The organism is Hippea alviniae EP5-r (assembly GCF_000420385.1).
Classification (GTDB): Bacteria; Campylobacterota_A; Desulfurellia; order Desulfurellales; family Hippeaceae; genus Hippea; species Hippea alviniae.
The window spans coordinates 922,275-979,945 of record NZ_ATUV01000001.1 but is presented as its reverse complement, the minus strand read 5'-3'; the positions used below and the strand labels follow the sequence as shown (position 1 = coordinate 979,945).

Below are 57,671 nucleotides of genomic sequence, written 5' to 3'. Positions count from 1 at the left end.
CGTAATATCCTTTGAGCGTTGGGTTTTTTAAAGAATAAGATTCCGCCATTTGCCTTTACAAACTCACTTAGATAATCCCTTATGCGCATATCGTCTCTCATACACAGTGTTGTGCAGTCCCACTTTTTCTCATATATTGGAATGCCCAACCTTCTGTCTTGCGTAAGCTCTAAAAACCACCTATATGAGTTATCTTCATTAAATTTGTGAACCTTTGGACAACAGAAACAGGCTCGATGGTTGAGAGAGTGGCTGCCAACTTCGAATATGCCGCTGTTTAGCATCTCGTTTAGCTCTTCCCAGCTCACATATTCAGATTTGTCGAGAAGTTCTTTGACCTTATCCGCAGAGTTTATGCTTATAAGTTCTTCGTATGTTGCCCTTTTTAGACCTTCTGTGATTTTATTTGCTATGACAAATATTGTCGCAAAAAAACCGTATTTTTTTAGAATGGGGTAAGCATAGATGTAATTGTCTGCATAGCCATCGTCGAAAGTTAAATGAACTGTTTTTGAAGGTGGATTTTTGCCTTCTTTTATGTATGAGTAAATCTCGCTTAACTTTATTGGTTTAAAGCCACTCTCTTTCAAAAGAATTAGCTGTTTTTCTAAGTCGTCAGGCGTTATGCGTTTTGAATAATCTATATTGTGATAGCAGAGTATCAAGGCTCCCATACTTGATTAATCGTCTCCGTCTATGAGTCTTCCCAATCCACCCAGGATTGAGCCTTCGCCTTTCTGGTTGCCAAATAGCTTTGGCGCATTTTCTATGATTCTGTCTGCAAGTCTTGAGAATGGCAGACTCTGTAAATATACAGTACCCGTTCCTGACAGCGTTGCAAGAAACAGACCTTCGCCACCAAAGAACATGGATTTTAGATTGCCTGCTCTTTCTATTGAGTAGTCTATGCTCTCTTCAAATGCGACTATGCAGCCTGTGTCAACCCTTAAAGTTTCGCCGTTTAGGTTTTTCTTAATCACCATTCCGCCTGCATGTATAAAAACCAGCCCGTCGCCGGAGAGTCTTTCCAATATAAATCCTTCACCACCAAATAGGCCCGTTCCAAAGCGTTTTGTGAATGCTATGTCTATTCTTGTTCCATACGCTGCACATAAGAAAGCATCCTTTTGACACAAAAGGTCGCCGTTGATTTTGGATAGGTCAACAGGTATGATTTTTCCTGGATATGGAGCAGAGAATGCAACCCTGCGTTTCTGAGAGCTTCTATTTGTAAAGTGTGTTAAAAACAGAGACTCTTCTGCCAATATCCGTTTGCCAGCCTGAAACAGTTTTCCAAGCAATCCGCCACTTTCAGAGCCATCACCCAGCTTTGCTTCAAATGTTATACCATCTTCCATATAGTTCATTGCTCCTGCTTCTGCGATTACTGTCTCATCTGGGTCGAGCTCTATCTCAACAATCTGCATATCATTGCCTATTATCTCGTAATCAATCTCATGACATTGCATTTTTTGCCTTTCCCCCTTTCTTTTTGGCTTAAAGTATTATTTTTTGACAAAGAGGTCAACTTTTATTACGCTTCTTTCAGCAAGGAGGCAAGCTTTATGTTTTCCATTGGCACTCCAGAGATGATTGTCATAGCCGTCATAGCCTTATTCATAGTAGGTCCTAAAAGGTTGCCAGAGATTTTAAGAGGGATTGCCTATGTCTATAAAAACTTTATGAAGGCGATAGATGAGTTAAAACGAGAACTTGAAGAAGATTTGGAAGAGATAGACGAGCTGAACCCGAAAAAAAGCATCCAGAAAAAGTGGGAGGAGTTCTTAGAGATAGATGAAGAAGAAAAGAAGGATAAAAAAAGACCCGAATAATATGACTCTTCTTGAACATATAGAAGAGTTAAGGATAAGGCTGTTGTGGATAATAGGCGGTATAGGTGTTGCTTTGGCTGTGATGCTTAACTATTCAGAGAAACTGATAAATTTGGCTATAGCTCCACTTCAGCAGGCTCTTCCAAAGGGCAGTAAAATAATCTTTACGGGAGTAACCGAAGCATTTTGGGTTAGGATAGAAGCTGCCGCTGTTGCTGCTGTTATTGTTAGTATTCCGTTTACTTTTTATCAGATATGGCTGTTTGTAAAGCCCGGCTTGAAAGAGAGTGAGAAAAAATTCGCCATTCCATTTGTCTTGGCTTTCAGTTTCTTTTTTATATCTGGCTCTGTTTTTGCTTATAAGGTTGTTTTACCTTTGGGATTTAAGTTTCTTTTAAGATATGGTGGGCAAGAGCTTTCTGCAATGCCCACGATAAAGCAATATATGTCTCTATTTTTGAAGATGATAATGGCATTTGGACTTGTTTTTGAGCTTCCTGTTGTTAGTTTCATTCTTGCAAGATTGGGCATTATAAATGGTAAGGATTTGCTTAGACGTTTTGATTATGCGCTTTTGATTATCTTTTTTGTTGCTGCGATTCTAACTCCTCCGGATGTGTTTACTCAATTTCTTATGGCAACGCCGCTAACGCTTCTATATGTTATTAGTATAATTATAGCTTGGATATTCTCAACAAAGAAGGAGTCATGATTTATCTTGTTGTGTTTTTGTTTGGCCTTGTTATTGGCAGCTTCTTAAATGTTTGTATATACAGGATACCTTTGGGAAAATCGATAGTTTTTCCGCCTTCAAGTTGTCCTGTTTGTGATAGAAGGATAAAGTGGTATGACAATATACCAGTTATAAGCTATATACTGCTTGGCGGTAGATGTAGATACTGCAAAAGCAGAATATCACTCGTCTATCCTGCTGTTGAGCTTTTGACCGCAGTTATAACGGTTGGTGTTTATAAGAAGTTTGGTTTAGACATTAATACGCTCTTTTATCTTCTGTTTTGCTATATGCTTATAGTCGGAAGTTTTGTTGATTTTAAACATTATATAATACCTGATAGAATAAGCTTGGGTTTGATGGTTTTAGGGCTTGTCTTTGGATATTTTGCCCATAGATTTCTCTTTTCGCTTTACGGACTTGTCTTTGGTTTTGCTCTGTTGTATTTTGTTGCAGTTTTAGGAAAGTTACTTTTTAAAAAGGAAGCGATGGGTGGTGGTGATATAAAGCTGCTTGGCGGCATAGGTGCTTTTGTTGGGATTAAGGGTGTTCTTTTTGTTTTGTTTTTCTCATCTTTAATCGGCAGTCTTGTTGGTATTGCTCTTATAATTGCTAAAAAAACAGAGATGAGTGGCAGGATACCGTTTGGCCCTTATTTATCTTTTGCCGCTTTGATTTATCTCTTTTTTGGCCAGCAGATTCTAAGGTTTTTGGGCTATGTTTAAAAAGATAGATATTTACATTCTAAAGAGTCTTGCAGTATCGTTTTTTATCTCTTTTTTTATTATTTCTGCTGTAATGATAATAGGTGATGTAATCAAAATTTACGACATTATCTTTGCATCCGGTTCTTCTTTGAGAAGAATTTTGAATATACTTCTATACATAACATTGTTTCTTTCAATTTTTAGTATTCCTATGGCCTTGACCATTGCTATAAATTATGTTTATTCCGAGATGTCTAATAGTTCGGAGATAACGGCTATTAGAAGCTCTGGCATCTCTCTTGCAAGGGTATATCTTCCTTCTTTGATATTCACATTTGCCGTTTTTGTTTTTCTTGTATATGATATTGCTTTTCTTGCTCCAAAGGCAAGGTTTCATTATAAGGATGAGCTTGTTAAGGCATTTAGAAATAAAATTTATATGAATTTGAAGCCATCAACATTTTACAAAAATTTGGGTGGTGTAATGTGGATGGGTTCTATCTCTGCAGACCATAAGCATCTGACAGATGTGTTTTTTTCAAACAAGAATGATGTGTTTGTATCTAAGAAGGGAGTTTTGAAGGATACATACAACGGTATATTGGCGGATTTTCTATCTGTTAAAGCCTATTCCGAGAAGAAAAGCGGATGGGAATTTGGTTCTTTTAAAGACTATGAAGTCTCTTTTGCATTGAAGGAGATAAATAAAAAGCCGTCGGGCGTAAGATATATGACAATAGCTAAACTTATTGGATATTACAAGAAAACTAAGGATAGAGATGCGCTCTATAAAATAAACAAGATGATTTCGATGTCTTTGAGTGTCTTCTCTTTATCGCTTATTGCCTTTAGTTTTGGCATAACATTCTCAAGAAGTGGTAAAAGTGCAGGCATTGTTGTTAGTCTGTTTCTGTTTTTTGGTCTGTATGTTTTGCTTGCACTTGCGGGTTCTCTCTTTGATGGATATGGCGTAATCTTTCCTGTGTATGCTCCAAGTGTGTTTATGTTCTTTGTCGGGCTTTATATGTTTTATAGAAAGATAAAAGTATAGATGCAAAAAGCATAACCCACCCAAACAGCCAGCCGAACCTGTCGTAAATTGTTTTTTTATAGACTGCAATCTTCAGTTTTGTTGTTAAGATTTCTCTTTTGTCGGGTTTAATCTCTGCTTTGATTTTGCCTTCTGGATTGACAATAAAGCTTATGCCTGTATTTGCTGCCCTTACAAGCCACATTCTATTCTCTATTGCCCTATATATATCGCTTCGTGGGAAGAGATAGAATGTGGGCGTTTTATCAAACCATGCGTCGTTTGTGAATACTGCAAGCAGTTCAGCACCTTTTGTTTTGTATCTTCTTGCAATACTTTCGAAGTTCTCTTCATAACATACCATTGGCGCTATCTTGAGTTTTTCTTTGAATATTACATTTGACTTACCTTTTGATAGGCTTTCATCTTTAAATCCAAGCAGATTGCCCAATGGTATAAACTCTGCGAAAGGAACGAGCTTTTGCTTGTCGTATATCTCTATTTTCTGTTTTGAGTATGAGATAACAGAGTTGTAATATTTGCCGTTTTTCTCTCTTATTGCTCCAAATATGAGCGTGAATTTGTTTGATTGAACGAGCCTTTTTATTGAAGGTGAATAGCTTTTGCTGAAAAGGTAAGGGTATGCGGATTCAGGCCAAAGCACATAATCGCTTTTTAACTGATTGCTTAGATGTGTGTATATGTTTAGATTTCTTTTTAAGTATTTCTCTTCCCACTTCTGATTTTGTGGTATGTTGCCCTGAACGATTGTTAAGGTTGCTGTTTTTGAGTATTGCTTTTTATCATGAACAAATGCTAATGGGATTAGAGTTAAAAGAAGGATGATTGTTGCCTTTTTTGGTTCTTTTTTTAAAAAAAGGAATACCGCTAAGTTTATAAGGAGTATTTTTAAATCAACAAATAGACTGCCAAATAGTGATGCATCTTGGATAAACGATGTTAAGTTGTAGGTTAAGATATTTAGATTGCCAAGTGGCATACCGTAGAAGAGCTTGTCTTTTAAAAACTCAAAAGCAACAAAAAAGATAGGGTAAAATTCAAGCGGTAAGTTTGACTTTTTAAAAACCCATGTTCCGATAAGTATGTAAAAAGCTTGATATAAAGCCAAAGCAACAACAAGGCCAATTGATAGAAGAAAAAACAGCCCATAGTAAGTATGCGTGCTTTTGTATATTCCACTGTAAATGTATAGATAAAAGACAAACATGTATATTGCTATGTAAATGTGGGATTTCCCTTCTTCTAAAAGAAGGAATATAGGCACAAATGCGATTAAAGATAGAATGGAGAGATGATATGATGCTATCGGCAGTATGGAGAAGAGAAGAAGATATTTAGCCGATAGTTTCACCGACAGAGAACTTATAGCCTGCCAAAAATGCCTTTATTTCCATTGGCTTTTTGGATTCAGGCTGAATTATTTTTATTGATATAGCGTCTTTGCTGCATCCTATTACGAGCTCGTTTTTGTTTACTTTTACCACTTCAGCCGGTTTAGTATTTTCTGTCTTTATTAATTCTGCATCAAAGACCTTGAACAGTTTCCCTTTGTGTTTGAAATGAGCTGTTGGCCAGCTATAAAATGCCCTTATCTTGTTTATTATCTGATAGGCCGTCTCGTTTTTGAAATCGATCAATCCGTCTTCCTTTTTTATTATCTTTGTGTATGTTGCAAGGCTCTCATCCTGCGGTTTTGGTTTTATGTTTGAGAAATTTTCAAGGCAGCAGAGCAGCATTTCTGAGCCAATTTTTGAAAGTCTATCATGCAAAGTTAAATAGTTATCGTCTCTGCTTATCTTTTCCACCCACTGCATATATATGTCGCCTGCATCCATTTTGTCTATAACATCAATAAGTGATACGCCTGTGTATTCATCTCCATTCAAAAGTGCATAGTTGATTGGTGATGGGCCTCTGTATTTTGGCAGAAGGGAAGGGTGAATATTAACAGAGCCATACTTTGGCAGTTTCAACATCTCGCTTGGTATGAATTTGCCGTATGAGACAACAACAAATATATCGGCTTTGAAAGAGCTTATTTTATTCAGCGTCTCTTTGTCTTTTAACTTTTCGGGCTGATACACTTCGATATTGTGTTTTAGAGCTTCTATCTTTGTTGGCGGTTGGATGAGCTTTTTGCCTCTTTTTCCTTTGGCGTCAGGTGTTGATATTACGCCAACAACTTCAAACATGGATGAATTAATAAGTGCCTTTAAAGGCTCAACAGAAAACTCGCTTGTTCCAAAAAATAGGATTCTCATTTTTTCTCTTCTCTCTCTTTCTGTATCTTTTTCCACTGTTTTTTGAAGAACTCTCTTTTTGTTGGTGATAGTCTGTCTATAAATAGCTTGCCGTTTAGGTGGTCTATCTCATGCTGAATAACAACGCTTAAAAAATCTTCCGTCTCGAGTATCTGCTCATTTTCGTCTCTATCTAAATATTTTACCTTAATCCACTTTTTTCTATCCTTTACTGTATCATAGTATCCGGGAATACTTAGACAACCTTCTTCGTGTTCTTCATATATGCCTTCGCTTGCTATAATTTCTGGGTTTATCAGCTCTATAAGTTGATTTTTGCCATCTGGCCTTAAATCTATCACAACAAGCTTCTCTAAAATGCCAACCTGCTCAGCTGCAAGACCTATGCCGTTGAACTTATACATGGTTTGAGCCATATCGTCTAACAGCTTTATAATTCTATCATCTATCTTCTCAACATCCTTCGCCTTTCTTCTTAAAATTCTATCAGGATAAACCTTAATTTCCATTTTTTTACCTCCTGTTTGTTATAATAGCACAATTAATCATAATTTTCCATAAGCCACTCGTAAATAAATCCAAGCGTTCTTTTTGATATAGATTTTCTTAAGAAATTTATATTACCTAAGTATCTCAATGTTGTCTCTATCCTCTCGTCATTTATCCTTACTTTTAAATCAAACTCGTTTCCAACGAGATTACACGGGCATGCTAAAATATCGGCTTCTTCGAATATATTTTTGATATCGCTGTTTTTGTCGCTTATGAGACTTCCAACAAAAGATGGTTTATCATACATAAGTTGAGATAGATATCCTGCCGTTATGCTCTCCAAGAATGCTATGTTTAAATTGAGCTTTTCAAGTGTCTCAGAAAGCACATCTTCGATTGTCTCGTTTTTATCGGAGTATAACCTATATCCAAACTCATCTTCGATAATCTGTTTTATCTGTTCTATTCTGCTTTTGTCTTGAGATATTAACCTTACTGCAAGCTCACCTTCCATAGCATTCAATATAACCTTCACATTGTCGGTATTAATACTCTTTACAAATTTGTCCATGTCGGATTCTGGCACACCTATTAGCTTTAAATCCATTCTAAATAGCTCTTTTTTTGGGATTATCTCTTTTATTATGTTTATGCAGTAATTGTCAAACATCGGTTTCATCTCTGTTGGCACGCCGGGTAAACTTATGAAGTATGAATTCTCACATTTGATAAATATTCCCGATGCCGTCCCGTGTTTGTTTGGTATAAGTTTGCAGCTTTCTGGTAAAAAAGCCTGTCGTGTATGTGAAAGTTTTAATTTTACACCTTTGGCTCTTACCTTTTTCAAAACATCAAAATAGGCTTCTCTGTTTAGTTTTAACTTTTTTTTGCAGGTTTTGGCAATGGCAAGGGTTGTGTTGTCGTCAAATGTTGGCCCTAATCCGCCTGTCGTTATGATTATAGACTCTTTTTTGATTAGATTCTCAAATAGGCTGACTATCTCTTTTAGACTATCTCCAACGGCAAAAAAGCCATCGGGCTTATATCCTTCTTTTGTAAGCTGTTTTGCTATATAGTTTGTGTTTGTGTCTAAAATAGAGCCTTCGAGTATCTCTTCTCCAATTGAGACGATGTAAATTTTCATGCCCTTTTCTCCTTAAAATAGAAACAGTTTTATTGCAAATATCACAAGAAGTATGAGCAGTGCAGCCCTTATGAATTTATCACCTTTCTTTATCGATACATTGATTGCGAGTTTTGCTCCGATTATACTTCCAAGACCAAGCAGTATGCCTATGGGTATATTTACCTGATGGGCTAATAAAAAAACAGGCAAAATCATTATCGTATAAAGTGTGATTATGAGCACTTTTATTGAGTTTGCTTCAACCATGTTGAATCCGCCCCATATTGATGCTGTGATTATGAAGAACCCTACACCTGCCTGAATAAATCCGCCATAGATACCTATAAAGAAAAAGGCTATAATCATAAAAACCCACTTTTTTTTACTGAAGTCTCTGTTTTTTATAAACTTGTCCGGCTTGTATATTGTAATTAAGCTTATTAGAACCATTAAAACGGCTATGATTTTCTTTAAAATCTCATTGGGTGTGCAGGTTGCTATATAACTTCCAAAGAGCGCTCCAGCTATTGCGGGTATGCCCATTAAAAATGCAAATTTTACTTTTAATATCTTGAGTTTGTGAAAATTTAAGGATGCGAATACATTTTGAATAATGAGTCCAACTCTTGTTGTTCCATTTGCTACATTTGGTGGCAGGCCTATTGCTATCAAAAAGGCAAGGGTAAGAAAAGAACCACCGGCTGCCAGCACATTTATAAATCCGACAATTATGCCTAAGGTAAAAATGCCTATGCCCTTAAGCAGAGTCAAACTTCCAATCTCAAACATAAAGACATTTTATAACAGGTTGATGGGTTTGACAATGAGATAGTTGTATGTTAGCCTTATGGACGAATTTTTTGTGTATGGAGGATGTTGATGGTTGAAAATTTAACGACGCAGGATTTTAAGGAGAAGATTTTTAACTGGGAAGAGAGCAAGGATTGGCATTACAAGGGTGATGTGCCTTGTATCATCGATTTTTATGCAGACTGGTGCGGGCCATGCAAAATGGTTGAACCAATCTTAAATGAGCTTTCTGAAGAGTATGATGGAAAAGTTAAGTTTTATAGGGTTAACACTGACCAAGAACAGGAACTTGCTGCGGTATTTGGCATCAGAAGCATACCATCATTACTTTTTGTTCCTTTAAATGAGCAACCGCAAATGGCAGTTGGAGCACTTCCAAAAGAAGCTTTCAAGCAGGCTATAAAAGAAGTGTTTAAAATAGAAGAGTAAGAGAAGGATATTGAAAGGGCAGGTTAAACCTGCCCTGTTTGAGTTTTGTTAGAATCTGTTGCGTGGCTTTCTCTCTCTGGCTTCGTTAACCTTTAAGTTTCTTCCGCCAAAGCTTGTTCCATTTAATGACTCGATAGCCTTTTGAGCAGCATCTGAATCCATCTCGACAAATCCAAATCCTCTGGACCTGCCTGTCTCTCTGTCGGTGATAATCTTAGTTGAACTTACTTCACCATACTCCCCAAATAATTCCTTGAGCTCTTCCTCCGTCGTTGCGTAGGGAAGATTTCCAACATAAAGCGTCTTAACCATAAAAATACACCTCAACACAAAAATCTATTGCCAACGCTTAAGCGTTTGGCTCTTCATTGAACTATATGGCCAATAGTCAATGAAGTTGACTCTTTTATATCACTCTAAGTTTGCCTTGTCAAACTTTTGAAAAGGGTTATATTGGAAGCCGTATGCATGCTATGCGTTGTTGTGCTATCGGTAATTTTATTATTAACTTGAATTTAAAGTATGAGTTTGATAGATTCAATCGGTTTAAAATTGTAGTGGGAGGGTTACACGATGTTGTTTAGGCTGTTTGTTTTTACAGCTGTAAGTTTTTTGCTTTATTTTTTAGGCGGTCTTCTCGGTTATCTATTTTTTAGGGAAACATTCTTAAATCATTTTCTTTTGTTTTTTGTTTTGGCGTCAGTTGTTTTTACTGCTGCCAACCTATGGTACTACTATGTTCAACTTATATCAAACTTCAGTAAGATAAATAAAGAATTTGGAGAGCTGCTCAAAGATGAAAGAATAGATTTATTAAAAGAGATTAAAACTCCAGGAATTCCATTTGTTGAAACATTTGTTAAGAGATTCAAAGATTTTATTCATGGTGTTGTTGGAAAGCTTATAACCGCTGCAGGTAAAGCAAGTGTGTTTAACGCTAAGTTTAATCATGAACTTAAGAAAACCATTGAAGCAATTAATGAGAATATGGCTCAGTTCGATGCAATTAATGCAACAATGAAAGATGCTTCGTATGCTGTAACGGATATTTCAAAGAATATTGAAGAGTTTAGTAATTTTATGAGTGAAATAGAAGCAGCATCAAAAGAGGTCTTGCAAATAGCTGTAAATGTTGAGAATACGATGCAGAATAATGTCGAAATGATGGAGAGTGGAAGGCATCTTATAGACGAACTTGGAGATAATCTAAAGAATATTTCTAACATAGTTAATGTTATAAATGACATAGCAGACCAGACAAACCTACTTGCTCTAAATGCAGCCATCGAAGCAGCACGAGCAGGAGAAGCTGGTCGTGGTTTTGCCGTTGTTGCCGATGAAGTAAGAAAACTTGCAGAAAAAACACAGGCTAATGCTTCTGAAATTTATGAAATGATAAGAACTGTAAGTGCAAATGCCGAGAAACTTATTGAACAGAACCTAATTATTGCAAACAAAATAAAGGAAAGTGGAGAAGAAGCCGTAAAAATAAAGGATACATTTGAAGGTGTTGTTGGTGAAATTCAAAAAGCGTCTCAGATGCTTTCCAATATAACAGCGGCTATTGAAGAGCAATCTGCTTCAATTGAAGAGGTTACCCAAACAGTAACCACAGTAACTCAATCTACTCGTGAAGTTGTGAATAGTCTTAATGATGTAGCAAATCAAAGTGTGGACTTAAGTGAGGTTTCTGATGAGGCTTTTAAGATTTTACAAAAACTGAGGATAGACCACCCGATGGAGGATATATATAAGTTGTTGAGAGAGGCAAAAGCAGAAATAGAGAAAACTATAGAGGATGCAATTAAAAACGGTGTTATATCTTCGGCTGATATCTGGGATAGAAATTATGTGCCTGTTCCTAATACAAATCCTCAAAAGTATGAGACAAGGTTTACTGATTTTGTTAAAAAGTATATTCAGCCCATTGAGGATAAATATTTGGCAAAGAACAACAAATTTAAGTATTTCTTATTAGTTGACAATAATGGATATGCCGCTGCTCACAACTCTATCTACGACAAACCTTTAACAGGTGATTATGAGAAAGACTTAATAGGTAATAGGTCAAAAAGAAAATTTGATGACCCTGTTGGTTTAGCAAGTGCAAGGAACACAGAACCTTTACTTGTTCAGACATATTTAAGGGACACAGGAAATGCTATGTATGATGTCTCAGTTCCTATTTATGTTGAAGGCAAGCATTGGGGTGGCCTAAGGGTAGGAGTAGAAGTATAGGGGATTGCCGGGCATTATGCCCGGCTTTTTGCTTTTTATGAGAATATTCTTTTGAACATTTCTTTTTCTGTTTTCTCAACTTCGAGCATTGCCTTTTTAATTTCTCCAGTAAACATCTTTGCCATTAATCCTATATTCATTTTTGAAATATAGGTTTTACCGTCTGCTTTTTCCATAACAGCCCAAGAGCATGGCATAATTCCAGCCATTGCATTGTTTGTGTTTATTACCCTTGCTGCCAAATTCGCATTACAAACAAAATAAACTGTTAGTTTTCTGATGTTTGGAACATCAATGTTTCTGTCTTCGAAGACTTTGTAGAAATTCCATTTTTCAAAAGGAAAACCCCAACCACTGTTTGAAAACTGGGGTATTACCTTTTCGATGGCTTTACATGTTTCTTCAAAGTTTTTTGGTGATGGTATCTCTTTTACCATTTGTGTTTGGAATAGTTTTAAAGTTAAAGCTCCTAAGGATGCTGCTCCTATTGCAGCTCCGCCTATCGCATGTAATATTTTCATAAAAACCTCCCAACATACATAAAATTTTCTTTTTGTTAGCTCAAGTGAGATAATATCTGACTTAAAATTTAAAATCAATTTTCTAATTTAATTAGTTAAATGATAAAATTATTTAGTCGTTTGAAGGGTTATTATATTATTGAGTTGCAAAAAGCCAATTAAACGCATATACTTAAAAGCATGATGAAGGGTATAAAAATTTTTGTCCTTCTCTTTTTTTTATTTGTCCCTTTAAGGGTTTTTGCTGATAGTGTTGTCCATATAAAAGCTGACCACATTTCTTATAATAAAGGGCTTTCTACATACTATGCATACGGCAATTGTATAGTTTATGACTCTCAATACTCGCTTAAAGCCGACACTATTGCATACAATGACAACTCATCTGTTGCAGAAGCCAAAGGCAATGTGTTTTTAGAAGATTCCAAGGGAAACTGGATAAAGGGCGATTATGCTAAAATAAATTACTCAACCTATCAAGGTTTTATAAAGAATGCGATTATGTTTATAAAGGGCAATGGATTGTATGTTAAAGCTAAGAAGATAATTATGTATGATAAAAATCATTACTTTATAAAAGACGGGATAATCACAAGTTGTAAATGCGACGAATTTTTGAATTTTAATAGTAGATGTTATCCGAAGTGGACTGTAAGTGCATCCAATACTTACATAGTTAAAGATGATTATCTTTTGTCTTATCCTATTATTTTAAGAGCACGAAGTGTTCCTGTATTTGTCTTACCTTTTTTGCATAGAAGTTTGTCTAAGGAAAGAAAAACGGGTTTTTTAATGCCGCAGCTTGGCGTCTCTTCAGGTAAGGGAACTGTATATATTCAGCCGTTTTTTATCAATATTAGCCCGTCTCAGGATATAACACTCTATCCATTTACATACACGAAAAAGGGAAACGGCATCTCAGCTGAATATAGATTTTATTGGACAAGGCATTCAAAGGGCAGATGGCAAGTGACGGTATTTAAAGAGAAAACACCATACAAAAGCAGCAGTAGTAGGCATACAAGGATTAACCTTAAAGCAACACAGTGGGCTGATTTTGGAAAATACGGAAGATTTAATTATAAGCTCAACATTGTAAACAATAAAAACAATCTTAGGGTTATAAATCAGAGCAATATAGAACTTTCTGGTGATAGATATACCGTATCAACTGCGTCGTATTATCTTTCTCATAATGAGTACTTCTTCTCTGTTTATGGAAATTATAGACAAGATTTAGTTTCTGAAAATAATAAAGAAACACTTCAAGACTTGCCTGTTGTTAAATTTGGTATCACTGGGAAAAAACTTTATGAAAATTTAACGCTTGATTTTACTCAGACTATTGCAAATGAGTTTAGGATAAAAGGAGAAAGGGGCGTTTATACAGATAGTTCTGGTTTTCTCTATTATCCTTTTAAGGTTTCATATTTTAATATTACGCCTAAGGTTGGTGCTCATAGGCTCTGGTCTGAGTGGAGAAATGCTCCTGATAATGATAAGCATTATAAGAGCTCTTTTATTCCGGATTATATCATCTCATCAAGCACGCAAATTATTGGTGTCTTTCTAAATGATAATACAGAAGGGTTTAAAGGTTTAAAACACACAATAAAACCAACAGTTGAGTATGAGTATATTCCAGAAAGGTCTCAAGATTTTCCGGATTTTGTGAATACCTATCCGAAAACAAACCTTATAACCTTTACGCTTGAGAATAACTTAACGGCAAAATATCTGTTCAAAGATAACCCTATTTATAGGGATGTCTTTTATAACAAGCTCATTGTTAAGTATGATTTTATTAAGAAATACGACACGCCATTCCCACCGGTATATGAAGAGACAACTATAAGGCCGTTTAACTTTCTCTCTTTGACTTCAAAGGCTCACTACTTCTTTAAAAAGCATCTATTTACCGACTCAACAGAGAGTTTGGATATTTCAAGTAAAAGAGCAGGTTTTGGTATTGGTTATTCTATGGCAAGAGATTCCGACTATAACCTTGAAGATGAGACAGTAAATTCTAAAGTTTATGTCTATCCGATAAAGGAGCTTTATCTCTATACTGAAGCCAAAAAAAGCATAATGCATCATTACTTTCCAGAGAGAAAGTTTGGTTTTATGTACACTGAAGACTGCTGGGGTATAGGCATAGACTTCTATCTCAACAGAGTTGCAGAAGAAGACTCAAATGGCAACTATTCCACTCATTTAAACAAAGGTTTCTGGATAACACTCAATCTTACTGGTTTATTTAGCATAAAAAGGCAGTATTGATGGAAGGAAATAAAAAGGCCGTTGCATTGAGATATCTTCAAGGTGAAGATAACGCACCCAAGGTTGTTGCAAAGGGTAGGGGATATTTGGCTCAGAAAATAGAAGAGTTAGCAAAAGAGTATGACATACACATAGAGAAAGACCCACAATTGGCTGAGAGTCTCTATAAACTCAAACTAAACGAAGAGATACCAGAAGAGCTATACGAAGCCATAGCGAAGATTCTTGCCTTTATCTATAGACATTAAAACTTCTGTATCTTTATACCGTATTTTTTGATTCTGTAATCAAGCTGTCTGATTGTATAACCTAAAAGCCTTGCTGCCCTTGATTTTACATAACCAACTTTTTTTAAGGCGTCTTGTATCTGCTGTTTCTCTATTGACTCTATGGTTGAAGGTATGTCTGTTAAAGTCGATGGCTGTTGGATTGTTGGCTCTTCTGCTTCGTCTTTTATGTATGTTGGCAAGTCGTCTTCTTTTATATCTTTGTCATTCATAATTACGAGCCTTTCAATGGTATTTTCAAGTTCTCTTATATTGCCGCCCCATCTGTAGTTAACCATTATCTTTACTGCTTCTTTGGTTATGCCGATTCTTTTTTTGTATTGTTTGTTAAACTTTTTTAAGAAGTAATCTATCAGTATCGGTATGTCTTCTTTTCTTTCCCTTAAAGGTGGCACATGTATTGGTATAACATTGAGACGGTAATACAAATCTTCCCTAAAATGCCCGAGTTTTATTAATTTTTCTATATCTTTGTTTGTTGCTGCAATGATTCTTACATTAATAGGAATAGTTTGCTCACTTCCCAATCTTGAAATTTCTTTATCCTGAAGCACATTTAACAGCTTTGCTTGAAGTGTTAATGGCATATCTCCTATCTCGTCCAAAAATAGCGTTCCGCCATCTACAAGCTCGAATTTGCCTTTTTTTCTTGATGTAGCACCAGTAAAAGCACCTTTCTCATATCCGAACAATTCACTTTCTAATAGATTTTCTGGTATGGCTGCACAGTTTATCGTTGCAAATGGCTTATCCCTTCTCGGACTTAGTTTATGTATCGTTTTTGCTATTAAGCTTTTTCCTGTTCCGCTCTCTCCTGTTATTAGAATTGTTGAATCTGTTGTTGCAACTTTGAGCAAGACCTTTTTTAAATTAGAGATTGCATCAGATACACCGATTATATCGTTTAAGGCTATTGCTTCTTTGCTTATTGTGCTTAAAAGAATCTCTTTTTCTTCCTGCCAGTATTTACGCTCTTCTTCCATTCTCTCATACATCTTTTTTGTCAAACCAATCAATGTTGCGAGTGTTGAAAGCATCTTTATTGCGTCATCGTGGGAGAATCCCTTTGATTTCTCTTTGTATGTGCATAAAACTCCGAACTTCTCTCCACCAACCTTTATAGGAACGCCCAAGAATACAAGCTCTTCACTTACTCTTTTCGTTAATTTTGTTTTGTTTAGGTATTTTGGATTGTTTTTTATGTCGTAAATAACAGCTGGTAGTTCATTTTTAAAGATACTTCCAACAACACCCTCTCCATTTTTGAATACACCTTTAGATACTTCCTTTTTTGTCATACCAAAACTTTCTGCTATTTTCAATGCACCTATCTGCTCATCATATAACACGACAAATGAGATTGGAGCATCCCAGTATGAGTATAAGATTTTCAATATCTCCTTAAGTGATTCGTTTAGTGTGTTCTTTTTACTTAATATTTTGCTTGCTTCGTGGATAATGTTCAGATATCCTTCTTTTATATTTATCTGTTGCACTATCATAGTGTTGTCAATTTTACAAAAATGTATTCAAAATAGCAAGCATAAATGTTTTAAAAGGCGTTAAGTTTGTAAAAATTCCTATTAAAACAGTAATGGAACTGCTTTTGCTCTAAAACCGACAAAACTTTAAGTGGAGGTAAAAGGTATGACGGTTGAAGAAATCGTAAAAAAGATTCAGGAAGAAGACATTAAGATTGTTGATGTAAGGTTCGTTGATTTACTTGGAACATGGCAGCATTTTAGCGTTCCTGCACATGTGTTTACAGAAGAAGTTTTCGAAGAAGGTTTAGGTTTTGACGGCTCTTCAATTAGAGGGTGGAAGAGTATAAACGAGAGTGATATGCTCGTAATGCCGGACCCAGCAACGGCATTTATGGACCCATTTGCTGAAGTTGCAACACTCAATATTATCTGCGATATCGTTGACCCAATAACAAGAGAGCCTTATGAGAGACATCCAAGGGCGATAGCAAAAAAGGCAGAGGAATTCTTAAAATCTTCTGGTATTGCAGATGTTGCATTCTTTGGTCCTGAGCTTGAGTTCTTTATACTTGATGATGTTAGATACGATGTAAAACCAAATACATCTTACTATGCTGTTGACTCTGTTGAAGGTATCTGGAATTCTGGTAAAGATGAAGACCCAAATCTCGGATATAAGATAAAACATAAAGAAGGTTATTTCCCTGTTGCGCCGCTTGACAGTCTGCAGGATTTAAGAAGTGAGATAGTGCTTGAGCTTGAGAAGGCTGGCATAGAAGTTGAAGCACATCATCACGAAGTTGCAACTGCTGGTCAAGCTGAGATAGATATAAAGTATGCATCACTCTTACAGCAGGCTGACAATGTTATGAAGTATAAATACATTGCAAAAAATGTTGCATTTATGTATGGCAAGACAATAACATTTATGCCTAAGCCTATAGCCGGTGATAACGGAACAGGTATGCATACGCATCAGAGTTTATGGAAAGATGGCAAGCCTTTGTTTGCTGGAAACGGTTATGCAGGTTTAAGTGAAATAGGCCTTTATTACATTGGTGGTATATTGAAGCACGGCAAGGCTTTGGCCGCTTTTACAAACCCAACAATGAACTCATACAAGAGACTTGTTCCTGGTTTTGAAGCTCCTATTAACCTTGCATACTCATCAAGAAACAGGTCTGCAGCTGTGAGAATTCCAATGTACTCGCCATCTCCAAAGGCAAAAAGAATAGAAGTGAGATTCCCAGACCCATCTGCCAATCCATATCTTGCATTTACTGCAATGCTCATGGCTGGAATTGACGGAATAATCAACAAGATTGACCCAGGTGAGCCACTTGATAAGAATATTTACGACTTGCCACCCGAAGAGCTCGCTAAGGTTGAAAAGATGCCGAGAAACTTAGAAGAAGCTCTAAACGAGCTTGAAAAAGACTATGAATTCTTGCTAAGAGGCGATGTTTTCACAGAAGATTTAATCAAAACTTGGATTGAGTACAAAAGAGAAAACGAAATCAAATATGTCAACTCTATCCCGCATCCTGCAGAGTTCTATCTCTATTTCGATGTGTAAAAACCTGGCAGGCTTTTTGCCTGCCTTTATTTTATTTTTTTTAAAAGATTATAAGCCGATTTTATGCAGTCGTTAAAACTGATACCGTAAAAGGCGTTTCCTGTTATAAATATGCCTTTATGCTTTAGTTCAAACGCTTTGGTTGTTTCTATAATCTCTTTGTGTTGCATTGTGTATATCGGTATGGCTTTTTTGTGAATTACCTTATATGAGAACTCGAATGGAGCGAATATTTTAGCGCTACGCTGGAGTTCTTCTGTTGCTATTTGGAATAGGTTTTTCTTAAATGGGCTCTCTTTTGCCAATGCGCCGCCAACCATTAGTCTTATCAGAAACTTATCTTCTGTTGAGCGAAACGGAAATATACTTGAATCGAACAGAACACCTATAACATCTCTAATCTCATCAAGGGCAAACAAGTATCCAAATGAGTTTACTATATCTGGAAGTTTGTTTTTATTGAACCCTAAGGCTACAACAGCCATTGGTGCATACGGTATCTGGTTTAGAAGTTTTGATGTCTCTAAATCTGTGTTTTTTAGAATGTTTGCAAGCGAGTATGATTCAACGGCAAATATGACTATATCGCTTTTGTATTCTGATTTTTTGCCAAATAGTGTGTATCCTTTTGATTCGCTTTTTATTGATATTATCTCATCGTTTGTTTTATCTATATCTTTGTTTAGATGTTCTATAAAACTGCTTATACCGTCTTTGAATGAGAGCAGTTTTGAGTCAAATCCACCAGATGCCGAAGAAGCCTTTGCCTTTTTGTTTCTCATAAGATTTATAAGGCCTTTAATTAAAGAGCCGTGCTCTTTTTCTATCTCTTTTATCCTTTTAAAGTTTGACTCCATGCTCATAATAGCCGGATCACCTGCAAAGACACCACAAACCATAGGCCCTATGATTTTGTTTAAAAAATCTTCGCCCAATCTTCTCTTTACAAAATTTTCAACAGTTTCATCTTCAATTATAGGTTTTATAAATGGCTCTTTTAGTATGTTTAAAATGGATTTTTTTCTTAACAAGCCCGAGCTAAACAGCTTCAGTGGGTTTGATGATATCTCTTTTAGTCTGCCGTCTGAGAATATAAACCGTCTTCTTGCTTCATCGTTGCTCTCTATTATACTGTTTTCAAAGCCGCTCTCTTCAATGAGTTTTATTGTCTCTTTTTTGTTCTCTAAGAATCCGTTTGGGCCTGTTTCTATTAGATATGATTCTTTTCTTATGCTTTGAGCTTTGCCGCCAAAGTTAGACTTTTCTATAAGCAGAACATCGTAGGGTGTGTATTTTTTTATAAGATATGCAGCAGATACACCAGAGATTCCACCACCTACGACTATAGCTCTCATTTTAGCGTTAAGATAGCCGAAAATCTCACATTGGCTTTTATCAGCTTTTGGCCAGATGATAGAGAGAAGTTGGAGTTTGGACTGCTTTTTGAGAATGCTCTAATATTTCCTTCTCTGATAAAAAACGGATGTGAGTATTTTACATCTATGGAGCCAATCTTGTATTTACTGTTTAATGTGCTGTTTACTATTGATAGCAGTCTTTTGCATTTTACAAGGGCTTCTTTGAATATCTCGTTTTTTATCTCTGTCTCCTTTTTATCCGATAGTGTGTATTTTATGTTTACTGTTGTTATGCCTGTTTTATACGGGAAGCGTCTGTTTGATATGTAATTTAGAACTCTGCCCGTTGAGTTTATTTTGTCGCTGTTTACCGTTATTATAATAGAAGCCATTTTTGATGAGTTATAACCTGAAACTGTTTTTATCGATTTTGAAGCGTAAATCTTCTTCAAAAAGCCCACAAACTCGTTGTTTATGGGCTTTAATCTTTTTAGGGCTTCTGTGTAGTTGTCTCCTTCAGCCCATACCTTGAATGTCATATTTACCCTGTCGCAATTTACCAATTTTTTTATCTCGAATGATGTTGATATAACCGAAACTTCGGCTGCTTTTGTTGATGTTGCAAGTAGGATAGCTATTACGGCAACCAAAACTATCCTTTTCATAACACATCTCCTCCTCTTACATTTTCTTTTAAAGAGTTATCGCTGCAAGGATCATTATTACAAAGTTTGGAGTAAAATTCAAAAAAATTAAGAAGCATCGTAAAATATTGTAAAATCTTGCAACTTCAAAAGGAAAAAAATATTATAAACTGTAATATGAATTGGATGTTTTTATTTTTATTAGATGCATTGAATTTGAAATCTGATTTGTAGTCAGGAGAATATTGTAATTGAATAATACTTCAGTTGTATTGATTTTAGTTTTTTATCTGTCTTTAGTTTTAAATCTTTTTATATGGCATATATCTAAAAGCAAGGGCATATTTTTAGATAAAGGAAGAGAAAACAAGCCTCAGAAGTTCCATAAAAAAGATACCCCCAGAGCTGGTGGTATAGGTGTGGCTCTATCCTTTTTTGTAGGAACTTTATTAGCTTGCAATGGAATAGGGTTAAAATTGTTTATTTCATCTTTACCTGTCCTTTTTGGTGGTATTTTTGAGGATTTAAAAGGGGGTGTAAAACCTTCTGTCAGACTTTTTTTAGCTTTTTTGTCAGCTGTCCTGGCCATTTTACTTACAGGGTTTAGAGTAGAAAATCTTGGTTTTGTTGGTTTACCTTACATGGTTTCTATATTGTTTACTATTTTTGCCGTGGCAGGCGTGACGAATTCTATAAATATAATAGATGGACTTAATGGTTTGGCTAGTGGGTTTTCTATTATAGCCCTTATAATTTTTAATATTACCCTTTATTTCTTGCATAATTATGAGCTTTTAAAAGTTGGCGTGATGCTTGCTGTTGCTACTTTTGGTTTTTTTGTTTTAAACTTTCCTAAAGGGTTGATTTTTTTGGGAGATGGTGGCGCTTATTTTTTGGGGTTTATGTTAGCTGAGCTTTCAGTAGCTATAGTTTTTAAGTATAGTAGCATTTCTCCATGGTTTTGTCTTGCCGTTATGATATATCCCGTTTGGGAAGTTTGTTTCTCTTTCTATAGAAGAAAAATATTGAAAGGTGCTCCTGCAATGTCTCCTGACAAAATGCATTTTCATAGTATTTTGACAAGAAAATTAACGAAAACTAATTACTTGAGCTCTTTAGTAATCTTGGTTTCTCTATTGCCTTTTGAGGTATTAGCCCTTCTCTTCAGAAGTAGAACATCTCTTTCGATGTTGGTAATATTCTTTTTTATTAGTATTTATCTTTTTGTTTACAGTACTTTGATATGGACCAGAATAAAACCAAGAAGGTAGGAAATCATAAGTCGGCTAAAATATTAGCAAGTAAACAGAATATAATAAGCGGTGCGTTGTGGATAACTCTATTTACTTTAGGGTCAAAAATTCTTGGCTTTGTTCGTCAAATTATAACCGCTACTTTGTTTGGGACTACTCCTGCATTTGATGCTATTGTTATAGCTAAAGAACCAGCGGTATTTTTTGCTGATACAGTTCAATCATCTTTTTCTTTGGTAGCAGTTCCTTTTTATTTAGAAGAAAAGTTGATAAAAGAAGAGCTTGCAAAACAATTTACTAAAAGTTTCTTAGGATTAACACTTATTTTTCTCCTTGTCTCGAATACTTTACTTTTTATTTTTCCTGATTTTTTTATAATTATTTTAGCCCCCGGTTTTTCAGCTAATTTAAAATCTCTTTCTTATGAGTATATAAGAATATTTACCATCTTTTCGGTATTTAGCGGAGTGGTAAATATGTTTGTCTCCTTTCTAAGAGCGGAGAGAATGTTCTTGCAAAGTTCTTTACCTTTTTTTGCTTTTAATATTTTCGCTATACCTATACTTGTTATATTGTTTTCAACTGAGGGAGCTAAATCGTATCCAGTAGCTTTTTCTGTCGCTTCTTTTTTTGTATTGTTAATTTCTTATTTTTTGGGTAGAAATGTGTGGGGTTTAATCCCTTTTTCTTTTAACTTTGGGCTTAAGACTTTTAAAGCATTTGTGGTGTCTGTACCATTGTTTATATCTGATTTAATAGGGGTTGTGAACAATATGGTAGATAAGGCGTTTGCTTCGTTTTTACCTTTTGGTAATGTGTCAGCTCTTAGTTATTCTTTTAATTTAATAAGTGTTGTGTCGGCATTAGCTACGCAAGGAATAGTTTACTCTTCTTTTACTTATATTTCAGAAAAGATTGTTGTGTTTGAATCGAAGAGATTAGAGTCTCAGATAAGCGAAATAATAAAATTTATTATTAAAGTTATGCTGCCTGTTATTGCTTTATTTATAGTTGCTTCCTCAGATATAGTATCTATTATATATCAGCATGGTAGATTTACCGCGGAGTCTACAAATAAGACCTCTATGGCTTTGATGGGGTATTCCTTTATGTTGATTACTATACCGTTCAATAAGATTCTGAGTAATTTATATATATCTAAAAAAAACACAATAACAATAACAATTATGAGTTTACCTTTTGTTTTACTAAATGCTTTCCTTGATTGGTTTTTTGTTAAATTATTTGGTGTATTCGGTTTATCTTTGGTATCGAGCATTGCTGGCTTCTTGCGTGGAGTTGTTTTATTTTTTGATGTAAAAAGACGATATAGAGTAAATATAAATTTTTTAAACAAAGAGGTACTCGTTTCATTGATTCTATTTGTTCTGTATATCTTTATTTGTAATTTTGTATGTTCATACTATGGTTTTTCCAAGTATGAAGGTCTATTTATGAAGCTTTTAATGTTTTTTATTTTTGTGATTATATCCGCTAAGAAGGAAATTAGGTTTTTGCTTGGTAAAGTTTCAAATAAAATTAAAGGATAATATTATGAGAATGCTTTTTGTTATACCATCTCTTGGAATGGGTGAAGCAGAAAGAGTTTTGAGCTTATTAGCTAATTATTTCAGTTCCAAGCTTGAAGTGCATATACTAACCATATGTAAAAGCGAGATTTTTTATGATTTGAGAGACGACATTACCGTCCATATGCTTGATCTTTGTGGAAAGTCTAATGGAAGGTTGAATAAGGTAAAGCAGTTCGATGTTCTTATAGATATTTATTCTAACTTAGATGCAAAAAAATTCAAATTATATATAATTGGAGATGGAGAAGAAAGAGAAAATTTGAAGAATATAATAAAAGGGAAGAAATTAGAAAATTCAGTAAGGCTTATTGGTAGGGTGAAGGATATAGAGAGATATTATGCAAGAGCAAAAATTTTTGCCTTGACATCAAGATTTGAGGCTTTTTCAAATGTTCTGATAGAAGCCATGAGTTGTGGATGTGCTGTTATAAGTTTTGATTGCCCTTATGGACCTGCTGAAATAATTAGTGATAATATTGATGGTTTGTTGGTGAGAAATCAAGATAAGGAAGAATTTTTAATAAAGCTGTCAGAGTTGGTGAAAAATGATAACCTTATAAAAAGGCTTTCTGAAAATGCAATAGAAAAAGCAAAAAAATATAGCTTTAATGAGATAGTAAAAATGTGGGAAAAGGAGATAAATCGTATAATAAGGTAAGCATTATGAGTGCTAAGTATATAGTGAGATTTGATGATGCGTCTCCAACGATGAATAAAAAAAAATGGCAACGAGTTGAAAGGTTATGTGATGAGTATAATATAAAGCCCATAGTGGCTATTGTACCTAATAATAAAGATAGTGACCTTGTTTGTGATTCTTATGACAGCTCGTTTTGGAGTAAGGTTAAAGATTGGCAAGATAAAGGATGGTATATAGCTTTACATGGATATGAGCATAAATATGTAACTCAAAATAGCGGATTGGTTCCTATAAATAATAGGTCTGAGTTTGCAGGTTTGTCTTATGAAGAACAAAAAGAAAAAATAGAAAAAGGAATGAGAATATTTAAAGAGCATGGTATAGAGCCTAATATATGGGTAGCGCCTGCTCACTCTTTTGATAAGAATACTCTGCTTGCCTTAAGAGAAGTGGGTATAAGTATCGTAAGTGATGGTATAGCTTTGTATCCTTTTGTAAAGTATGGTTTTAAGTGGATACCTCAACAATTGTGGCATTTTAGAGTTATGCCCTTTGGTGTTTGGACTATTTGTTTGCATCCTAATAAGATGGGAAAAGATGATTTTAAGAATATGGAAGACTTTATTAAAAAGAATAAAGAGAGTTTTATAGATGTGTCTTCTCTGAAATATAAAAATTTCTGCGTTTTGAATATGATTTTTGGAAAGGTTTATTGGCCAATAAGAAGACTTAGAAGTATGATGAGAAAGGGAAAATCATGAAACATGTTGTTTTTGTTATTCATCAGTTAAACTTTGGTGGTGCGCAAAGAGTATTAATAAACATTATAAATAGCTTGGATATTAGTCGTTATAGAGTTACTCTTATAAAATTTCATGGAAGAAATGAGATGGAATAATACATAAGAAAGCCAATTGATATTATTACATTAAATACTCCAAATGTAAAAAGCGGAATTTTGAAGCTTTACACTGCATTAAGGAAACTTAAACCAGATGTGGTATTTTCTGGTATAGCCCATGTTAATTTGATTGTTGGTATGTTAATTCCGCTGTTGCCAAAAGAAATAAAATTTATAGCAAGAGAGACGAATATTCCAAGTATAAATAACAGAAGGGAAAAATTCCGTCATTTTGATAAAATATTATATATGTTTTATAACAACTTCAATGCAATCGTTTCTCAATCTAAATTTATGAAAAGAGACTTGATTTTGAATTTTGGCATAAAACCTAACATAATACATGTAATACCCAACCCTATTGATATTGAGAATATAAAAAGTAAATCAGCTTGTAAAGATTCACTATTAAGGTATGGCGATAGAAGACTTCTATTCGTAGGTAGAATGGAGTATCAAAAAGGATGTGATTTATTGATAAAGTCTCTCTCTTTAATGAAAAAAGATTACCATTTGTATATAATTGGCGATGGGAAAGATAAAAACTCTGTGATTAGCTTGGCAGATAGCTTGAATGTAAAAAAAAGGGTGCATTTATTGGGATTTAAAACCAATCCGTATAAGTACATGAGCCAAGCTGACCTGTTAATTTTGCCTTCAAGATACGAAGGTTTGCCCAATGTGGTTCTTGAAGCTAATGCTTGCGGTATTCCAGTAGTAGCTTTTGGGTGTCCTGGTGGAACTGTGGATGTGATAAAAAATGGGGTAAATGGGTTTTTAGCAAAGTGTGAAGATACTTATGATTTGGCAAATACAGTTGAAACAGCGATAAGATATAAGTGGGATAAAGAAGAAATAATTGAGCATGCGTTAAGGTTTGATGTAAAATATATAGGTTTAATGTATGAAAAGTTGCTTCAAATATGAATAAGTTTGCTTTTTTGATTAACTCTCTTTCTAATGGAGGAGCGGAGAAAGTTCTTGCGACCGTTGCAAATGAGATAAGCAAAGAGTGTGGTGTTGAAATAATTTTGTTAGAAAAAAATATAAAGTATCAAATAAACCCTAATGTTAAGGTTGTATATCTGTCTAACTTGTCGGGTAATGAGTCTGGTTTGATAAAAGTTTTATCTACTTTTATTATGGCTTTTAAGTTAAAAAAATATGTAAAAAAAGAAAGAATAAAGTTTATCCAAAGTCATTTATATAGGGCTAATTATGTTAATGTGTTAGCTAAGATTTTTGGTAGTAAACATCGTGTTCAAATTGTTAATCATGGAACTTTAAGTAGGTATAAGAAAAGTAAATTTGTTTCTATAAGATTGTTTTTGATAAAAATTTTTTATTCGAAAGCAGATTTAATAATATGGGTTTCAAAAGGTATGCAAAATGATGCGAATAAAAAGTTAAAGCTAAAAATAAAACAGGCTGTTATAAACAATCCTTACGATGTAGATTTGATAGTGAAAATGAGCCGAGAAAAGGTTGAGGATTTTGATTTTGAATCGGGTAAGATATATTTGATTTCCGTTGGAAGACTTATAAAGTTAAAGAGAAATAAAGATTTGATAAGGGCTTTAAAGTTTTTACCTGAGAATACTGAAGCATTATTTCTTGGGGATGGTGAAGAGAAGGAAAAGTTGATATATTTATCGAAAAAATTGGGTGTAAAAGAGAGAGTGCATTTTTTAGGAAGTGTTGGAAATCCCTACAAATATATGAAAAATTCCTATTTGCTTGTTCATACAAGTGAAACAGAGGGTTTCCCTAATGTGTTAGTTGAAGCCATGGCTTGTGGTATTCCCGTTGTTAGCAGTGATTGTGTTAGTGGACCAAGAGAGATACTTTCTCCTAATACTTCTTGTTCTAAGCGTCTTGATTATAATGATGGAATAGAGGTTGCAGAATACGGTATACTCTATCCTGTAGGTAATGTTGGTAAATTGGTAGAGGCTATAAATTTTCTTATTCAAAATAACGATTTATACGATTTATATAAAAAGAAAGTTAAACAGAGAGTTTATGATTTTTCTGTAAAAAAAGTAATTAGGAAATATAAAGAAGTTTTAGGTCTGTGAGTATTAAAGTAGCTGTAAGTTCTAATACATGTTGGTCTATATATAATTTTCGTTTGGGTTTAATCAAAAAACTTTCTGAACACTATGATGTATTTATAGTTGCACCTAAGGATAAATATAGCGAAGAGATAGAAAAGTTGGGATTTAAATTTTACGATATAAAGATGGATAGAAAAGGTAAGAATCCCCTTGTTGATTTTGAAACATTGTTGGAATATTATAAAATTTATAAGAAAATTAAACCCGATATAGCTCTGCATTTTACTATAAAGCCTAATATATACGGAAATTTGGTTTGTAAAGTTTTGAATATTCCTACTATTAATAATATAACAGGATTGGGTCATGTTTTTTCCAATCAAACCTTATTAACCAAGATTGTAGTAAGTATGTACAAAGTGGCACTTAAAAACTCATTCGTTTTTTTTCAAAATAGCGAAGATAGAAATATGTTTTTGGAATTGGGTATTGTCGATAATAGGAGTAGTGATGTATTGCCGGGAAGTGGCGTTAATGTTGAATTTTTCAAAGCTGTTAACCAAAAGAGAAAGGGAGAACGCTTTACTTTTCTATTTATAGGTAGAATGTTAAAAGAGAAAGGAGTTAAAGAGTATATTAAAGCTGCTGGCATTATTAAAAGCAAATATAAAGATGTAAATTTTTTATTGGTCGGGAAAGTAGATGAAAATGATTTAGAGTATGTATCTTTAAGTGAATTAGCAATGTGGGAAAAGCAGGGTGTTGTTAGATATTTAGGTGAGACAGATAACCCAAAAGATGTGATTGCTAAAGCTGATTGTGTAGTTTTGCCTACTTATTATAAAGAAGGTGTTCCTAAGGTTATCTTAGAATCGCTGAGTATGGAAAAACCTGTAGTGACAACTGATGTTCCAGGGTGCAGAGATGCTGTGAAAAATGGGGTAAACGGTTTTTTATGTAAACCTAAAGATGTTAAAGATTTGACTGAGAAAATGGAAAAGATGGTTAACTTTACAGAAGACGAAAGAAGAAAAATGGGTAAGATCGGAAGGGAGATTGTAAAGGAAAAATTCAACGAAGATATAGTTATACGCAAGTATCTTAATATTATAGAAAAATTGACTTAGCTGAAAGTAGAGCAGAACGATGTTGTTTTATGTTTTAATTTACATAACAATTATAGTAAGTGCTTTTCTCTCTTTGGAATTTAATGTAAGCCTTAATAAAAAAATAAAGTATGGCATATTTCTTTTGTTTTTAGTGCTTTTTGTTGGTTTTAGATGGAAAATAGGGGGAGATTGGGATAGCTATTTGGGTGCATATAAAAATCTTTCTTTCAGACAAATATTTACATTTGACCCTGGATATGTGGTTGTAGAATATATATCAAAATTTTTGGGGTTAGGTATAGTTGGAGTTAATAGTATATGTGTTTTTCTTTTTGGGTTAGGTTTTATTTATTTTTTAGAGAGCTTCGAGTTAAGCTTATCTCAAAGTTTGGTTATAGCTTTTCCTTATTTAATAACAGTTGTTGTTGGGGGATATTCGAGACAGAGTGTATCTATAGGGTTTGTTATGGCTATGTTTGGAGCTTTTAGAAAAAAAGATATAATAAAAACGTTATTGTTTTATGCTCTTGCGATTGTATTTCACGAAAGTGCCATTGTATCGGGTATAATATTTTTATCTGATAAAAGATATTTCAGTAAATATGTTAAATTAACGTTAATTCTTTTATTGTTTATATCTATAATAATGCATAAAGTTATATATGATAGATTTATGCATTTTTATCAACTTTATGTTGTATCTAATATAATGCATTCTACCGGAGCTATAATAAGGTCAATAATAAATACAATTCCTGGAGTTTTTTTGTTTTTTCTGAAAAATGAATGGGAGAATAGGTATGGAGATTTTTGGATGTGGGGAGTGGTGAGCATCTTTTCGGGCTTGGTTTTGATAATGGTTTTGACGACTCACTTGACAACTTTAGGAGACAGAATATTGCTTTTTTTCTATTCTCTACAGATTATTGTTTTTAATAGAGTAATTTATTTTGTTGAAAATAAATTACTAAAGTATGGATTATTTTCTTTTATTTCTATATTTTATTTAGCTATGCTTATAGGATGGTTTTTATTTTCTTCTCATGGGAGTTTTTGGGTACCTTACAAAAATATTCTACTTTAACTTTTTGGTGGTTTAAATTTTTGTATTTTTTTGAAATTTTTGTTTGTTTCGAGTATAATTTTATGAAATGGCGAAGTTCAAAAGAGTAGCCATATTTTTTATAACTTTGTCTTCATATCTGTTTGCTTTAACTATTCCTATTTCTATAGCTGGCGATAATATAGCCATTGGTGTTGCATCTGCCGGTATCTTGTTGTTTCTTTTGAGTAAGGATTTTAAGAATTATCCACTATTTAGGCCGCTTCTTATTTTTCTTATACCTGATGTTTTAACTATGATCAGTCAAATGAGCTTGTCGTTTTTAAAGATGAGTTGCTTAAATCACCATCTTATTCCCTATTTCTCTTCGTATAAATCATTTAAAGAGAAAAAGGTTTTTAGGAATGTGATAAATTTGCTTGCTCTCTCATCGATGGTTCTATCAGTTGCAATAATATTCGAAGCGTTTACCCATCAACACCTAAAACACATTGACTTTTATAATTTGCATTTTTATTTTCACCCTTCTGAAGCATGGGGCTTTCTAAATAATCATCTTACAACTTCAGGTGTCTTATTGCTTCTATTTTTTTTATTTGTTGGTTTATCTTTTTATCTTAAAAGGGTTTTGTATGCAGTTGCTTCTTTGTTTATTTTTATTGCTATTATTTTAGCTCAAGCCCGTTCGGCTTGGCTTGGCTTTATTGTTGGAGTGGGTTTTTTTTCCGTGTTGGTTCCTAAGACTTTATTGAAGAAAGTGGGTGTGTTTGTAGTAGGGTTGTTACTTTTTATGCTGTTGATCTTTGCTTTTCCTACCCTTAAAAGTAGATTTATGAGTTCTTTTAAAGTTAATATAGGAAAGAGAGCGAGCGGGAACATAAATAGAATTATTATATGGAAGTCATATTTAAATACATTTAAAAACTATACAATTAAGCAGAAAATATTTGGAGCAGGAAGAGACACCAGGGATTTGGTTTATAAAGAGTTTGTTGTTATTTTTAAAAATACTATTCCTGCTAATTTAAAAGTTAAACCCGAAGAAAGATTTTATGGTGGCATCTCTCATAACATCTATTTAAGATACTTAGGTGAAACGGGTATAGTGGGCCTTTTGGGTTATCTTCTGTTTTGGTTTTATATGTTATTTTTAAATTTTAAAGCAGCAAGAGAGTCGCCAAGAATGAAGGCTATATTCTATTCGTTTGTTGGCAGTTATATTGCGTTTCTTGTTATGGGTTTCTTTGAAAATACATTTGTTGATGCGACAATAAAGATGGCTTTGATGTTTGTAATTGGTATGAACTTCTATCTCATGGACGAGAAGGAAAAATCACTTGAATAGTCTTCTGTTTATCTCGTCTGCAACTAAAAATCCGCTTGAGAATGCAAACTGAAGGTTAAATCCGCCTATGGGACCTTGAATATTTAAGATTTCTCCGCAGAAGAATAGGTTTTTGGCGATTTTTGACTCAAGAGTCTTAGGGTTAACTTCTTTTAAGCTTACACCACCTTTTGTTGCAAATGCTTTTTTAAAGCCGCATTTTTCTATGTTTAACTCAAACCTAAAGACGAAATCGGCTATTTTGTTTAGTTGTTTTCTATTTAGATTTGCACAGTTTAGCTCAGCATAAGGTGCTAATTGAGCAAGCCTTTCTGGTATGTGTTTTGATAGAAGATTTTTTGTTTTGCCTTTGAAAAAGTGGAGTCTGTTTATAAAGGTTTTCTCATCAAGGTTTATGAGTCTTAAAAAGAGTTTTCCTTTTTTGAAACTTTCGCTTGAGAGTTTTAAGACTGCTGGCCCGCTTATCCCAAAATGAGTAAAGATAATGTCACCTTCTGTTTTTATGGTTTTTTTGCCTATTTTTAGTGTTAGTTCAACATTACGCAGTGATATACCCTGAAGATTTTTTGTTTTTTTACAACAAAATGGTGTTTCAATAGGTTCCAACGATTCTATTCTGTGTCCAAGTTGCTCTGCAAGTTTATATCCTGAACCATCAGAACCTGTCTGTGGATAGCTTTTGCCACCCGTTGCAAGCAGAACAAACTTACTTTTATATGTCTTGTTGTTTAGAGTTTCTATCCCAAATGTTTCATCTTCTTGTTTTACTTTGATAACTTTGTGAAACTTTTTAAGTTTGAACTTTTTTTGTGTTTCATTTAGCAGAATATGGGCGAGCTCTTTTGAGCTTCTGTTTTTTAATCTAATCTTTTCATTTTCCGTTATGGTTTCTATGCCGTAATATTTAAGAAACTCAAGCAGTTCATTTCTGAAAAATCTTCTGAATGTATCAATAACAAACCTTCCATTTTTGCCGTATGATTGGATAAATTCATCAATTGTAAACGTATTTGTGATATTGCAGCGATTATTTCCCGTTAAAGCTAACTTTAACGCTCCACTTTTTGCATCAAGAATTATAACATTATCAGTTTTTAGATTTAAAGCGCAGGCAAGCCCACATGCACCTGCGCCTATGATTGCAACATCGTAAATTTCAGACAAGGTCTATTTCTGGCAGTTTATCTATTAAACCTTTGTCGTATGCTTCTTTTAGAAGCAGTCTGCATGCTTTGAGTCCGTTTTCGCCCATATCGACAGTTAGTTCGTTTACATACATGCCAACGAATTTATCAGCTAAGTTTTTGTCCATTCCACGAGCAAAGTTGAGTGCATATTTTACGGCTTCTTCTCTGTGATTTAAAGAAAACAGAATACTCTCTCTTAAAATATTCGATATGTTTTTCATCTCTTCGCCGAATTTTCTATGAATGGCATTTACGCCAAGTGGTAGTGGTAATTTTGTCTTCTCATACCACCAAACGCCTAAATCGACAATTTTTTCAAGCTTATAGTTTGAGTATGTTAACTGGCCTTCGTGTATTATCAAACCAGCATCAACATCTCCGTTTAAAACAGCATCAAATATCTTGTCAAACGGTATAACTTCAACGGTTAAATCCTTTCCCAAAAGCAGTCTTAACTCAAGGTATGCACTTGTCAGTTTTCCCGGTATGGCTATGAGTTTCTTTTTAAGTTCTTCAAGCTCAAACTTCTCTTTAGCCACAATCAGCGGCCCATACTTATAACCCATACTTGCACCGCTTGAGAGTATTGCATATTTATCTGAGATTGTTGGGTATGCTGCTAAGGATATTGCTGTTATATCAAGCTTTTCTTCAATTGCCATCTCGTTTAATGTCTGGATATCCTTTAGGATTTGTTCAAACTCATAGCCATTTGTGTCAACGCCATTTTCTATGTTTAAACCATAGAACATAAACGCATCGTCTGGGTCTGGGCTGTGTCCCAATGTTAGAAGCTTTTTTTCCATTTTTTGAACCTCCCTATGAAAGTTGAATAGATTATACGAAAAACTTATACTTAGTCCAGATACTTCTTGATTTTTAGGATAAACGCATTAATTTTATTAACAAATGTATATAAAAAAGGAGGTGCTCTATGGCTGAGAAGGTTGTGGTTAAACTTAAGAAAAATGAAGGAAAGGTGCATGTTAGTTGTGTTGAGTTCGGTATAGAAGAGTATTGTGCAACAGAAGAAGAAGCTATAAAAGTTGTTGAAGAGAAGTTAGCGCCAAAACATCTTGATATAGAATATGTCAGGGATTATGTCGAGAAGGATTAGACTCTTTAAAGGGGTTTTACTTTTTTTAACCCTATTTTTACTTAACTCTTGCACTATTAATCCTGCGACGGGTAGAAAAGAGCTTGTTCTTCTTTCGATGCAGCAGGAGTTTGAACTCGGCAGTAAAGCTTATAAAGATATTGTTTCAACATATGGGATTTATAGGTATAAGAATTTAAATGCATATGTGAAATCCGTTGGGCTTAGGGTTGTAAGTCATGCCGACTTGAAAATACCTTATCACTTTATTTTGCTTGATTCTGAAGCCGTTAACGCTTTCTCAACTCCCGGCGGGTATATATACATAACCCGTGGAATTTTGGCATATCTCAACAATGAAGCCCAGCTTGCCACCGTTATAGGTCATGAAGCAGGACACATAAACGCCCATCATGTTGCATCGATGATTTCAAAACAGCTTCTATTCAATCTTGGTCTGGCGATAGCTTATTCTGAGTCTAAAAAATTTAGAAGGTATATTCCGCTTATAGGCATAGCGGGTAATCTTCTGTTTCTGAGTTTCAGCAGAGAAGATGAGTATCAGGCTGATTATTTGGATGTAAAGTATGCTACTTTAGCTGGTTATGATGCTACGCAGATGGCCAAATTTTTTGATGAACTTATGCGTTATCAGTCAGAGAAACATTATTCTCTTCCTGAGTTTTTAGCAACCCACCCATCACCACCGCACAGAAAAGAGAAAATTTACAGGGAAGTTAGACTGTGGCAGAGTGTAGCAAGACGAAAGTATTATGAGATTGGAAGGGATAGGTATTTAGCTCATATAAACGGGATCTTGTTCGGTAAAGATAAAAGATACGGTTATGTCGAAGGTAATCATTACTATCATCCTGCTATGAGATTTGAGTTTAGATTTCCCAAAGGCTGGAGCCTTTCTGATACACGCAGGTTTATCCTTGTTTACAATCCCAAGGTTAAAGGAGAGTTTATAAAGATTACAACTTCGAAGGTTGATATTTATACGCTTGCAGCTAAATTCTCAAATAGAAGTCCAATAAAACATATATCAGTAAACGGTTTTGATGCTTTTGAATTTTCTAAGGTAATATCAGAAAACGGTGTTCTGTTCTATAAAAAGGGTGTTTTTGTAAGGTATGGTTCAACGAGTTTTATATTCATCGCTCAATCTCCTTTAGCAGTGTATCGCAAGGATAGATTTTATCTGAACATGCCTATGAAGACATTTAAGAGATTGACAGATTCGTCTAAGATTTATGTAAAAAACACCTATGTTAAGGTTGTAAAGGTAAAAAGAAGCTGCACATTTGAGAGCTTGCTTAAACAATTAGGTATAAAAAGGAAATTTTATAAGACAATTTATGTTATGAATAACATGTATCCCGATACACTACTTGCAGAAGGTGAGCTGGTTAAAGTTTTGATTGAAAGGTGAAGGAGAAGCGAAGATGAGAAGGCTATTGTTTGTGTTAAGTGCTGTTTTTGTTTTGAGTTTTAATTCGTTTGGAATGAGCTCTAACAGTTCTCCTTTTATTGTTATACTCTCGCCAAGACACAATGCTGTTCTGTGTGAAGGTAGGAGTTATCTTATAAAGTGGAAATCGAGAAATGTTAAAAAGCTATGTATAGAGCCGGTAATAGGCGGACATCCTGCTGGCATTTTGGGTAATTGCAATGTTGATGCGTTGAAGGGTGAGTTTTTGTGGCATATTCCCAAAGGTTTTGTCTCAAATTTTGGTGTGAATAATGAGAAGGTTAAGCTGTATCTGTGTAATAAAAGCGAGACTTATTGTGCGTCTATAGATGTTGTTATAAAGAGTATCTGTATTAATCCTATAAGGAGAAAACCTAAGCCGTTATAACAGTTTTGAGAGTCTTTTTAAAGCCCTTGCTTTGTCGTAGTGGCCTATTTTTGCTCTGTTTACTATCTCTTTTAATGTTTCTATGCTCTCTGTATAAGTTTCTAAGTCAACGGGATATGGATGGCCATCTTTACCGCCGTGAGCAAACGAGTATCGTGCAGGGTCTTTAAAGCTTGGCTTGTCCGAATATACAATCTCAGATATTAAGCTCAAAGCCCTTAGGGTTTTACTGCCTGCTCCTTTTATGTTTAAAAGCTGTTCAAAGTTTGAAGGCTTTTTGTCTGATATTTCTAAAATGTTTTTCTTAAGCCTTTTTATATTTAAGTCGGATAGAGTGATGTAATGCCTTCGTGGTAAATTCAATGTTTCTATTCTGCTTAATTCCTTTTCTATGGAATGGATTGGTGAGTTTAAAAAATCGATAAAATCATTTTGCACCTTTATACTCTCTTTTGCCACAAGGTTTAGAACAAGGTTTTCTAATCTTTGCGAGCAGATGGCTTTGTGTGGTTCTTTTGTGAAGCTTTTTGTTGTGTCTTTTAGCCAGTGATACCTTCTTGCCATTGAGTTTTTCTCGTTTAATCCCTGCTGAATTACACACCAGTTGTTTTTATCTGTGAATATAATTGTGTGATGATAAAGTTGGTAGCCATCCTGCAGTGCAGCATTGTCTATTTTTGCTATGATTTTACTTGTGTATTTTAGAAAGTTTGCGTTTATTGAGTGTTTTTCTGCAACTGTTTCAATCTCCTGCGGTGTTTTTAGTGCAGTTTTACCCTTGCCACCAGCCATAAACAGGCCAATTTCGTTTCCTATTTTATCTAAAGCAATTTTTAATGCTCCGCATACTGTTGTCGTAAGACCGCTTGAGTGCCAATCAAAACCCAAGACACAACCAAAAGCCTGAAACCAGAAAGGGTCTGATATTTTGTTTAAAAACTCGTCTTTTCCTAAATCAAGGCAGATTAAGTATGTTATCTGCTCTGATAGTTCAACCATTTTCTCAAACAACCATCGTGGAGCTTTTCCTGTATGTAAGGGCAGATTTGCAATACCCGTTCTTGCCATATCATAATAATACAATCTTGTTGTTGACATTGCCACTATTAGGGTAATAAAATGTAAATATGTTGCAGAGTGGCAGTTTAATTTTTGATGCTGTTTTAACAAAAGATGGTTCTAAAATAGATAAGTTCAATATATTGAAAAATACGTTTGCTAAAGAGATATCATCAGACAAGATAAAATTCTTCGTTTTAAAAAACTCAAAAAGAGACGGCATTGTTCAAGAGTCTCTGTTTTGTGAAGGTATAGGTGATATTTCTATCACTGCAGTGTTTAAAAAAGATAAAGAGTTTACTTTTGTTTATGGATTTATTGTTCCTGATGGGAGACTTGTGAGTTCTGAATTATTTGAGATTTTCAATGATGTGGGTAATGTGTGCATTGTGCTGTATCAGGAAAATGGAGAGATAGTTTTTGCAAATAAGAACTTTTATAGGGTTTTAGGATACAGGGAAAAAGATTTAAAAGGCAAGCATATCTGTGAATTTATAGGTAAACTTCATAGGGATATATGTTATCATCATGCCTCTCAGAGACTTAAAGGTATTAAATTCAGTAGTGTATATCACGGCGTTAAAGTTGTCTCTTCTGATGGGACGGAAAAGATTTTTAGCATTTATGGTAGCACAGTTGTATATAACTCCAAGCCGGCTGGAATTCTCTTTGGTGTAGATATAACTGAAGAGAGTAATCTTAAAAAGCTTTATATGGCTCTTAAAGATATAAATCAAGCAATAATAAAAGTTGAAGATGAGAGTGATTTATTTGCTGAGATTTGCAATGTATTAATTAGGGTTGGTTTTGCTGCAGCTGTTGTAGCTTCTGTTGACGAAGAGAAAAGAATTGGCATCAATTATGTAGCAGGCAAAGGCAGAGAATTTTTTGAAAGTGTATTTGCAACTGTTGATGGTGTGTCAGAGTATGGCAGAGGGACGGCTGCTAAAGCATTTTCCAAAGGCGAGATAGTGATAAATCCCGATACAGAATCAAATCCTGATATGGTTTACTGGCGTGATGATTTGTTAAAACTTGGATTTCGTTCAAATTGTGCCATTCCTATAGTTGTTGATGGGAGAGTTGAAAATATACTACTTGTTTTTTCTCAAAAAAGAAATGCCTTTATAAGCGAATATTTGGATTTGCTAAAGGAATTGAAAGGTGATGTTGAGTTCGCTATTAAGAAGATAAAGTCAGAGAGAAATCTAAAACTTGTAAGTAAAGTTTTAGAAGAAATAGAAGAGTGTGTTGTCATTACAAATGAAGATTGCGAAATAGAATATGTAAATAGTGCATTTGTTAAGGCGCTTGGATATACACTTGAAGATGTTAGGGGAAGAACCCCATTGTTTCTCGGGGCTGAGGAGAGAAAAAAGGAGTGTAAGAAAACTGAAGTTTATGCTCGTCTGTTAAAGAAAAGTCCTGTTGAGTTTGAATATGAGACTATAACAAAAAATAAAGAGCATAAAACCTTCAATGTTAGTGTTGTTCCTATATATAAACGCGGGAAAATATTTAAGTTTGTTGGCTTGATGAGAGATATAACTATTCAAAAGAAGCAACAGGAGCAGCTTGAGTCTCTTAATAGGTTTTATTTGACTCTCTATCACTTAAACGAAGTATTTATATCTGTTGAAGATGAGAGTGAATTATTAAAAGAAAGTTGTGCAATTTTGGTTGAGCACTTAAATGCTGCTGCTTCGTTTGTTATAGTAAATGCTGATAGTAAGTGGATTGTTAGTTATGCATCGGTGAGAAACGATAAAATGGAAAGTTTTGCTAAAGAATTGAAAACCGGTATAGATAAGTTAAAGCCAGAGGATAATGAATTTCCTTTTGTTAGAGCTTATTCGACAAACAGCATAAAGCTGACTTCTGATATAAGCAGTGATTTTAGAACAGTTAAATTTAAGGGTCTTGTTGAGAAATATGGATTGCAAAGTTGCTTTGCTATTCCTTTGAATTTATCTTCAAATGTTTTTGCTGTTGTAATAGCTGTTTTTGATTTTAGAATAGAATTTACCAAGAAATTTTATAAACTGCTTCTTCAAGTTAAAGGTGATATAGAAGCTTCTTTACAATACTTAAGAAATAGAAGATGGAATAAAATAATCTCAATAGCTCTCAACGCAGGCTTTTCGTATGTTGTTATAATGGATAGGTTCTTTAGAATTGTGTATATGAACGAAGCAGCACTTGAACTTCATGGTTATAAGTATGAGGAAGTTATAGGAAAAAAGCATTCGATTTTCTCTTCTAATCAGCATGATAGAGAGTTTATAAAAAGACTTGCAAAGTCTTTAAGAAAAGGTGAGGTGTTTAGTGATTTATTTGTTTACAGGACTAAGGACGGGAAACTTGTTGAGGGTTATACGACAATTATTCCTTATAAAGAAGATGGAAAAATAAGGTATTATATAGCTGTTGGTAAGGATATAACGAAGGAAAAAGAACTTCAGAAGAAACTTATATTTCTATCAAGACATGATTTATTAACTAAATTGCCAAATAAAGACGAGTTTTTAAGAAAAGTTGGGCTGGTTCTAAAAAATGAAAAAGGAAAAATTTCAGCTTTTGCTGTTATAGATATTCACAACTGTTCCTATATAAATCAGGTTTACGGTTATACCGTTGGAGATGAGTTAATAAAAGAAACTGCTAAAAGGTTAACTGCGGATATAAAGAATAACGATATTGTTGGTAGGCTTACTGGTGATAAATTCGCTTTGTTTATGTCTTCAGTTAATAGCGAAGAGGATGCTCTTGTTAAGCTTATGGGAATTCTGAGAAGGTTAAACGAACCTGTTAAGATTGACAACAACAGTATTTTACCTTCTTATCATATAGGCGTTAGTTTTTACCCTATTGACGGTGAGAGTCCCGATGACCTTTTATCGAAAGCTGAACTTGCTCTTGTATCTTCTAAATCGCAAGGTGAAAATGAAATAGGTTTTTTCAAGAAAAATACTCAGAAGAGAGTATTTAAAATTATACAACTCAAAGATAAACTAAAAAAGGCTTTTGAAAATAACGAGTTTGTCTTGTTCTATCAGCCTTATTACTCTATAGAAACAGAAGAGATTGCAGGTGCAGAAGCACTCCTTAGATGGGTTCATAAAGGTAAAATAGTTCCGCCTTCTGAGTTTATAGAAGTGCTCGAAGATTCAAATCTTATGTTTGATGTAGAAGAGAGAATAATTTACGAAGCGGTTAAGACAGTAGCTTCTCTTAATAAAAGGATTCCTATTTCAGTGAATATCTCTCCTAAAAGTTTTAGGAGAGATTATATTGTTCAGTTTATTAAACAAGTGCTAAGAGATTTTGGAGTTGAAGGCAATCTTTTAACGGTTGAGATAATAGAAAGAGTGTTTATAGACGACAGAGATTACACTAAAAAGGTTTTATATGAGCTTAAAGATGTTGGTGTTAAAATAGCCGTTGACGATTTTGGCACAGGATATTCATCTTTAACATACATAAGGGAGCTTCCTGTTGATGTAGTTAAAATAGATATGGCTTTTGTAAGAGGTATGCTTACAAATAGAAAAGATTTAAGTCTTGTTAAGCTTATAATTAGTATAGCTAAAGAGTTTGGATTTAAAACAACTGCTGAGGGTGTTGAGACTAAAAAGCAGGTTGAAATTTTAAAGAGTATGGGCTGTGATTACGCTCAAGGTTATCTGTTTTGTAAGCCTATAGATAAAGATAGCTTTGCAGAAATGTTAAAATAATTTGATAATAGTTTGATATTTGTTTAACATTTCACTATAATTTGCAGGGGGATAAGTGAAAGTAAAATTATCTGAACTATTATTTTTTATTTTAAATAAGTGGCGTCTGAATATAAACAATGAAGAGCTTCTTAGGAGAATAGCTGAATATTTTGGTGTTGAGTTTTCTGTTCTTGGAATTGCTAACTTTGAAAGTGTTTTGAATCTAAATAAGGAAGTTAGCTTTTCTTATTTTTTGTCTAACAGTATTGGGATAAAAGAAAAACTCGATGATATCTATATGGCTGGTGCTTTTAAGGAGAGTTTAGAAAAAAGAAACTTAGTCAATGTAGGGAATTATCCGAGATATAAACATGCGGTAAAAGAATGGAAGGATGCTAAAGTCAAATCTGTTCTTACAGCGCCACTTATTAAAGGTGTTGATGTTTTTGGTGCAATCCAAGTTGTTTGTTTAGATGAATATAACTATTTTGATAGTGATAACGAGAAAGATTTAAAACTGGTAGCGGACATTATCTCGACTGTAATATCAAGCGAGTTTAAAAGCTACAAAATTCTGCTTCACAATCAAACTGAACAATTGCATATAAAGATTTCTTCTTCTTTAAGGAATATAGCTTATGTATCTTTGCACGATTGGTTGATAAGTAATCTCAGATATGTTTTGAGATACTCTCATGCAGATATAACAGGTTTTATAATGCCTTACGATAGTGTTTATTGTGTGGTTGATAGAACGGGAGATTTTACCGTTTGCTATGATGATTTTAATGATGATGTTGAGGATTGGATTACATATAAACTATTTAGTAAAAATGTCAAGACTACTATTACCTACTCAGAAGCCATTAAGAGATATGGGTTAGAATTATCAAAACAGGCAAATATTCTCGGCTTGGAAGATGGCATATTTGTTCCTATTGAATACAATGGGCAACTCGTAGCATCTTTTGCTTATGGCTTTAAAAAAAAGATAGAAAATATAGGATATCACAAGATTTTGCTTAAAAATATAGGTATGCATCTTGTTATGTCTGTCTTATCTTTTAGAAGGCTTGCAGAAATAACTCATGTTCTTACTAAAAACGAAGAGCAATTTTTGAAATCTCTCATGAAAGTCGCAGAATTAAGAGATACATACACAAAAGGGCATTCAGAAAGGGTTGCATATTACGCGAGACTTATAGGGGAAGCACTTGGTAAAAGTGAAAGGGAAAAAAATCTTATATACACCGCTGGCCTTCTTCACGATATAGGAAAAATAGGAATACCAGATTCAATCTTGCTTAAGCCGGGCAGGCTTTCAAAGCATGAGTTTGAGATAGTAAAGTATCATCCCGTATTTTCTTATGAGATGGTTAAGGGTATAGACCAGCTTGAATATGTAGCTGATTGCATTAAACACCATCACGAGAGGTGTGATGGTAGTGGATACCCTGATAGACTCAAGTGTCATCAGATAGAGTGCTGTGCAAGAGTTTTAGCTATAGCTGATGTGTTTGATGCTTTGACGAGCAAGAGAACTTATAGAGAGAAAAGTAGATATTCTCCAAAAGAGGCGATAAAGGTTATGGAAGAAATGGCTCTTGATAGATATACCTTAAAGGTTTCTAAGGATATTTTAGTTAACAACTGTTTGCAGGATGAGCAAGGAAGCAACTTGCCGCAGTTGAGAGAGATAGAAGAAGAAAGGGTTAGCGTTTTCTTTAAAGATTACTTGACAGGGGCGGACAGGCTCGTTTTGTTTAGGGAGTTTGTGGTATCGAAGATAAAAAATAGAGAGTCGTTCTTGTTGTTTGTTGTGGATATAAAGGATTTAGGGTATATAAACCATACCTACGGTATAGATTATGCGAATAAGCTTATAGAGTATCTTGCAGAAGAGTTGCTTGCTAATCCTTATCTTTTAAGGGTTATGAGAGATGGTGCGGACTCTTTTGTATGTCTTTGTCCTGAAGGCAATATGGAGAGATTTTTCTCGTTCATTGAAGATGTTGACGCAAAGGTTAGAAATAAATTCCTTTTCAAACAGGAAGATGTAAAGAAATATTCAGAAGGATTGCTGTATAAGACATTCGTTAGGTTTCCAGAAGATGGTTTGACATTTGAAGATTTGCTATACAAGTTGCGCTTAAGACTTAAACAGATACGGCGAGTTCATAATTCACACTTAACTTCTTAGTAAAATTTGAAAAATAAACAGCCTTTTGTTATATTGTTCACGATATTGAAAAGGAGGGTAAGAAATGGATTTAAAGCAGCTTAAAGAGCTGATGCGTTTTGTTGAGAAGAGCAACTTTGTCGAGTTTGAATACAAAGATGACGAGTTGCATCTGGTCTTAAAAAAGAAAGAAGCGTTTGTGGGAGAGAATATAGTTGCCCAAGCTCAACCTTTGGTTGTTGAGACGCAAGCTGCGACTCCGCAACAGGTAAAAGAAGAGAAAAAGGAAGAAGCCAAAGAAGATAAGGTATTAGACAAAGACCTTGTAGAGATAAAATCACCTATGGTTGCAACATTCTACAGAGCGCCTTCGCCAACATCTCCACCTTATGTGGAAGTGGGTGATGAAGTGAAAAAGGGTGATGTGCTCTGTATTCTTGAAGCTATGAAGATAATGAATGAGCTTGAAGCAGAATTTCCGTGCAGGATAGAGAAAATTCTGGTTGAAAACGGCCAAAAGGTTGAATATGACCAGCCACTATTCCTTGTAAAGAGGTTAGGCTAAATGTTCAAAAAAATCCTAATCGCCAACAGGGGAGAGATAGCAGTCAGAATAATAAGAGCAGCAAAAGAGCTGGGTATTAAAACTGTTGCTGTCTATTCGACAGAAGATAAAGAGTCTATGCATGTGAAGTTGGCAGATGAGTCTATATGTATAGGCTCTGCCGAAGCACAAAAGAGCTATCTTCACTTGTTCAACCTTGCTCAGGCTATAGTCAACTCAAAATGCGATGCTGTGCATCCAGGATACGGATTTTTGAGTGAAAATCCGACATTTGTTAGGGTGTGCAATGATTTAGGTGTTAAGTTTATAGGCCCTGACGCTGAAACGATGGAGAGATTGGCGGATAAATCCGTCGTTAAGCAGATACTTGCAGACAACGGCATACCGACTGTTCCAGGAAGCAAGGGCTCTATAAACGATGAGAATACGCTTATTGAGACAGCCGAAAGGATAGGTTATCCCGTTCTGCTTAAAGCAGCATGGGGCGGCGGCGGTAAGGGAATGCGAGTTGTAAGGGATAGGGATGAGCTTATCTCTGCTTACAACTCTGCAAAGATGGAAGCAAGAGCTTCGTTTGGAAGGGAAGATATCTATCTTGAGAAGTTTATCGAGCATCCAAGACATATAGAAGTTCAGGTGCTTGCAGATGAACATGGCAATGTTATCCATGTAGGCGAAAGGGACTGTACACTTCAAAGAAGACATCAAAAACTGCTTGAAGAAGCACCATCTCCCGTTTTAAAAGAAGAGACAAGAAAGAGATTACACGAGACGGCAACTGAAGCATGCAGGGTGTTGGGATATAAGAATGCTGGAACACTTGAGTTTCTCTTTGATGGTGAAAACTTCTATTTTATCGAGATAAATACGCGCATTCAGGTTGAACATCCCGTAAGTGAGATGGTTTATGGCGTTGATTTGATAAAGGAGCAGATAGCTATAGCATCCGGTGAAGAGTTAAGCATTATGCAGTCTGCCATTGTGCCTAAGTTTCATGTTATAGAGTGCAGAATCAATGCAGAAGACCCAGAGAAGTTTTACCCATCTCCCGGAAGGATAAAGAATTTATACCTGCCCGGTGGTCCTGGTGTAAGGATTGATACTGCAGTTTCATGTAATAGTGTAATATCGCCTTATTACGATTCTATGATAGCAAAGCTCATAGTTAGAGGCTCAGACAGAGAAGAAGCAAGAAAGAGAATGCTGAGATGTCTTGATGAGTTTGTGATTGAAGGAATAAAGACAAGCATTCCTTTCTTTAAAAAGATACTGACAAGCGATAGATTTATAAACAACAATTACGATACAAACTTTATAGATAAAGAGTTCCTGGGCAAGCCTTAAGCTTGCACCAGGATATCTTCTTTTGTTGAAATTGCTTTATTTAATGCGTCATAGCTTCTTTGAGAGAAGGCTTCGGGTGTGTCGTTAAGTTTTGAGAATGTTATACCAAACTTTGGCATAATATCTATGATGCATCCTTCTGCGTTAAGCTCTTTTAGATTTTTTGACAATTTTTCGCAAAATTTTACCGTATCATCACCTTCAAATACTCGCGTTAATATACAGAACAACCCGTTTTCGCAGTAGAATAGAATATCACTTTTTCTGCAGATTGACTTTAGTTTTTCTGCGACTGCTTTATCTACCTGTTCTTGTTTTAATGCTTCACAGCTTGAGCTAATTCTTTCCAAAGAGCAGTCCATAAGTATAAAACTCCAGTTCTCTTCGTATCTTTCGTGTTGTTTTAGTATGTTGTCCATTAGTAAATACAGTGTTGACTTGTTATAAAGGCCTGTTGTTTCGTTTTTAAGTGCCTTTTCTAATCTATCTAAGTCTTCCTGTTGAAAAAATTGCATCTCTCACCTCTTCTAAAGTTTCCTTTGCTTTTTGACTTGCCTTCTTTGAGCCTTCTATTAGTATCTCTTTTATCGTCTTTTCCTTGTTTAGAAGCTCTTTGCGTTTTTCTCTAAACGGTTTTAATGCTTCATTTAAATTCTTAATTAACATTTTTTTGCAGTCAACACAACCTATTTCTGCTTTTGAGCAGGCTTGTTTTATCTCTTCCTGCTTCTCTTTTGATGAAAATATTTTATGCAGCATAAAAACGCCACACTCTTCTGCGACACCAGGGTCTGTTCTTCTTTTTCTTCGTGGGTCCGTAAACATGATGCGTATCTTTTTTGTTGTCTCTTCTTCGGAATCGGATAGATAAATTGCATTGTCGTAGGATTTGCTCATCTTTCTGCCGTCAAGACCTAAAATCTTTGGCACTTTTGTCAAGAGTGGCTGTGGTTCTATGAAGACATCTTTTTGTGTTGTATGGTTGAAGTGTCTTACAAGCTCCCTTGTAAATTCAAGATGGGCGACCTGGTCAAGTCCAACAGGAACATAATGCGCTTTGTAAATAATAATGTCTGCAGCCATTAGAACGGGATACCCTAAAAAACCGTAGTTGGATGTTTTGGCTTTGCCCAGTTGGGCTATCTGGTCTTTGTATGACGGAACTCTTTCCAGCCATCCTACCGGTGTTATCATTGAAAGAAGCAGGAATAGTTCGGCATGCTCCTTTACAAGTGATTGAACAAAAATTATGCTTTTTGAAGGGTCAAGTCCAAAAGCAAGCCAGTCTGCCACCATGTTTATTGTGTTTTTAGGTATCTCTTTTGATGAGTCAAAGCCTGTTGTTAAAGCATGCCAGTCTGCAACGAAATAGAATCTTTCGTAATCTTCGTTTTGTAAGTTTATCCAATTCTGTAATGCTCCATAAAGGTTACCGAGATGTAAATCTCCTGTTGGTCTCATGCCACTTAAAACGGTTTTTTCCATCTTTTACCCCTCACATTGGAAGAATGATTTTAAATGTTGTGCCTTCGGCTATTTTGCTATCTATGTAAAGTTCACCACCCAAGATTTCAATTGTGTGTTTCGCAAGTGGCAAGCCCAAGCCCTTCTTTACCTTGCCGCCTGATTCAAACGGTTTGAATATGTTTCTGAGTATATCCTTTGGTATGCCTGGTCCTGTGTCTTTTATTACTATCTCGATAGAGTTTTTTACTTCTTCAGATTTTTTTATACCAACAAATAACTCTCCACCGTTTGGCATAACCTTTATGCAGTTGTCGATAATATTTTTTAAAGCCATTTTTAATTTTTTAGGGTCTGTTCTTACAGGTGGCAATTTCTCTTCTATTTTTAGTGTTAGTTTTATTTTGTTTGATGATATGGCGTTTTTGTACTCTTCTATAACTTCTTTTACTATATTTTGCAAGACAGAGAATTTTAACTCAACTGCTGAATCGCTCATGGTTAGAAGGTTATCAAGCAACATGCTCATGTTTTTGCTTTCGGTTTTTATGTATTCTATGTATTTTTCTAACTCTTCTGGTTTTGCACCTTTCTTTAGTTTTTTATCTACGATGGATGCTATACCACCAAGACTCATAAGTGGGTTTCTTAATCTGTGAGCAACGCTTTCTGCTAAATCAAGCATTGCTTTTTCTTTCTCTTTTTTTATGAGCTGTTGCTGTATTGCTTCTATTTTTCTTAAAGACTCTTCGAGTTTTTTGTTTTTTTCTGATAGCTCAAGGTTTAAATCGTCTATCTCTTTGAGATGCTTCTCCATTGCATCGCTTAAGATACCTGTTGGAAACACGATTACGAAAAATGGGACAATTCTGTAAATTAGTTCACCTATGTTATAGATGCCTATGCCATAGCTTAAGTTGAATAGTATATAAAATATGGCTCCCGTTAATGCTACAATGAACGATGGCTTTGTTCCGAGCACAAATGCTGATATGCTTATCACAACAAAGTATCCTGAATAGAAAGGGCTTGAAAACCCACCTGTTGTATAGGTGAAGTATGATATTACTGCTTGGTCGAATATAAAGGTAAATAGACAAAAGTACTCACATTTATTTGAATCTGGTGGAAAGTAAAACCTTATCACAAAAAACAGGGTATAGATGTAGATTAGGCTATTGTATAAGTATATGAGCAAGAGTTTATTTACATTTGCGAGATATAGATTTGGGTATGTTGTCCATATAACGGCACCAGAGACAGAGATAAGGCGTATTGACAAAATCAAAAGATTTGTCTTTGGTATGTCGGTAAAATGCTGAGCTTTTACCATTAGACGGCACCCAAAAATTGGACAGACATTAACATTTTGCTATACTATAGGTTAGTGGTTAGTTGGCTTTTTGTCAAACTAAAAAGTCTTTTTGTTCGTAAAAAGAGGGAGGAATCCTTGATAAGAAAGACAAAGGGTAAATCAAAGGTTTCATGTTCAACTTATATTGAAAATTTATCTGCTGCTATTATTTATCTTCTGATATCTCTAAAAACAGGGGATAAAGAGATAGACGAAAGATTAGACGAGTATAAAGAGAAAATTAAAAAGATTAAGTACGAAGAGGATACATCAAAACTCATTGCCTTTAGAAACGAGATAGCCGAGTTTGTCATAAAATACGATGAGTTTTTACAGAAAAAGAGAAACAGATTCAACAGCTTGCTTTTGAGTAATCTCTCAATACTCATAACACTTGCGAAATCTGCGGAAGCCGACAAGAGATGGAGAGATAGCCTTGATAAGGTTAAAGAGATTCTAAAACAGAAGATAGATGAAGAGAGTCTTGTTGCGTCTAAGGAGATTCTATTTAGGCTTGGAACTTCAACAAAAGACTCAAAGGATGTTGTTTATAGAGATATACTCGAGATTCTGTTTCTGCTTTTAGATGTTGAAAGTGACGATGTTAAGGCTAAGGATTATCTAAACAAGGTAAAAGAGCTGCAATCTAAACTCTCATCATACCCATACAGGCTTGATGAAAAAGAGATAAGAGAAGAGATAAAGGCTTTAGTTAAAGAGAAAGAAGAGCTCGAAGAAGAGTATATAGAAACACTGCAGAACAAACTCGACAAGGCGTTGAAGGCCCTTATTTATACAATAACAACATTTACATCTTCATCTTCCAACTATGTTGATACATTTCAAGGTCATATAGACGAGATAAACAGTGCCATATCGAGTAAAGATATAGATGTTGACGAGTTAAGCAGAAGACTTATAGGTATAGCGATAAAGATAAAAGATACAACCGTTACGATGAAGAATGAGATAGAAGAGTATTCAAAGAAGATGAAAGAAGCAGAAGAAGTGATAAAGGATTTAAAAGAGAAGCTAAAGAAAGCACAAGAGAATCTAATAATAGACCCATTGACGGGTATTTACAACAGGAGAGGTTTATTGCATTTCTTTAGGGTTGAGATAAATAGAGCCCAGCGATACAAACAACCATTTTCTATCATTATGGCAGACCTTGATCATTTTAGCAATGTAAACAACACATACGGCCATTTAGCCGGAGACATGGTTTTAAAGGGTTTTTGTAAAACGGTTAAATCCATGATAAGAGCTGGCGATATATTTGCACGATACGGTGGTGAAGAGTTTATTATTCTGCTTCCGAATACGGACGAAGATGCAGCATTCGAAGTGGCAGAGAAGTTAAGAGAAGCCGTTGCAAGGCTTAAATTCAAGTATAAGAGCGATATCTTTTCTATAACATCGAGTTTTGGTGTTGCTTCGTTTAAGGAAGGAGACACGATGGAATCTCTTATTAAGAAGGCAGATAGAGCCCTTTACAAGGCAAAAGAGAAGAGAAATATGAGTGTTAGGGAGTCGCAGTTATGATAGAAAGAAGAATATCTAAATTGAAAGAGAAGATGAGAGAGTTTGATGTTGATGCTGTTGTTTTATTTTCTGATTCGGACATAAGGTATTTTACTGGTGTTGATGTCAGTGGTGTTTTGGTTGTTTATGATGATGCTATTCTGTTTGTTAGTCCTTTGTATTTTCAGAAGGCGAAGGAAAATTTGTCTGATAGAGCAAAAGAGAGCAGAAGTCTTGATGATGTTGTTGAGTTTTTGAAGTCTCAAAAGCTAAAAAGGGTTGGGCTTGATTTTATAAAAACAACGCACAGGCAGGCGAAGGCGTTTGAAGAGTTTGATATTGTTGATTTTACCAATCAGACACTGATTATAAGGATGATTAAAGAAAGAGAAGAGATAAATCAGATAAAGCGTGCGGCATTTGCGGCAAGAAACGCATTTTTAAAGGTTTATCCCACTCTAAAGCCGGGCATTACAGAGAAGGAGTTTGCCGATGAGCTTGCCTATCAAATAAGAAAAGCGGGAGCCCAGAAGGAGTCGTTTGATATTATTGTTGCAAGTGGTCCCAATGCTGCCCATCCGCACCACATTCCAACAGATAAAAAAATCGAAGATGGCGAGTTTGTTGTGATTGATTTTGGAGCGACAGTTGACGGTTATAACTCAGATACAACATACACATTTTTGATGGGTGAGAAGGACGACGAGAAAAAGGAGTTATTTAATGCTGTTTTTTATGCCCAGTTGTACGCTACAGAGATGATAGCACCAGGTAGAACAAAGGCAAACGAAGTGGATGCAAGGGTTAGAAAAGAGCTTGCAAAGTATGGGCTTGATAAGTATTTCATTCATTCGACGGGTCATGGTGTTGGGCTTGATGTTCATGAGTTTCCTTTTATAAATGCAGATAGCGATATAGTTTTGCAAAAAGATATGGTTTTTACAATAGAACCCGGCATCTACATACCAAATAGGCTTGGAATTAGACTTGAGCATATGGTTTTAGTTCATGATATGGATACAGAAGTTATAGCCTTTACACCTTTTATGGAGATAATGTAAAACTGGTCGGGGCGGGCGGGCTCGAACCGCCGACCCCCAGTACCCGAAACTGGTGCGCTACCAGACTGCGCTACGCCCCGTCAGCGCTCATTATAGTTGTGTCTGTCTAAAATTCAAGTGATTTGTGAAAGGTTTCCTTATCTCTCTTTCCAATTGGGCTCTCTCTTCTCTAAAAACGCATTTATACCTTCTTCTGCATCTTCTAAGGCGCATATTTGACTAAATGCGTAATTGGCAAGCTCAATAGCCTTTTCAAGCGGCATATCAGCCATCTCGTAAAACGCCTTTCTTGTTATCTGAAGCGCAAGCGGGCTTTTGCTTGCAAGCTCTTCTGCTAATTTGTAGGTCTCTTCTTTTAATTTATCTTTTGGCACAACTTTGTTTATTATACCCCACTGATATGCTTCTTCTGCTGTTATTATTCTTCCTGTTAGAAGCAACTCTAAGGTTCTTTTTCTTCCTATGAGCTTACTTAAAGCAACAGCTGGTCCTATACATGAGAGTCCAACATTTATCGCCGTTGCACCCAATTTTGTGCCTTCTGCTGCTATTGCAAGGTCGCATAGGGCAACTAAACCAAAGCCATTTGCAACGGCAAATCCATGAATCGATGCAATAGTCGGTTTTTTCATGCTTGTTATCGTTAAATTCATTTTTTCCATTAATTTTGTTGTCTGGAGCAACTCAAATGGAGTCTTGTTTTTTAGCTCGTTTACATCTATGCCAGCTGAAAACCCTTTTCCTTCAGCATTTATAACGATAACCCTTACTTCTTTATCGTTGTCAAACTCAACAAGAGCACTGTTTAGCTCTTCTGCAAGTTGGCTTGTAAAAACATTGAGACTCTCTGGCTTGTTCAATGTTATTGTTCCTATAAAATTCTCCTTCTTAGTTTTTATACTCTCATACATTTTAATACCTCCTTGAGTTTTTTAAATTTTAATAAATTGTTAATCTGTTGTAAAGTGTTCATATCTTGTTATAATAGAAAGAAAAGAAGAAGGAGAAACTTTATGAGAGTTGTTATTTTCGGTGCTGGTGCTTTGGGTTTGTGGTTTGGTTTTATGCTGGATAATGTTGCAGATGTTGTCTGTATCTCAAGAGAAAGGATAAAAAACACTTTGAAAAACAACACTCTTGTTCTCAAAAAAGGCGATGAGTTGAAAAGCAAGAAATTGAAGATAGAGACGAGTATAAACAGCGTTGGAAAACCAGACTTTGTTCTTCTTGCCACGAAGAGTTATGATTCTGAAGAAGCTTTGAAAACAATCAAATCAAAGTGGAATAGTGTCGATATTATAACCATTCAAAACGGTATTTATACGGAAGAAGTTGCAGAAAAGCTGTTTGGCAAAGACAAAATATTCCCTGCAAGTGTCTTAATAGGCTCAAGATTTATTAATGAATCTACAATTGAAGAGTTCCTAAATGAAGGAATGAAGATAGGCTCGCTTATCGAAAACAACAGGTTGGACAAAATATGCAATGTTTTTGAAAATGCAGGTATAAAGATAGAAAAAAGCGGCAACATTATGAGAGATAAGTGGCATAAGTTCATGTTTTACTGCTCATCTGCCACGCTCAATGCTTTGACGGGCATTTTGGATTTATCTTTCGAGCACGCAAGGTGGATTGTTAGAGAGTCTCTAAACGAGATTGTTAGGGTTGCAGAGTATTTAAACCTTGATTTCTCTGCTAAAGAAGTTGCAGATGATGTATTTGGGTTTTCTCAAAGCTTCAAACCGAAAAAATGGAAGGCAAGTGTTGGTGAAGATTTAAGAAAGGGAAGAAAAACCGAGATAGAGTATCTAAATGGATATGTGGTTAAATTGGCAAAGAAGTTTAATCTTGAAGTTAAGGTTAATGAGACACTCTATAGAGTTGTAAAAATGCTTGAGTTTACAGGTTTATTTAAGGGCTTAACTGTTTAGTCTGGCTCGGGGGTATTCTTGTAAATATTTTACTATCTTGACCCATTCATCATCTTCTAAATCACCCTTTTTAATCATTATTTTGTCTTCTGAAAGGTCTAAGTTCTTCTTTTCTATAGCTGTAATTAAATTAAAAAGAGTGCCATTCTTTAGGGCTTTCTTTCTCTTTTTCTCTTCATACATTTTTCTATCGGCTTTCTCTAAAATCTTTTTTAAATCTTCAGATGGCAGATTCTGTGTTGCATATCCTATTGATACGCCACAATATACTCTGTTTTTGTCTGAACAAGTGTTTCTTAATCTTCTGCAGAATGCCTTTACTCCTTTCTCGTTTGTTTTTGGTAAAATAACAACAAACTCATCGCCACCTATCCTTGCGACAATGTCGTTTTCCCTTACTGCTTCTTTTAGAGAGTTTGCAATGCTTATTAAGAGTTCATCGCCTGCTTTGTGCCCTAATGTGTCATTTATCTCTTTTAAATTGTCTGCATCGAGTATAACCATACTAATTGGATAGTTTTTTGGAGTGTTAATTATCTGCAACTCTTTTTCGAAGAAGAGTCTATTGTTTAATCCCGTTAATGGGTCTATAAACGAGAGTTTTTTAAGTTGTTCTGTCTCTTTTTTTACCGCCGTGATATCTTCACCAGCGCTTAGAGTTGCAACAACATTACCTGCTTCATCCATAAGAAATGTTGAATACCAACCTATAAGTCTTTTTTCACTGTTTTTTGTAACTATGTGATTCTCATAGTAGCTTAACTCTTCAAAATCGCCGTTTATTATTCTTCTAAAAACATGTTTTACTTCTTCTTTCTCTTCTTCTGGCAAAAAGTTATCAAACCAATTTTTACCTAAGATATCGTCCCTTTTGTATCCCAATATCTCTTCAACCTTCTTATTTACAAACTTTGTTTTCATCTCTCTATCTATAACGACAAGCATTATATTTGCAAGATTGAGATATGTTTCAAACTCTTCTTTTTTGGCTTTAAGTTTATCTTTTAAAAGTTTTTCGTAAGTTACATCTATACCAATAGCGACAGAACCTATAGGCTTGCCATTGGTGTTGGTGAAGTTTTCAGAATACCACCTGATTGTTCTTTTACTTCCGTCTTTTCTTGTTATTGTTGTCTCAAAATCTTTTACTATCTCACCCTTTTTGATTATCTCGATTGCTTTTGAGAATATCTTGTCCCTATAGGATTTATCAGGATACAATAAATCCCATATGTCCTTTTTACCTACAACTTCTTCCTTTGAGTATCCGCTGATTTTCTCTGCGCCTTTGTTCCATAGAACGATATTGCCATTTTCGTCCAAGGTGTTTACCCATATAAGTTCTGTCTCTGCTATGACTTTTAAAAGTAAATCATTGTGCTTGAAGATTAACACTCCTTCTACTGCCTGATAAAGTTTCTCCAAATATAATATCAATTAAGTACGGTTTTGCAAGATGGTTTTTGAATATTGAGTTTTTTCAGATAATATTATACAATTATAAAAATCTATTAACTTTAAAGGGAGGTGAAGCGTGAAGAAGCTGATTATAGGTGCTGCTATAGTTGGTCTTTTGGGTGGTGTAAGTTATGCTAATGAGTATCCAACGGGTGGTATGCCAGCTATGCCACCGGGTGTTAGCATACCTTCAATGGGGACAAATCAGGCAGCTCAAAAACAGTTTAATGAAAAATGGAAGGTTCCGAGTTATAAAGAGGTGTGCGAGTATATAGTTGATGTGGAAGGTTGGCAGGCAGAAAAATGTTCTGGTTCAAACATGAAGACTCCAAACGGTGAGCTTGTCGCGGTTGAAAGGGATTATACAAGCGGCAATAAAAAAATTGGCATTACCGTATTAAATGGTTCTATGGTTCTTATGAGCTGGGCTCCGTTTTCTCAGGGTGTTACCGTTGATTCCGACAAGGAGTTTTTAAAAGCTTTTGAAATGAACGGTTATAAGATAGGTATCGGTTATGACAAGATAGAGCATAGCGGGACGATAGTTGTGCCTCTTCTTAAAGCTGAGGAACTCAAAAACGAGCCTGCTTTTGCCATGCTTGGAGCGAATTTTGAGAATATGGATTACAAAGAGGCTTTAGATTTTATCAAAAATTTCGATTTTGAAGCGTTAGAATCACTCTTTAGAAAATAATTCAAAGGGTGGCTTAGCCACCCAGTCTTTTGTTATTTGAAGTAATAATCCACTCCGTCCTTGTATCCGTTTGTGAATCCGAGATACTTCTCTTTGAGCTTACCTTTCAGACTATCAAGTATTTTGTTTATGTCTTTTTCATTAAGCATATCCTGAACATCATCGCTTGAAAACCCCCTGTTTTGTGCATCTTGAGCTATCTCTTGTTCTAACTTTTCCTTACTAAATCCGCCATATTGCATTTTATCAACTCCTAAGGCACCAAGCACATCGTGGTCTAAAATTACTTTTTGAGCTTTTTCTAAGTCTGGTTTTAATCTTTCACCACCTTCAAGAACTGCGGTTAAATAGTTTGCAAGCTGTCTTGCAAAGGCATGAGCCTGTGTTTTTATATCTTCCCAGTTATCAAGTTCTAAGGAGAAGGCTGCGGTTGACCAGACAGATGTCTGAACACCCATCCAGAAGCCGACCATGTAATCTGCAAGCTGAGCTATCTCGTCGTTTGCTATGATATGTTCTGTTATGCTGCCTTTTTCTCCCGTATCTAAATATGAGAATACCTTATAATCTTCGGTTATCTCAAGCCATGCGGTTTTGTAATATTTGCCAAACTTTAAAGGTTTTGTCGGGAAGATGACAAAATTATCGCAATCTTCAAAGTGTTCAACTATCCAGGCAGGATATCCTTCTTTTTTCAGTATTTTTGAAAACTCTTCTAACTCTTCTGGATCTAAAAACAGAAACTTCGTATCTTTTGGCAAAAGTCTCATAACATCGACGGCGTTGAATCCGCCCGGTAGGGCAAACTTCTCGAGTCTGGTGTAATAGAATCCGGCCATAATATTAAAGCTATGAATCGCTTTTTTATCTCCTTCAACATAAGGGTAGGGATTCAGTATATCTATCGTAGCTATAGGTTTTTTCATTTTTAAACCTGTAAACATCGTGACGATAACAATTCTTGGATTTTTAACTCTTTTTAGCTTGATGTTGAGTTTGTCTGCAATCTTTTTCTCATAGGCCGTTTGAGATGAGACAAAACGGGTTATGACGCCTTCAGAAAACCACTTAAGAGAAGATATTATATCCGGGTTTGGCGTATCTTTGTAAATTGTTGTCCATTTTTTTTGAAGCTCTTTTACCGCTTTGTTGTCTAAATCGGGCGTGTTTATTGCAACGGTGAAGAAGTAATCTTCCAGTAGCTGATTGTTGCCGAGCTCTCTAACGGTTTTGAAGTCTTTATCGGGCGTGTAGAATTTTAGCTCTATCCTTAACGGTTTGTATTTTGTTAACTCTAATGACTCTTCGGATACTTTTCTTCCGATAGGTGAGTCTATAATGGCTTTTTCAACCACGCCTTTTGATGGGTCAAATACCTTTGCAAAGCCTATATTAATAAATCCCATGCTCAAATCTTTGAGTCGATACTTCTCCGAAATTAGTGTTATGGTTTCTGTCTTTTCTGACTCTTCCGATGCGAGTGCGCTTGCCATCTCTGATAGAGCTTCGTTTCTTGATGATGAGAGTTTCTCGGCAACAACGGATACTTCGACCGTTGCTGTTGGGTATGAGTCTGAATCTGCTTCTTCTTCGTTTTTAAAGTATGAGTTTATCTCGTATTTCTCTTTGAAGAATGGTAAAACGAGCGTGTGTCTATTGCCGTTGTCATCTTCGTATTGGATTGCAGGCAGTTCATTTAGGTTGCACCTATATGGCTTGAAAAAGTTGCAGACGGCTTTTTTACCCTTTTCGGTTAAAGAGAGCGTTAGGCGTTTTGTTAAAAATCCTTCTCTGTTTAATACAAGCCAGTTCATGTACGCTATCTCGTTTTCTGTTGCCCATCTTTGGGTTAAGACGGATTCAGGCGAGTATGTTGTTTTCCATGCGTCCCAATTTGACGGTATGAGCTTTATGTTTTTTAATAGCTCTTTTAGCTGGCTTATGTTTTTTATGCCTGACCACTCTTTGCCGCCAGCGGTTGTTATATTCGGCGGGTTTATGTTTATGCCTGCAGAGCTTTTATCAAGGGATATGGACGCTACTTTTATGCTTCCGGGTTTTTTGAATCCTTCTGCTTCCCTTATTGCTTGAAGTCTGTTTACTGCTTCTGTTAACCTGTCCTGAAAATCCGAATCAGTTGAGTATTCCGTAATTTTAGCAAGCAGGTCATAATCTTTAAACTCTTTTGTGTTTTTTATTCTGAAGTGCAGGTTCTTAAAGATTGGCGATGAGAGCGTGTAATCTTCCGGTTTTGTTTTTTTGTCAAGTTCAAAGATAAGAAACCCTCTTCTTGTCTGGCCGTTTATGACAAGTGTTTCATAACTGAATTCCGTTATGAAATTCTTGAACGAAGGCTCAACATCTCCTGGTGTTGGTGCTACTCGGTTAAACCCAAAACTTGCAAGACTTTTTGAGTCTGTTGTATTTTTCTCGATGGATGACTGAAACTCGCCCTTTAGTCTCTTTTTTGCTTCTTCTGTTATGTTTAAGCCAAGGAAATTAACCAATGATGTTGAGAAGTTGTCTTTTTTGTCCTTTAGGGTTAAATCTACGATTAGCGAGTTGTCTGGCAAAAGACTGCTGTTTTTTGATACATAAATGTTGTTTACATAGAGCTTTATTCCTTCTGCTTCTGCTTCTGTCAGTGGTTTTGGCTCTGTTTTCTGGCTGTTTTTGACATTTAAGATTTTTGCACCGCCTTTTAAGTCAACAACAAGAGAGAACGGGTTGTCTTTTAGTGTCTTTGGTATCTCAAATGCAAGAGCTATCGTATTAAAAGAACCCGGCGTTATCAATCTTGGTTTATAAAGTCCAAACGGTATGTCCTTGGTTATAGGATGGAGTTTGAAGAAAAAGTCTCCTTTGTTTGTCGAAATGGCAAGGTAAAATCTCTTTTGTGGATTTATCGAAAGGTGAGCTTGAACCTTTGAGATAAGATTGCATCTTGCTATTCTTATTAAGGTTTTTTCATTTGTTTCAAAGTTGTTTATCTTTGTTGTGTCGGTATATCCTATCATCCTTAGAGAGAATGTATCCGATAGCTTTGCTGTGGGCTGTTTGGGAAGGTGTAAAATCTTCTCTTTTGTTATCTTTGCCGTTCCGCTTATGGGCAGGATTATGTGTCCGTATGCCGTATCGTAAAGCTCAAGTGAGCTCTGTTTCATAAACTCATCAGGCACCATAAAGATGAGCGTGCCTTCAACTGGATGTTCTGGCCTTATGTATATCTCGTTTTCGCCTGGCAGAATTAATGGCATCTGGGCTAAGTATGTCGCTTCGGATACGGGAAACGATTGATTATTGTTCCATTTTAAGAATATATGCAGTCGTGCATCGGGTATGAGATAATCCGGTATTTTCTCTATTGTTCTTGCGCTTTTTTCGGAGTTGTTTATCCAGCTTGCAGGGTGAGTTGAGCCGTTGGGATAAACAACAACCTTCTGTGGTTTTAGTATGTTTTCGAATTTTACTATCATTGCCATGAATCTTTTGCCGCTTTCTGCTTTTACGCCTTTTAGTTTGCTTAAAAAGACTATCTCTTTTACAGTCATCTTTACTGCCTTGTTGCTTGCCGATATGTTCAACGGAATGCGTTTTAAAACCTGAACCTGCCTGCCTATAGCATCGCTACCACTTATGAATCTTCCTATTGTTCCGTCGTATGGTTTTAGTTTTTCTGTTTTTTTGTAGGTTATGCCTTCTATCGCCGCTGTTTTTTCGCTTTTGCTCTGTTTAAATGGAATAAGTGTTGCCGTTGTATAGAAGTGAATTCTTCCGTACCTGTCTGTCTGTTTGTATATCACCCTTAATGTGTGGAGATTTGACTGTTTTGATTTGGCTATTTTGTCGGATAGTTTTTGCAAGGCTTCGCCTATCTTTTCGCAGGATGGTGTTATGACATAGCTGCCGTTTGAAAGTTTTGCCACATCTTTGAATATCTTTTCGTTTTTCTCATTTACCATGCCTATCCATAGACTTTTGATTCCGTCGTCTTTTATCTTTTTGAGCAGTAGATTCAGGTTGTCTTTTTGTGATTTCTCGACATTAAGAGCTTCGTCCGTTAAATAGATTAGATATTTGTTTGTCGATGGGATGGCATGCAGAAAATCGTATGCTGCCTTTATCGAGCCAAATATGTTTGTTGAGGATAAATCTTTCATCTCTGATATACCCTGAAGCAGGGCTAATTTGTCGTTTGTTAATACCTGCTTTACTTCAACATCGTTGCTGAATATAAAGAGTTGAACAAGATAATCTTCAGGCAGACTCTCTATAAAACCTGCCAGTATTTCCCTTGTTTTTTCCATCTTCTCTTCCATCGAGCCGCTGTTGTCTATCATCATTGCAATTATCGGGACATCGGAATCTAAGGTGTCCTTTGGTCTTTTGTATGTTATTCTCCACTGATGACCAAGATTGTTTTTTATGCTTTCAAATACACTTTTTAGAATTTTGGAGTCTTTTGCATAGTAATACTGGCCTTTTCCAAGAGTTGCTATTCTTGAGAGTGTCTCTTTATCTGGGTTTTTACCAAAACCTATCGTGAATGTAGGTATGTTGGACTCTTTTATTAAATTCAATACTTCCTGTTTTGTCGCTTTGCTCTGCCTTGCTGTGTCGTTATAATTTGAATCCATACCGTCTGTGAATACGATTAGGGTTGGTCTATTTTTGTTTTTTAATGTTTCTATGCCTAAGACTATTGCATCGTAAAGTGCAGTTGCACCGCCGGATTTTACTCTTTTTAAAGCTTTTAAAGCCTGAGATGGTGAACCTTTGCTTATAAGTTTTGGTTTTGTGTCAAAATCTATCAGATAAACTTCTGAGTTTTTCGGCAGACCTTTTATAAACTCTGCTGTTATTCTTTTTGCCTTTGCCATCGATTTTCTCATTGAGCCTGACGAATCAAGCAGAATGGCAATCTGTGGCGGAGTTTTTAATCTCTCGATGGATAGGACTTCTCCTTTTTTGCCCGACTCAAGTATCTCAAAGTCGTTTTTATCTGGTTCATAGCTCTCTTTGAAGTTTAGAAGTGAGACATCGATGGTGAGTCTGTTGTTGTCTTTCGGTAAGACTTTTAAGATTTGCAATTTTACATTGTCTTCGGATTCAAACAGATGCTTCATTGCAGCAGGCCAGCTTACTGTCGTCAAATATCCGCCAAAAACGGGTATGAGATGACTTTTTAGCGTTGTTAGGTTTATCTGGTTTTCTTCAAATGGTTTGACTTCGATTGTCCATCTGCCTTCTGGCAGCCAGAATATCGTATCTCCGTTTGGCGTTAAATCGCCGCTGTAGTCCCTTTCGGTTATATTCGGGTGATATATGCTTACACCTTCCTGTGGCTTTACAACGGCAGAGCCATAAGGCACGTTTTTTAGAATTATG

The 57,671-nt window shown here is 35.3% G+C and carries 50 protein-coding genes and 1 tRNA gene (2 of these 51 cut by a window edge); 29 read left to right on the top strand and 22 right to left on the bottom strand.

The window, feature by feature from the left end; genetic code table 11:
* Together G415_RS0105070 and G415_RS0105065 are read right to left on the bottom strand one after the other, a co-directional pair.
* Positions 1-674: the 5' portion of a polysaccharide deacetylase family protein gene (locus G415_RS0105070; protein WP_022670529.1), read on the bottom strand. The gene continues 370 nt to the left of window position 1, outside the view; the window shows 674 of its 1,044 coding nt (coding positions 1-674); its start codon is at positions 672-674; its stop codon lies off the left edge, out of view.
* A gap of 6 nt (positions 675-680) precedes the next feature.
* Complete coding sequence (locus tag G415_RS0105065; protein ID WP_022670528.1) at positions 681-1,469, bottom strand: TIGR00266 family protein; 789 nt, start codon at positions 1,467-1,469, stop codon at positions 681-683.
* 96 nt (positions 1,470-1,565) lie between these two features.
* Here G415_RS0105065 and G415_RS09920 point away from each other — a divergent pair, with 96 nt between their 5' ends.
* From G415_RS09920 to G415_RS0105045, 4 genes are read left to right on the top strand one after another with little or no spacing between them, the layout of a single operon-like run.
* Entirely contained in the window at positions 1,566-1,832 is a 267-nt protein-coding gene (locus G415_RS09920) for a twin-arginine translocase TatA/TatE family subunit (RefSeq protein ID WP_022670527.1), read from the top strand.
* The gene (gene tatC / locus G415_RS0105055) at positions 1,795-2,544 is read left to right on the top strand and encodes a twin-arginine translocase subunit TatC (protein WP_022670526.1); all 750 of its coding nucleotides are present in this window, start codon (positions 1,795-1,797) and stop codon (positions 2,542-2,544) included. Before G415_RS09920 ends, tatC begins: the two co-directional genes overlap by 38 nt.
* Complete coding sequence (locus tag G415_RS0105050) at positions 2,541-3,290, top strand: prepilin peptidase (protein WP_022670525.1); 750 nt, start codon at positions 2,541-2,543, stop codon at positions 3,288-3,290. The genes tatC and G415_RS0105050 overlap by 4 nt, the downstream gene beginning before the upstream one ends.
* A complete protein-coding gene (locus G415_RS0105045) occupies positions 3,283-4,323 on the top strand; it encodes an LptF/LptG family permease (protein WP_022670524.1) in 1,041 nt (346 codons plus the stop codon). The genes G415_RS0105050 and G415_RS0105045 overlap by 8 nt, the downstream gene beginning before the upstream one ends.
* On the opposite strand, the gene lnt is transcribed toward G415_RS0105045, so the two are convergent.
* Genes lnt through G415_RS0105020 form a run of 5 tightly spaced genes read right to left on the bottom strand, consistent with a single transcriptional unit; the run spans position 4,274 to position 8,991 of the window.
* Positions 4,274-5,674 carry an apolipoprotein N-acyltransferase gene (gene lnt, locus G415_RS0105040; RefSeq protein WP_155825438.1) on the bottom strand — a complete coding sequence of 467 codons (1,401 nt, stop codon included), beginning with the start codon at positions 5,672-5,674 and terminating at the stop codon, positions 4,274-4,276. The two genes, G415_RS0105045 and lnt, sit on opposite strands and share 50 nt — an antisense overlap.
* Positions 5,658-6,584, bottom strand: a complete 927-nt coding sequence (gene fmt, locus G415_RS0105035) for a methionyl-tRNA formyltransferase (protein WP_026939594.1) — start codon at positions 6,582-6,584, stop codon at positions 5,658-5,660. Before fmt ends, lnt begins: the two co-directional genes overlap by 17 nt.
* Complete coding sequence (gene def, locus G415_RS0105030) at positions 6,581-7,093, bottom strand: peptide deformylase (protein ID WP_022670521.1); 513 nt, start codon at positions 7,091-7,093, stop codon at positions 6,581-6,583. Before def ends, fmt begins: the two co-directional genes overlap by 4 nt.
* A 32-nt stretch (positions 7,094-7,125) precedes the next feature.
* Entirely contained in the window at positions 7,126-8,220 is a 1,095-nt protein-coding gene (locus G415_RS0105025) for a competence/damage-inducible protein A (protein ID WP_022670520.1), read from the bottom strand.
* Positions 8,221-8,232: 12 nt separating this feature from the next.
* Positions 8,233-8,991, bottom strand: a complete 759-nt coding sequence (locus tag G415_RS0105020) for a sulfite exporter TauE/SafE family protein (RefSeq protein ID WP_022670519.1) — start codon at positions 8,989-8,991, stop codon at positions 8,233-8,235.
* Between the two features lie 90 nt (positions 8,992-9,081).
* Between G415_RS0105020 and trxA the strand changes: the two genes are divergently transcribed.
* Positions 9,082-9,441 (top strand): thioredoxin, encoded by a 360-nt coding sequence (gene trxA / locus G415_RS0105015; RefSeq protein ID WP_022670518.1) that lies wholly within the window; start codon positions 9,082-9,084, stop codon positions 9,439-9,441.
* Between the two features lie 48 nt (positions 9,442-9,489).
* On the opposite strand, the gene G415_RS0105010 is transcribed toward trxA, so the two are convergent.
* Positions 9,490-9,753, bottom strand: a complete 264-nt coding sequence (locus G415_RS0105010; RefSeq protein ID WP_022670517.1) for an RNA recognition motif domain-containing protein — start codon at positions 9,751-9,753, stop codon at positions 9,490-9,492.
* Positions 9,754-10,014: 261 nt separating this feature from the next.
* On the opposite strand from G415_RS0105010, the gene G415_RS11160 reads away from it, so the two are divergent.
* Positions 10,015-11,679 (top strand): methyl-accepting chemotaxis protein, encoded by a 1,665-nt coding sequence (locus tag G415_RS11160; RefSeq protein WP_022670516.1) that lies wholly within the window; start codon positions 10,015-10,017, stop codon positions 11,677-11,679.
* A 35-nt stretch (positions 11,680-11,714) separates the two neighbouring features.
* Here G415_RS11160 and G415_RS10740 read toward each other — a convergent pair whose 3' ends face one another.
* On the bottom strand, positions 11,715-12,200 hold the full coding sequence (locus G415_RS10740; protein WP_022670515.1) for a DUF302 domain-containing protein: 486 nt from the start codon (positions 12,198-12,200) through the stop codon (positions 11,715-11,717).
* A 180-nt stretch (positions 12,201-12,380) separates the two neighbouring features.
* Here G415_RS10740 and G415_RS0104995 point away from each other — a divergent pair, with 180 nt between their 5' ends.
* On the top strand, positions 12,381-14,480 hold the full coding sequence (locus G415_RS0104995; RefSeq protein ID WP_162138538.1) for an LPS-assembly protein LptD: 2,100 nt from the start codon (positions 12,381-12,383) through the stop codon (positions 14,478-14,480).
* The gene (locus G415_RS0104990) at positions 14,480-14,728 is read left to right on the top strand and encodes an EscU/YscU/HrcU family type III secretion system export apparatus switch protein (protein WP_022670513.1); all 249 of its coding nucleotides are present in this window, start codon (positions 14,480-14,482) and stop codon (positions 14,726-14,728) included. Before G415_RS0104995 ends, G415_RS0104990 begins: the two co-directional genes overlap by 1 nt.
* Here G415_RS0104990 and G415_RS0104985 read toward each other — a convergent pair.
* Complete coding sequence (locus G415_RS0104985) at positions 14,725-16,269, bottom strand: sigma-54-dependent Fis family transcriptional regulator (protein WP_022670512.1); 1,545 nt, start codon at positions 16,267-16,269, stop codon at positions 14,725-14,727. The genes G415_RS0104990 and G415_RS0104985 overlap by 4 nt on opposite strands.
* Before the next feature lie 145 nt (positions 16,270-16,414).
* Here G415_RS0104985 and glnA point away from each other — a divergent pair, with 145 nt between their 5' ends.
* Positions 16,415-17,827 (top strand): type I glutamate--ammonia ligase, encoded by a 1,413-nt coding sequence (glnA, locus tag G415_RS0104980; RefSeq protein ID WP_022670511.1) that lies wholly within the window; start codon positions 16,415-16,417, stop codon positions 17,825-17,827.
* 26 nt (positions 17,828-17,853) lie between these two features.
* On the opposite strand, the gene hemG is transcribed toward glnA, so the two are convergent.
* Both hemG and G415_RS0104970 read right to left on the bottom strand, forming a co-directional pair.
* Entirely contained in the window at positions 17,854-19,182 is a 1,329-nt protein-coding gene (gene hemG / locus G415_RS0104975) for a protoporphyrinogen oxidase (protein ID WP_022670510.1), read from the bottom strand.
* Positions 19,179-19,850 (bottom strand): SIMPL domain-containing protein, encoded by a 672-nt coding sequence (locus G415_RS0104970; protein ID WP_022670509.1) that lies wholly within the window; start codon positions 19,848-19,850, stop codon positions 19,179-19,181. The genes hemG and G415_RS0104970 overlap by 4 nt, the downstream gene beginning before the upstream one ends.
* Before the next feature lie 230 nt (positions 19,851-20,080).
* Between G415_RS0104970 and G415_RS09910 the strand changes: the two genes are divergently transcribed.
* From G415_RS09910 to G415_RS0104920, 9 genes are all read left to right on the top strand, one after another.
* Positions 20,081-21,100, top strand: a complete 1,020-nt coding sequence (locus G415_RS09910) for a glycosyltransferase family 4 protein (RefSeq protein WP_081639333.1) — start codon at positions 20,081-20,083, stop codon at positions 21,098-21,100.
* Positions 21,073-22,632, top strand: coding sequence for a murein biosynthesis integral membrane protein MurJ (gene murJ, locus G415_RS0104960; protein WP_022670507.1), 1,560 nt, complete (start codon positions 21,073-21,075; stop codon positions 22,630-22,632). Before G415_RS09910 ends, murJ begins: the two co-directional genes overlap by 28 nt.
* Before the next feature lie 4 nt (positions 22,633-22,636).
* Positions 22,637-23,332, top strand: coding sequence for a glycosyltransferase (locus G415_RS09905; RefSeq protein ID WP_022670506.1), 696 nt, complete (start codon positions 22,637-22,639; stop codon positions 23,330-23,332).
* A gap of 5 nt (positions 23,333-23,337) precedes the next feature.
* Positions 23,338-24,075, top strand: a complete 738-nt coding sequence (locus G415_RS0104950; RefSeq protein ID WP_022670505.1) for a DUF2334 domain-containing protein — start codon at positions 23,338-23,340, stop codon at positions 24,073-24,075.
* A gap of 197 nt (positions 24,076-24,272) precedes the next feature.
* The gene (locus G415_RS0104940; protein WP_022670503.1) at positions 24,273-25,142 is read left to right on the top strand and encodes a glycosyltransferase; all 870 of its coding nucleotides are present in this window, start codon (positions 24,273-24,275) and stop codon (positions 25,140-25,142) included.
* Positions 25,139-26,293, top strand: coding sequence for a glycosyltransferase (locus G415_RS0104935; RefSeq protein WP_022670502.1), 1,155 nt, complete (start codon positions 25,139-25,141; stop codon positions 26,291-26,293). Before G415_RS0104940 ends, G415_RS0104935 begins: the two co-directional genes overlap by 4 nt.
* Positions 26,290-27,399, top strand: coding sequence for a glycosyltransferase family 4 protein (locus tag G415_RS0104930; protein WP_022670501.1), 1,110 nt, complete (start codon positions 26,290-26,292; stop codon positions 27,397-27,399). Before G415_RS0104935 ends, G415_RS0104930 begins: the two co-directional genes overlap by 4 nt.
* Before the next feature lie 19 nt (positions 27,400-27,418).
* Positions 27,419-28,465 (top strand): EpsG family protein, encoded by a 1,047-nt coding sequence (locus tag G415_RS0104925; protein WP_022670500.1) that lies wholly within the window; start codon positions 27,419-27,421, stop codon positions 28,463-28,465.
* 67 nt (positions 28,466-28,532) lie between these two features.
* Positions 28,533-29,789 carry an O-antigen ligase family protein gene (locus G415_RS0104920; protein WP_022670499.1) on the top strand — a complete coding sequence of 419 codons (1,257 nt, stop codon included), beginning with the start codon at positions 28,533-28,535 and terminating at the stop codon, positions 29,787-29,789.
* On the opposite strand, the gene G415_RS0104915 is transcribed toward G415_RS0104920, so the two are convergent.
* Positions 29,778-30,953 carry a BaiN/RdsA family NAD(P)/FAD-dependent oxidoreductase gene (locus G415_RS0104915; RefSeq protein ID WP_022670498.1) on the bottom strand — a complete coding sequence of 392 codons (1,176 nt, stop codon included), beginning with the start codon at positions 30,951-30,953 and terminating at the stop codon, positions 29,778-29,780. The genes G415_RS0104920 and G415_RS0104915 overlap by 12 nt on opposite strands.
* Positions 30,946-31,782 (bottom strand): MqnA/MqnD/SBP family protein, encoded by an 837-nt coding sequence (locus G415_RS0104910; RefSeq protein ID WP_022670497.1) that lies wholly within the window; start codon positions 31,780-31,782, stop codon positions 30,946-30,948. Before G415_RS0104910 ends, G415_RS0104915 begins: the two co-directional genes overlap by 8 nt.
* A gap of 128 nt (positions 31,783-31,910) precedes the next feature.
* Here G415_RS0104910 and G415_RS0104905 point away from each other — a divergent pair, with 128 nt between their 5' ends.
* The 3 genes from G415_RS0104905 to G415_RS0104895 are packed head-to-tail and all read left to right on the top strand — an operon-like array spanning position 31,911 to position 33,934.
* Entirely contained in the window at positions 31,911-32,093 is a 183-nt protein-coding gene (locus G415_RS0104905; RefSeq protein ID WP_022670496.1) for a hypothetical protein, read from the top strand.
* The gene (locus tag G415_RS10735; protein WP_022670495.1) at positions 32,077-33,507 is read left to right on the top strand and encodes a M48 family metalloprotease; all 1,431 of its coding nucleotides are present in this window, start codon (positions 32,077-32,079) and stop codon (positions 33,505-33,507) included. The genes G415_RS0104905 and G415_RS10735 overlap by 17 nt, the downstream gene beginning before the upstream one ends.
* A gap of 13 nt (positions 33,508-33,520) precedes the next feature.
* Positions 33,521-33,934, top strand: coding sequence for a hypothetical protein (locus G415_RS0104895; RefSeq protein WP_022670494.1), 414 nt, complete (start codon positions 33,521-33,523; stop codon positions 33,932-33,934).
* On the opposite strand, the gene G415_RS0104890 is transcribed toward G415_RS0104895, so the two are convergent.
* On the bottom strand, positions 33,929-35,032 hold the full coding sequence (locus G415_RS0104890) for a DUF763 domain-containing protein (RefSeq protein ID WP_022670493.1): 1,104 nt from the start codon (positions 35,030-35,032) through the stop codon (positions 33,929-33,931). The two genes, G415_RS0104895 and G415_RS0104890, sit on opposite strands and share 6 nt — an antisense overlap.
* A 29-nt stretch (positions 35,033-35,061) precedes the next feature.
* Here G415_RS0104890 and G415_RS0104885 point away from each other — a divergent pair, with 29 nt between their 5' ends.
* From G415_RS0104885 to accC, 4 genes are all read left to right on the top strand, one after another.
* Positions 35,062-38,727, top strand: coding sequence for an EAL domain-containing protein (locus G415_RS0104885; RefSeq protein WP_022670492.1), 3,666 nt, complete (start codon positions 35,062-35,064; stop codon positions 38,725-38,727).
* Between the two features lie 55 nt (positions 38,728-38,782).
* The gene (locus G415_RS10730; protein ID WP_022670491.1) at positions 38,783-40,909 is read left to right on the top strand and encodes an HD domain-containing phosphohydrolase; all 2,127 of its coding nucleotides are present in this window, start codon (positions 38,783-38,785) and stop codon (positions 40,907-40,909) included.
* A 64-nt stretch (positions 40,910-40,973) separates the two neighbouring features.
* On the top strand, positions 40,974-41,453 hold the full coding sequence (accB, locus tag G415_RS0104875) for an acetyl-CoA carboxylase biotin carboxyl carrier protein (RefSeq protein ID WP_022670490.1): 480 nt from the start codon (positions 40,974-40,976) through the stop codon (positions 41,451-41,453).
* Positions 41,454-42,797 (top strand): acetyl-CoA carboxylase biotin carboxylase subunit, encoded by a 1,344-nt coding sequence (gene accC, locus G415_RS0104870; protein WP_022670489.1) that lies wholly within the window; start codon positions 41,454-41,456, stop codon positions 42,795-42,797.
* On the opposite strand, the gene G415_RS0104865 is transcribed toward accC, so the two are convergent.
* Genes G415_RS0104865 through G415_RS0104855 form a run of 3 tightly spaced genes read right to left on the bottom strand, consistent with a single transcriptional unit; the run spans position 42,794 to position 45,594 of the window.
* Complete coding sequence (locus G415_RS0104865; RefSeq protein WP_022670488.1) at positions 42,794-43,312, bottom strand: GGDEF domain-containing protein; 519 nt, start codon at positions 43,310-43,312, stop codon at positions 42,794-42,796. The two genes, accC and G415_RS0104865, sit on opposite strands and share 4 nt — an antisense overlap.
* Positions 43,281-44,282 carry a tryptophan--tRNA ligase gene (gene trpS, locus G415_RS0104860; RefSeq protein WP_022670487.1) on the bottom strand — a complete coding sequence of 334 codons (1,002 nt, stop codon included), beginning with the start codon at positions 44,280-44,282 and terminating at the stop codon, positions 43,281-43,283. The genes G415_RS0104865 and trpS overlap by 32 nt, the downstream gene beginning before the upstream one ends.
* Positions 44,283-44,292: 10 nt before the next feature.
* A complete protein-coding gene (locus tag G415_RS0104855; RefSeq protein ID WP_022670486.1) occupies positions 44,293-45,594 on the bottom strand; it encodes an ATP-binding protein in 1,302 nt (433 codons plus the stop codon).
* Positions 45,595-45,711: 117 nt separating this feature from the next.
* On the opposite strand from G415_RS0104855, the gene G415_RS09890 reads away from it, so the two are divergent.
* Together G415_RS09890 and G415_RS0104845 are read left to right on the top strand one after the other, a co-directional pair.
* Entirely contained in the window at positions 45,712-47,160 is a 1,449-nt protein-coding gene (locus G415_RS09890) for a GGDEF domain-containing protein (protein ID WP_022670484.1), read from the top strand.
* Positions 47,157-48,200 carry a M24 family metallopeptidase gene (locus tag G415_RS0104845; protein WP_022670483.1) on the top strand — a complete coding sequence of 348 codons (1,044 nt, stop codon included), beginning with the start codon at positions 47,157-47,159 and terminating at the stop codon, positions 48,198-48,200. The genes G415_RS09890 and G415_RS0104845 overlap by 4 nt, the downstream gene beginning before the upstream one ends.
* A gap of 3 nt (positions 48,201-48,203) precedes the next feature.
* Here the strand turns inward: G415_RS0104845 and G415_RS0104840 are convergent.
* Both G415_RS0104840 and G415_RS0104835 read right to left on the bottom strand, forming a co-directional pair.
* Positions 48,204-48,280, bottom strand: a tRNA-Pro gene (locus G415_RS0104840).
* A gap of 57 nt (positions 48,281-48,337) precedes the next feature.
* On the bottom strand, positions 48,338-49,111 hold the full coding sequence (locus G415_RS0104835) for an enoyl-CoA hydratase/isomerase family protein (RefSeq protein ID WP_022670482.1): 774 nt from the start codon (positions 49,109-49,111) through the stop codon (positions 48,338-48,340).
* Between the two features lie 102 nt (positions 49,112-49,213).
* Here G415_RS0104835 and G415_RS0104830 point away from each other — a divergent pair, with 102 nt between their 5' ends.
* A complete protein-coding gene (locus G415_RS0104830) occupies positions 49,214-50,131 on the top strand; it encodes a ketopantoate reductase family protein (protein WP_022670481.1) in 918 nt (305 codons plus the stop codon).
* Here the strand turns inward: G415_RS0104830 and G415_RS0104825 are convergent.
* Entirely contained in the window at positions 50,120-51,568 is a 1,449-nt protein-coding gene (locus G415_RS0104825) for a sensor domain-containing diguanylate cyclase (protein ID WP_081639331.1), read from the bottom strand. The two genes, G415_RS0104830 and G415_RS0104825, sit on opposite strands and share 12 nt — an antisense overlap.
* Before the next feature lie 97 nt (positions 51,569-51,665).
* Between G415_RS0104825 and G415_RS0104820 the strand changes: the two genes are divergently transcribed.
* The gene (locus G415_RS0104820) at positions 51,666-52,283 is read left to right on the top strand and encodes a hypothetical protein (protein ID WP_022670478.1); all 618 of its coding nucleotides are present in this window, start codon (positions 51,666-51,668) and stop codon (positions 52,281-52,283) included.
* Between the two features lie 32 nt (positions 52,284-52,315).
* Here G415_RS0104820 and G415_RS0104815 read toward each other — a convergent pair whose 3' ends face one another.
* On the bottom strand, positions 52,316-57,671 hold the 3' portion of the coding sequence (locus tag G415_RS0104815; RefSeq protein WP_022670477.1) for a vWA domain-containing protein. Its footprint extends 713 nt past the window's final position; 5,356 of the gene's 6,069 nt are visible here — the last part of the coding sequence; its start codon lies off the right edge, out of view; it ends in the stop codon at positions 52,316-52,318.

Bases quoted from the DNA above. Each gene is read 5' to 3' on its own strand.
- glnA (WP_022670511.1), top strand. From the start codon at position 16,415: ATGACGGTTGAAGAAATCGTAAAAAAGATTCAGGAAGAAGACATTAAG.
- G415_RS0104835 (WP_022670482.1), bottom strand. From the start codon at position 49,111: ATGTATGAGAGTATAAAAACTAAGAAGGAGAATTTTATAGGAACAATA.
- G415_RS0104910 (WP_022670497.1), bottom strand. From the start codon at position 31,782: ATGGAAAAAAAGCTTCTAACATTGGGACACAGCCCAGACCCAGACGAT.
- G415_RS0104995 (WP_162138538.1), top strand. From the start codon at position 12,381: ATGATGAAGGGTATAAAAATTTTTGTCCTTCTCTTTTTTTTATTTGTC.
- G415_RS0104925 (WP_022670500.1), top strand. From the start codon at position 27,419: ATGTTGTTTTATGTTTTAATTTACATAACAATTATAGTAAGTGCTTTT.
- G415_RS0104885 (WP_022670492.1), top strand. From the start codon at position 35,062: ATGTTGCAGAGTGGCAGTTTAATTTTTGATGCTGTTTTAACAAAAGAT.
- G415_RS0104865 (WP_022670488.1), bottom strand. From the start codon at position 43,312: ATGCAATTTTTTCAACAGGAAGACTTAGATAGATTAGAAAAGGCACTT.
- G415_RS0105050 (WP_022670525.1), top strand. From the start codon at position 2,541: ATGATTTATCTTGTTGTGTTTTTGTTTGGCCTTGTTATTGGCAGCTTC.
- G415_RS0105025 (WP_022670520.1), bottom strand. From the start codon at position 8,220: ATGAAAATTTACATCGTCTCAATTGGAGAAGAGATACTCGAAGGCTCT.
- G415_RS0105065 (WP_022670528.1), bottom strand. From the start codon at position 1,469: ATGCAATGTCATGAGATTGATTACGAGATAATAGGCAATGATATGCAG.
- G415_RS0104950 (WP_022670505.1), top strand. From the start codon at position 23,338: ATGAGTGCTAAGTATATAGTGAGATTTGATGATGCGTCTCCAACGATG.
- G415_RS09920 (WP_022670527.1), top strand. From the start codon at position 1,566: ATGTTTTCCATTGGCACTCCAGAGATGATTGTCATAGCCGTCATAGCC.
- G415_RS0104920 (WP_022670499.1), top strand. From the start codon at position 28,533: ATGGCGAAGTTCAAAAGAGTAGCCATATTTTTTATAACTTTGTCTTCA.
- G415_RS0104985 (WP_022670512.1), bottom strand. From the start codon at position 16,269: ATGATAGTGCAACAGATAAATATAAAAGAAGGATATCTGAACATTATC.
- G415_RS11160 (WP_022670516.1), top strand. From the start codon at position 10,015: ATGTTGTTTAGGCTGTTTGTTTTTACAGCTGTAAGTTTTTTGCTTTAT.
- trpS (WP_022670487.1), bottom strand. From the start codon at position 44,282: ATGGAAAAAACCGTTTTAAGTGGCATGAGACCAACAGGAGATTTACAT.
- fmt (WP_026939594.1), bottom strand. From the start codon at position 6,584: ATGAGAATCCTATTTTTTGGAACAAGCGAGTTTTCTGTTGAGCCTTTA.
- accB (WP_022670490.1), top strand. From the start codon at position 40,974: ATGGATTTAAAGCAGCTTAAAGAGCTGATGCGTTTTGTTGAGAAGAGC.
- G415_RS0104905 (WP_022670496.1), top strand. From the start codon at position 31,911: ATGGCTGAGAAGGTTGTGGTTAAACTTAAGAAAAATGAAGGAAAGGTG.
- G415_RS09905 (WP_022670506.1), top strand. From the start codon at position 22,637: ATGAGAATGCTTTTTGTTATACCATCTCTTGGAATGGGTGAAGCAGAA.
- G415_RS10740 (WP_022670515.1), bottom strand. From the start codon at position 12,200: ATGAAAATATTACATGCGATAGGCGGAGCTGCAATAGGAGCAGCATCC.
- G415_RS0104855 (WP_022670486.1), bottom strand. From the start codon at position 45,594: ATGGTAAAAGCTCAGCATTTTACCGACATACCAAAGACAAATCTTTTG.
- murJ (WP_022670507.1), top strand. From the start codon at position 21,073: ATGGACCAGAATAAAACCAAGAAGGTAGGAAATCATAAGTCGGCTAAA.
- G415_RS0105010 (WP_022670517.1), bottom strand. From the start codon at position 9,753: ATGGTTAAGACGCTTTATGTTGGAAATCTTCCCTACGCAACGACGGAG.
- tatC (WP_022670526.1), top strand. From the start codon at position 1,795: ATGAAGAAGAAAAGAAGGATAAAAAAAGACCCGAATAATATGACTCTT.
- G415_RS0105020 (WP_022670519.1), bottom strand. From the start codon at position 8,991: ATGTTTGAGATTGGAAGTTTGACTCTGCTTAAGGGCATAGGCATTTTT.
- G415_RS0104895 (WP_022670494.1), top strand. From the start codon at position 33,521: ATGAGAAGGCTATTGTTTGTGTTAAGTGCTGTTTTTGTTTTGAGTTTT.
- G415_RS0104830 (WP_022670481.1), top strand. From the start codon at position 49,214: ATGAGAGTTGTTATTTTCGGTGCTGGTGCTTTGGGTTTGTGGTTTGGT.
- G415_RS0105045 (WP_022670524.1), top strand. From the start codon at position 3,283: ATGTTTAAAAAGATAGATATTTACATTCTAAAGAGTCTTGCAGTATCG.
- G415_RS10735 (WP_022670495.1), top strand. From the start codon at position 32,077: ATGTCGAGAAGGATTAGACTCTTTAAAGGGGTTTTACTTTTTTTAACC.
- G415_RS0104845 (WP_022670483.1), top strand. From the start codon at position 47,157: ATGATAGAAAGAAGAATATCTAAATTGAAAGAGAAGATGAGAGAGTTT.
- accC (WP_022670489.1), top strand. From the start codon at position 41,454: ATGTTCAAAAAAATCCTAATCGCCAACAGGGGAGAGATAGCAGTCAGA.
- def (WP_022670521.1), bottom strand. From the start codon at position 7,093: ATGGAAATTAAGGTTTATCCTGATAGAATTTTAAGAAGAAAGGCGAAG.
- G415_RS0104890 (WP_022670493.1), bottom strand. From the start codon at position 35,032: ATGTCAACAACAAGATTGTATTATTATGATATGGCAAGAACGGGTATT.
- hemG (WP_022670510.1), bottom strand. From the start codon at position 19,182: ATGAGAGCTATAGTCGTAGGTGGTGGAATCTCTGGTGTATCTGCTGCA.
- trxA (WP_022670518.1), top strand. From the start codon at position 9,082: ATGGTTGAAAATTTAACGACGCAGGATTTTAAGGAGAAGATTTTTAAC.
- G415_RS0104990 (WP_022670513.1), top strand. From the start codon at position 14,480: ATGGAAGGAAATAAAAAGGCCGTTGCATTGAGATATCTTCAAGGTGAA.
- G415_RS0104970 (WP_022670509.1), bottom strand. From the start codon at position 19,850: ATGAAAAGGATAGTTTTGGTTGCCGTAATAGCTATCCTACTTGCAACA.
- G415_RS0104935 (WP_022670502.1), top strand. From the start codon at position 25,139: ATGAATAAGTTTGCTTTTTTGATTAACTCTCTTTCTAATGGAGGAGCG.